This is a genomic window from Sphingobium sp. SJ10-10, from assembly GCF_036038995.2.
Classification (GTDB): domain Bacteria; phylum Pseudomonadota; class Alphaproteobacteria; order Sphingomonadales; family Sphingomonadaceae; genus Sphingobium.
Genome location: NZ_CP158132.1, coordinates 2,593,490 through 2,651,160, shown reverse-complemented (window position 1 = coordinate 2,651,160; position 57,671 = coordinate 2,593,490). Strand labels below are relative to the sequence as shown.

General features: G+C 64.4%; 48 protein-coding genes and 1 tRNA gene (2 of these 49 running past the window's edge). 28 read left to right on the top strand and 21 right to left on the bottom strand.

Features of this window, described 5'->3' with window-relative positions:
- The 5 genes from VVT58_RS12850 to VVT58_RS12830 form a co-directional block, all read left to right on the top strand.
- A protein-coding gene (locus tag VVT58_RS12850; RefSeq protein ID WP_327753303.1) for a DNA translocase FtsK 4TM domain-containing protein crosses the window boundary here: on the top strand, positions 1-1,307 show its 3' portion. 1,018 nt of this gene lie to the left of the window's left edge; 1,307 of the gene's 2,325 nt are visible here — the last part of the coding sequence; the start codon falls outside the window, past its left edge; it ends in the stop codon at positions 1,305-1,307.
- A gap of 522 nt (positions 1,308-1,829) precedes the next feature.
- The gene (locus VVT58_RS12845; protein WP_327753304.1) at positions 1,830-2,483 is read left to right on the top strand and encodes an outer membrane lipoprotein carrier protein LolA; all 654 of its coding nucleotides are present in this window, start codon (positions 1,830-1,832) and stop codon (positions 2,481-2,483) included.
- A gap of 397 nt (positions 2,484-2,880) precedes the next feature.
- Entirely contained in the window at positions 2,881-3,678 is a 798-nt protein-coding gene (gene xth, locus VVT58_RS12840; protein WP_327753305.1) for an exodeoxyribonuclease III, read from the top strand.
- Positions 3,678-4,736 (top strand): GTP cyclohydrolase II, encoded by a 1,059-nt coding sequence (gene ribA, locus VVT58_RS12835; protein ID WP_327753306.1) that lies wholly within the window; start codon positions 3,678-3,680, stop codon positions 4,734-4,736. Before xth ends, ribA begins: the two co-directional genes overlap by 1 nt.
- Entirely contained in the window at positions 4,733-5,233 is a 501-nt protein-coding gene (locus VVT58_RS12830) for a L,D-transpeptidase family protein (RefSeq protein WP_327753307.1), read from the top strand. The genes ribA and VVT58_RS12830 overlap by 4 nt, the downstream gene beginning before the upstream one ends.
- 42 nt (positions 5,234-5,275) lie before the next feature.
- On the opposite strand, the gene VVT58_RS12825 is transcribed toward VVT58_RS12830, so the two are convergent.
- Together VVT58_RS12825 and mutS are read right to left on the bottom strand one after the other, a co-directional pair.
- Complete coding sequence (locus VVT58_RS12825) at positions 5,276-8,035, bottom strand: [protein-PII] uridylyltransferase (protein WP_327753308.1); 2,760 nt, start codon at positions 8,033-8,035, stop codon at positions 5,276-5,278.
- A gap of 9 nt (positions 8,036-8,044) precedes the next feature.
- The gene (gene mutS, locus VVT58_RS12820; protein ID WP_327753309.1) at positions 8,045-10,696 is read right to left on the bottom strand and encodes a DNA mismatch repair protein MutS; all 2,652 of its coding nucleotides are present in this window, start codon (positions 10,694-10,696) and stop codon (positions 8,045-8,047) included.
- A gap of 284 nt (positions 10,697-10,980) precedes the next feature.
- On the opposite strand from mutS, the gene VVT58_RS12815 reads away from it, so the two are divergent.
- Positions 10,981-13,242: an NADP-dependent malic enzyme gene (locus tag VVT58_RS12815; protein ID WP_327753310.1), complete on the top strand. Its 2,262-nt coding sequence runs from the start codon at positions 10,981-10,983 to the stop codon at positions 13,240-13,242.
- Positions 13,243-13,407: 165 nt separating this feature from the next.
- Here VVT58_RS12815 and cofC read toward each other — a convergent pair whose 3' ends face one another.
- From cofC to cofE, 3 genes are read right to left on the bottom strand one after another with little or no spacing between them, the layout of a single operon-like run.
- A complete protein-coding gene (cofC, locus tag VVT58_RS12810; protein WP_327753360.1) occupies positions 13,408-13,986 on the bottom strand; it encodes a 2-phospho-L-lactate guanylyltransferase in 579 nt (192 codons plus the stop codon).
- Between the two features lie 5 nt (positions 13,987-13,991).
- Positions 13,992-14,927 carry a 2-phospho-L-lactate transferase gene (cofD, locus tag VVT58_RS12805; protein ID WP_327753311.1) on the bottom strand — a complete coding sequence of 312 codons (936 nt, stop codon included), beginning with the start codon at positions 14,925-14,927 and terminating at the stop codon, positions 13,992-13,994.
- The gene (gene cofE / locus VVT58_RS12800; RefSeq protein WP_327753312.1) at positions 14,924-15,682 is read right to left on the bottom strand and encodes a coenzyme F420-0:L-glutamate ligase; all 759 of its coding nucleotides are present in this window, start codon (positions 15,680-15,682) and stop codon (positions 14,924-14,926) included. The genes cofD and cofE overlap by 4 nt, the downstream gene beginning before the upstream one ends.
- A gap of 166 nt (positions 15,683-15,848) precedes the next feature.
- Between cofE and VVT58_RS12795 the strand changes: the two genes are divergently transcribed.
- Positions 15,849-16,349 (top strand): flavin reductase family protein, encoded by a 501-nt coding sequence (locus VVT58_RS12795; RefSeq protein WP_087574114.1) that lies wholly within the window; start codon positions 15,849-15,851, stop codon positions 16,347-16,349.
- 3 nt (positions 16,350-16,352) lie between these two features.
- On the opposite strand, the gene VVT58_RS12790 is transcribed toward VVT58_RS12795, so the two are convergent.
- The 4 genes from VVT58_RS12790 to VVT58_RS12775 form a co-directional block, all read right to left on the bottom strand.
- Entirely contained in the window at positions 16,353-20,090 is a 3,738-nt protein-coding gene (locus tag VVT58_RS12790; protein WP_327753314.1) for a cadherin domain-containing protein, read from the bottom strand.
- Between the two features lie 175 nt (positions 20,091-20,265).
- Entirely contained in the window at positions 20,266-21,447 is a 1,182-nt protein-coding gene (locus VVT58_RS12785; RefSeq protein ID WP_327753316.1) for a glycosyltransferase family 4 protein, read from the bottom strand.
- Positions 21,444-22,778 (bottom strand): pectate lyase, encoded by a 1,335-nt coding sequence (locus VVT58_RS12780; RefSeq protein ID WP_327753317.1) that lies wholly within the window; start codon positions 22,776-22,778, stop codon positions 21,444-21,446. Before VVT58_RS12780 ends, VVT58_RS12785 begins: the two co-directional genes overlap by 4 nt.
- Positions 22,775-23,788, bottom strand: a complete 1,014-nt coding sequence (locus VVT58_RS12775; protein ID WP_327753318.1) for a sulfotransferase — start codon at positions 23,786-23,788, stop codon at positions 22,775-22,777. Before VVT58_RS12775 ends, VVT58_RS12780 begins: the two co-directional genes overlap by 4 nt.
- A 193-nt stretch (positions 23,789-23,981) precedes the next feature.
- On the opposite strand from VVT58_RS12775, the gene VVT58_RS12770 reads away from it, so the two are divergent.
- The gene (locus tag VVT58_RS12770) at positions 23,982-25,310 is read left to right on the top strand and encodes an O-antigen ligase family protein (protein WP_351999989.1); all 1,329 of its coding nucleotides are present in this window, start codon (positions 23,982-23,984) and stop codon (positions 25,308-25,310) included.
- A 21-nt stretch (positions 25,311-25,331) separates the two neighbouring features.
- On the opposite strand, the gene VVT58_RS12765 is transcribed toward VVT58_RS12770, so the two are convergent.
- Complete coding sequence (locus VVT58_RS12765; RefSeq protein ID WP_327753320.1) at positions 25,332-26,312, bottom strand: 2OG-Fe(II) oxygenase family protein; 981 nt, start codon at positions 26,310-26,312, stop codon at positions 25,332-25,334.
- 266 nt (positions 26,313-26,578) lie between these two features.
- On the opposite strand from VVT58_RS12765, the gene VVT58_RS12760 reads away from it, so the two are divergent.
- Together VVT58_RS12760 and VVT58_RS12755 are read left to right on the top strand one after the other, a co-directional pair.
- Entirely contained in the window at positions 26,579-28,852 is a 2,274-nt protein-coding gene (locus VVT58_RS12760) for a polysaccharide biosynthesis tyrosine autokinase (protein ID WP_327753321.1), read from the top strand.
- Positions 28,853-28,911: 59 nt separating this feature from the next.
- Positions 28,912-29,583 (top strand): response regulator transcription factor, encoded by a 672-nt coding sequence (locus tag VVT58_RS12755; protein ID WP_327753322.1) that lies wholly within the window; start codon positions 28,912-28,914, stop codon positions 29,581-29,583.
- A 59-nt stretch (positions 29,584-29,642) separates the two neighbouring features.
- On the opposite strand, the gene VVT58_RS12750 is transcribed toward VVT58_RS12755, so the two are convergent.
- The 6 genes from VVT58_RS12750 to VVT58_RS12725 form a co-directional block, all read right to left on the bottom strand.
- Entirely contained in the window at positions 29,643-31,022 is a 1,380-nt protein-coding gene (locus VVT58_RS12750) for a lipopolysaccharide biosynthesis protein (RefSeq protein WP_327753323.1), read from the bottom strand.
- Positions 31,023-31,048: 26 nt separating this feature from the next.
- Positions 31,049-31,801: a response regulator transcription factor gene (locus VVT58_RS12745; protein ID WP_327753324.1), complete on the bottom strand. Its 753-nt coding sequence runs from the start codon at positions 31,799-31,801 to the stop codon at positions 31,049-31,051.
- Between the two features lie 345 nt (positions 31,802-32,146).
- Positions 32,147-32,830, bottom strand: a complete 684-nt coding sequence (locus VVT58_RS12740; RefSeq protein ID WP_327753325.1) for a PIG-L deacetylase family protein — start codon at positions 32,828-32,830, stop codon at positions 32,147-32,149.
- A 4-nt stretch (positions 32,831-32,834) separates the two neighbouring features.
- Positions 32,835-33,749, bottom strand: coding sequence for a formyltransferase family protein (locus tag VVT58_RS12735; protein WP_327753327.1), 915 nt, complete (start codon positions 33,747-33,749; stop codon positions 32,835-32,837).
- Entirely contained in the window at positions 33,712-34,308 is a 597-nt protein-coding gene (locus VVT58_RS12730; protein WP_327753328.1) for a sugar transferase, read from the bottom strand. The genes VVT58_RS12735 and VVT58_RS12730 overlap by 38 nt, the downstream gene beginning before the upstream one ends.
- The gene (locus VVT58_RS12725) at positions 34,305-35,489 is read right to left on the bottom strand and encodes a glycosyltransferase family 4 protein (protein WP_327753329.1); all 1,185 of its coding nucleotides are present in this window, start codon (positions 35,487-35,489) and stop codon (positions 34,305-34,307) included. The genes VVT58_RS12730 and VVT58_RS12725 overlap by 4 nt, the downstream gene beginning before the upstream one ends.
- Before the next feature lie 385 nt (positions 35,490-35,874).
- Here VVT58_RS12725 and VVT58_RS12720 point away from each other — a divergent pair, with 385 nt between their 5' ends.
- The 11 genes from VVT58_RS12720 (at position 35,875) to VVT58_RS12670 (ending at position 47,906) form a co-directional block, all read left to right on the top strand.
- Positions 35,875-37,998, top strand: a complete 2,124-nt coding sequence (locus VVT58_RS12720) for a polysaccharide biosynthesis protein (protein ID WP_327753330.1) — start codon at positions 35,875-35,877, stop codon at positions 37,996-37,998.
- Positions 37,999-38,013: 15 nt separating this feature from the next.
- Positions 38,014-39,237, top strand: coding sequence for a DegT/DnrJ/EryC1/StrS family aminotransferase (locus VVT58_RS12715; RefSeq protein ID WP_327753331.1), 1,224 nt, complete (start codon positions 38,014-38,016; stop codon positions 39,235-39,237).
- A gap of 14 nt (positions 39,238-39,251) precedes the next feature.
- A complete protein-coding gene (locus VVT58_RS12710) occupies positions 39,252-40,094 on the top strand; it encodes a sulfotransferase family protein (protein ID WP_405053741.1) in 843 nt (280 codons plus the stop codon).
- A 150-nt stretch (positions 40,095-40,244) separates the two neighbouring features.
- Positions 40,245-40,820, top strand: a complete 576-nt coding sequence (locus VVT58_RS12705) for a polysaccharide biosynthesis/export family protein (protein WP_327753333.1) — start codon at positions 40,245-40,247, stop codon at positions 40,818-40,820.
- On the top strand, positions 40,820-42,040 hold the full coding sequence (locus VVT58_RS12700) for an outer membrane beta-barrel protein (protein WP_327753334.1): 1,221 nt from the start codon (positions 40,820-40,822) through the stop codon (positions 42,038-42,040). The genes VVT58_RS12705 and VVT58_RS12700 overlap by 1 nt, the downstream gene beginning before the upstream one ends.
- A gap of 181 nt (positions 42,041-42,221) precedes the next feature.
- Entirely contained in the window at positions 42,222-43,331 is a 1,110-nt protein-coding gene (locus tag VVT58_RS12695) for a glycosyltransferase family 4 protein (protein ID WP_327753335.1), read from the top strand.
- Positions 43,328-44,191, top strand: coding sequence for a sulfotransferase domain-containing protein (locus tag VVT58_RS12690; protein ID WP_351999987.1), 864 nt, complete (start codon positions 43,328-43,330; stop codon positions 44,189-44,191). The genes VVT58_RS12695 and VVT58_RS12690 overlap by 4 nt, the downstream gene beginning before the upstream one ends.
- A gap of 1 nt (position 44,192) precedes the next feature.
- Positions 44,193-45,329 (top strand): glycosyltransferase, encoded by a 1,137-nt coding sequence (locus tag VVT58_RS12685; protein ID WP_327753337.1) that lies wholly within the window; start codon positions 44,193-44,195, stop codon positions 45,327-45,329.
- A 5-nt stretch (positions 45,330-45,334) separates the two neighbouring features.
- The gene (locus VVT58_RS12680; protein WP_327753338.1) at positions 45,335-46,036 is read left to right on the top strand and encodes a metallophosphoesterase family protein; all 702 of its coding nucleotides are present in this window, start codon (positions 45,335-45,337) and stop codon (positions 46,034-46,036) included.
- On the top strand, positions 46,033-47,016 hold the full coding sequence (locus VVT58_RS12675) for an ATP-grasp domain-containing protein (RefSeq protein WP_327753339.1): 984 nt from the start codon (positions 46,033-46,035) through the stop codon (positions 47,014-47,016). Before VVT58_RS12680 ends, VVT58_RS12675 begins: the two co-directional genes overlap by 4 nt.
- Positions 47,013-47,906, top strand: a complete 894-nt coding sequence (locus tag VVT58_RS12670; RefSeq protein ID WP_327753340.1) for an NAD(P)-dependent oxidoreductase — start codon at positions 47,013-47,015, stop codon at positions 47,904-47,906. Before VVT58_RS12675 ends, VVT58_RS12670 begins: the two co-directional genes overlap by 4 nt.
- Positions 47,907-47,959: 53 nt before the next feature.
- Here the strand turns inward: VVT58_RS12670 and VVT58_RS12665 are convergent, their stop codons facing one another.
- Positions 47,960-48,529: an outer membrane protein assembly factor BamE gene (locus tag VVT58_RS12665; protein ID WP_066562092.1), complete on the bottom strand. Its 570-nt coding sequence runs from the start codon at positions 48,527-48,529 to the stop codon at positions 47,960-47,962.
- Positions 48,530-48,617: 88 nt separating this feature from the next.
- On the opposite strand from VVT58_RS12665, the gene VVT58_RS12660 reads away from it, so the two are divergent.
- The 3 genes from VVT58_RS12660 (at position 48,618) to dinB (ending at position 50,809) form a co-directional block, all read left to right on the top strand.
- Positions 48,618-49,133 carry a ubiquinol-cytochrome C chaperone family protein gene (locus tag VVT58_RS12660; protein WP_327753342.1) on the top strand — a complete coding sequence of 172 codons (516 nt, stop codon included), beginning with the start codon at positions 48,618-48,620 and terminating at the stop codon, positions 49,131-49,133.
- Positions 49,130-49,654 (top strand): DUF177 domain-containing protein, encoded by a 525-nt coding sequence (locus VVT58_RS12655; RefSeq protein WP_327753344.1) that lies wholly within the window; start codon positions 49,130-49,132, stop codon positions 49,652-49,654. The genes VVT58_RS12660 and VVT58_RS12655 overlap by 4 nt, the downstream gene beginning before the upstream one ends.
- Before the next feature lie 72 nt (positions 49,655-49,726).
- Positions 49,727-50,809 carry a DNA polymerase IV gene (dinB, locus tag VVT58_RS12650; RefSeq protein ID WP_327753346.1) on the top strand — a complete coding sequence of 361 codons (1,083 nt, stop codon included), beginning with the start codon at positions 49,727-49,729 and terminating at the stop codon, positions 50,807-50,809.
- A gap of 4 nt (positions 50,810-50,813) precedes the next feature.
- On the opposite strand, the gene VVT58_RS12645 is transcribed toward dinB, so the two are convergent.
- Entirely contained in the window at positions 50,814-51,626 is an 813-nt protein-coding gene (locus VVT58_RS12645) for an EipA family protein (protein WP_327753348.1), read from the bottom strand.
- 230 nt (positions 51,627-51,856) lie between these two features.
- Here VVT58_RS12645 and VVT58_RS12640 point away from each other — a divergent pair.
- Positions 51,857-51,948 (top strand) — tRNA-Ser (locus tag VVT58_RS12640).
- Between the two features lie 297 nt (positions 51,949-52,245).
- On the top strand, positions 52,246-53,157 hold the full coding sequence (locus tag VVT58_RS12635; RefSeq protein WP_327753350.1) for a macro domain-containing protein: 912 nt from the start codon (positions 52,246-52,248) through the stop codon (positions 53,155-53,157).
- Between the two features lie 244 nt (positions 53,158-53,401).
- Here VVT58_RS12635 and istB read toward each other — a convergent pair whose 3' ends face one another.
- Genes istB through VVT58_RS12620 form a run of 3 tightly spaced genes read right to left on the bottom strand, consistent with a single transcriptional unit; the run spans position 53,402 to position 55,818 of the window.
- Positions 53,402-54,130 carry an IS21-like element helper ATPase IstB gene (gene istB, locus VVT58_RS12630; protein WP_327754304.1) on the bottom strand — a complete coding sequence of 243 codons (729 nt, stop codon included), beginning with the start codon at positions 54,128-54,130 and terminating at the stop codon, positions 53,402-53,404.
- Entirely contained in the window at positions 54,117-55,574 is a 1,458-nt protein-coding gene (gene istA / locus VVT58_RS12625) for an IS21 family transposase (protein ID WP_327754305.1), read from the bottom strand. The genes istB and istA overlap by 14 nt, the downstream gene beginning before the upstream one ends.
- Positions 55,555-55,818, bottom strand: coding sequence for a hypothetical protein (locus VVT58_RS12620; RefSeq protein WP_352000043.1), 264 nt, complete (start codon positions 55,816-55,818; stop codon positions 55,555-55,557). The genes istA and VVT58_RS12620 overlap by 20 nt, the downstream gene beginning before the upstream one ends.
- Between VVT58_RS12620 and VVT58_RS12615 the strand changes: the two genes are divergently transcribed.
- Together VVT58_RS12615 and VVT58_RS12610 are read left to right on the top strand one after the other, a co-directional pair.
- The gene (locus tag VVT58_RS12615; protein WP_327752789.1) at positions 55,760-57,091 is read left to right on the top strand and encodes an IS5 family transposase; all 1,332 of its coding nucleotides are present in this window, start codon (positions 55,760-55,762) and stop codon (positions 57,089-57,091) included. The genes VVT58_RS12620 and VVT58_RS12615 overlap by 59 nt on opposite strands.
- A gap of 64 nt (positions 57,092-57,155) precedes the next feature.
- On the top strand, positions 57,156-57,671 hold the 5' portion of the coding sequence (locus tag VVT58_RS12610; RefSeq protein ID WP_327752790.1) for a tyrosine-type recombinase/integrase. Its footprint extends 93 nt past the window's final position; only the first 516 of its 609 coding nucleotides appear in the window; it begins with the start codon at positions 57,156-57,158; its stop codon lies beyond the right edge, outside the window.

The window sequence follows — 57,671 nt, the reverse complement described above, 5'->3', positions numbered from 1 at the left end:
CGAGCCGCGTGATCGCACTGGCCGACGATATTGCGCGCAACATGTCGGCGCTCTCCGCCCGCGTGGCGACGATACCGGGGCGCACGGTGATCGGCATCGAACTGCCCAATGCCAATCGGGAGGGCGTGTCGTTTCGCGAACTCATCACTTCCGAGCAGTTCATGCAGGAAGCGACGCTGCCGATCATCCTGGGCAAGAATATCTCGGGCGAGCCGATCATCGCTGACCTGGCGCCCATGCCGCATCTGCTGATCGCGGGTACGACGGGTTCGGGCAAGTCGGTGGGCCTCAACGCCATGATCCTGTCGCTGCTCTACCGCATGACGCCGGATCAGTTGCGCCTGATCATGATCGATCCGAAGATGCTGGAACTGTCGACCTATGACGACATCCCGCATCTCCTTTCCCCGGTCGTCACCGAGCCGAGCAAGGCGATCCGCGCGCTCAAATGGGCGGTGGAGCAGATGGAGGACCGCTATCGCATGATGGCTTCGATCTCCGTTCGCAACCTTGCCAACTATAATGAGAAGGTCCGCGCCGCGAAGGCCAAGGGCAAGCCCTTGGGCCGCCGCGTCCAGACCGGCTACGACCCCGAAAATGGCAAGCCGATCTATGAGGAGGAGCAGCTCGATTTTCAGCCGCTGCCGCAGATCGTGGTAGTGGTCGACGAGCTGGCCGACCTGATGATGACGGCGGGCAAGGAAGTCGAATTCCTGATTCAGCGCTTGGCGCAAAAGGCGCGTGCGGCGGGCATACACCTGATCCTCGCGACACAGCGTCCCTCGGTCGATGTTATTACCGGCGTCATCAAGGCGAACCTGCCGACCCGCATCAGCTTCTTCGTGACGTCGAAGATCGACAGCCGCACGATCCTGGGTGAACAGGGCGCCGAGCAGCTATTGGGTAAGGGCGACATGCTCTACATGCATGGTGGCAAGGGGCTGATGCGCGTCCATGGCCCCTTCGTGTCGGACGACGAAGTGCGCGTGGTGGCGGATCACTGGCGCGCCCAGGGCCAGCCCGACTATATCGCCGCCGTCACCGAGGAGCCGGAGGAAGGCAGCTTCGCGCTCGACGGCGTCGACCTGGGCGACGACAGCCCGGATGCGCAGCTCTTCCGCAAGGCTTGCCAGCTTGTCTTCGAAAATCAGAAGGCCTCGACCAGTTGGCTACAGCGGCAATTGCGCATCGGTTACAACAGCGCCGCTCGCCTCATCGAGCAGATGGAGGAACAGGGGCTGGTGGGTCCGCCCAACCATGTCGGCCGCCGCGAAGTGCTGCGCGACGAGGGTGGCAATCCGCTCTGATCCTGTCGGTGCGAAAAATTTTCATTTGGCCTGATGCGAAAAAGTCACTGCCCATTTCGCTCTGAAACGGGATTTTGCGTGGCTGTTTCGGCTGTTGCGGGCTTGTAAAACATGATCCGATCCGCAGAAATCCCTGATTTCCGGGCATGATTGCGTTTCGTGCAATCGTCTTTCGGTTCTTCGCATTTGCAGCGAAACGCGATTTGGCCGAAGAGGGATCTGCCTTTCAGGCATCCTCTCCTAAAAACTTTCAGGCTGGTCTTCGGATCAGCCTTTTTTTTGTCATCGCGCCGGTCTAAGCAGAAGCCGCTCACCGCAGCGCCTTAAAAAATAATTGGGAGAGGGGCCGCCGGAAAGACCGGCACTGGCGAAGCGGAAGCAGAGGGGGATTGAGTGGCCATGCCGCTCTCCCCCTTCCCGTTCCAGCGATCCGATCCATTGCGCTCACGGAACGAATGGGTTCACAACGGGTTCAAGCCCTGCCCCCTACACTCCTCACCCTGAACAACCGGAGATGATTGCATGAAGCGCATCCTTGCGTCCCCCATCCTGACGCTGGCTGCCCTGACGCTGGCTATTGCGCCTTTCGCGGTGCCGATGATGCCGGCGGCGGCGCAGGAGGACCAATCGGACCTGCCGAAGGTCAACGCCTATATTCGCGCCGTCACCACCATGACCGCCAATTTCTCCCAGACCGACCGCAATGGGCAGACGCTGACCGGCCAGCTCATCATCAAGCAGCCGGGCAAGATCCGTTTCCAATATCAAAAGGGCGTGCCGCTGCTGATCGTGGGCGACGGCAAGGCGCTGACCATGATCGACTATGAAGTGCGGCAGGTGCAGCGCTGGCCGATCGGCAATTCGCCGCTGGGCGCGCTGATCGACCCGTCGAAGGATCTGTCGAAATTCGGCAAGGTGATCCAGACTGGCGATCCGACCATATTGTCCGTCCAGGCACGCGATCCCAAGCGGCCGGAATATGGCACCATCACCATGATCTTCAAACGGGACGCGCCGAGCCCGGCGGGCTTGCAGCTTTACGGCTGGGTGGCGCTGGATTCGCAGAATAACCGGACGGCGGTGAAGCTCAGCAACCAGCGTTATGGCGTGCCGGTGGCCGATTCCGCCTTCCGCTGGACCGATCCGCGGCCCAAGGGACGCGCAGCGGGCGGTTAAGCGGGCCACAGGCGCGACGGGCCGAAAACTTTTCAGAATCGTTCATCTGACGCTCATATCCCGCCTCCTAAAAAGAACTCCACGGCGAGAGACGAAACCGGGATTTCCCCCCTGTTACCCGGCACCCCGCTCCCGTCGCAAAGCGCTTCAAGGGCGCGATCGAGGCCCCCGTTCCATGCCCCCGGAGCGGGGGTCTTTTTGTTTGGGCCGGGATTTGGCCCAGGGAGGGCTGCAAATAGCGGCTTTCTGCGCTTCCGGTGCTCACGACCTTTAAGGTCGCTGCGCGCCGGTTCTCGAAATCCACTATTTTCGCTCCACCCCGAGCCAAATCCCGGCCCAAACGGTGCCGTCCTTGTCGCCCTTGCGCGGGAGGGCGGAGGGTCTTAGTGGATCACCCATGCCTCAGACACTCAGTATCGCTTCCTGGAACATCAACAGCGTTCGTGCCCGGCTCGATATCGTGGAGCGCTTTCTGACAGAGGAAGCGCCCGACATTCTGTGTCTTCAGGAAACCAAGGTGGTGAACGAGATTTTCCCCACCGCGATGTTCCGGCAACTGGGCTATGTCCATCAGGTGCTGAACGGCCAGCGGATGCACCATGGCGTGGCGATCATGTCCAAGGTGCCGATCCATGAGGACGACCGGTTCGACTGGCAGGCCAATGGCGAAGCGCGCCATGTCGGCGTGCGGCTCGACAATGGCGTCAGGATCGAGAATGTCTATGTGCCTGCCGGTGGCGACATCGCGGACCGGGAGGCGAATCCGAAATTCGGACAGAAGCTCGATTTTCTGGAGCGGATGATCAAATGGTCCTCTGGGTTGGAGGACAAGCCGACCATATTGACCGGCGATTTCAACATCGCGCCGATGGAATGCGATGTCTGGAGCCACAAGCAATTGCTGAATGTGGTCAGCCATACGCCGGTCGAATGCGAGATATTGGCGCGGTTGCAGGCGTCGAACGACTGGGTCGATATCGGCCGCCATTTCCATCCCGCGCCGCAGCGGCTCTACACCTGGTGGAGCTATCGCGCGAAGGACTGGGCGGAATCGGATCGCGGGCGGCGGCTCGATCATATGTGGATGACCAGGGACGTGGCGGGCAAGGCGCTCAGCCATCGCGTGGTCGAACCGGCGCGCAACTGGGGCAAGCCGTCCGACCATATCCCGATCATCACGGAATTCGCGTTCTGATGGGCGCGCGCGCCGCCGCCCGCGCCATCGACGCGCTACGCCGGGGCTGGCCGGTGCGGGTGCAGGCCGCCGATGGCGCATTGCGGCTGATGGCCATTGAGGGCGCCGACGCGGTGACGCTCGCCGGATTCGATCCGGGCGCTGAAGCCGACATCCTGATTTCCGCCGCACGGGCGCAGACGCTGAAGCTCGCCAACCAGTTGGCGGCGGCCGATCCCGACATGCCGGTGCTGGTGGCGCGGGCGCCATGGATCGACGTCGATGTGGCGACGGCGATTTCCGACCCGGTTCTGGACCTGGCTTCGCCGCTCAAGGGGCCGTTCATGGCGAAGCCGCTGACCGCGCCGCTGGCGGCCAAGGCAGCGCTGCGGCTGGCGCGGCTTGCAGGGATATTGCCGGCCTATTTCGCCACGGTGGAAGGCGAAGCGGAGGCGGAGGTCAGCGCCGCCGATGTGGACGCCTATGACGATGCGGTGCATCTGGACATTGCGACGCGGGCAAGACTGCCGGTATCGGCCAGCGAAACCGCCGAGATCGTCGCTTTCCGCAGCCCCGACGAACCACGCGAGCATGTGGCGCTGATCGTCGGCCAGCGGGATTCCTCGCCGCCGGTGATCCGGTTGCACAGCGAATGCCTGACCGGCGACGTGCTGGGGTCGCTGAAATGCGACTGCGGCCCGCAACTGCATGAGGCGCTGCACCGGATCGCGGATTCGAACTGGGGCATCCTGCTCTATCTGCGGCAGGAAGGGCGGGGCATCGGTCTGGTCAACAAGCTGCGCGCCTATGCCTTGCAGGATCAGGGTTTCGACACGGTCGACGCCAATGTGCGGCTGGGTTTCGCAATAGACGCGCGCGATTTTTCGGTCGCGGCGCGGATGCTGGACTTGCTGGGCGTGGGTGAAGTCAGGTTGCTCACCAACAATCCGAACAAGGTGACGGGGCTGGAAAAGGCGGGAATCAAGGTGGCGGAACGGTTGCCGATCATCCTGCCCACCAATCCGCATAATGAGCGCTATCTCGCCACCAAGCGCGACCGGACCGGGCACCAGCTATGAGCGTCGTCCGCGTCGATACGGGCGCGGGGCGCCTCTCCTTCGGCGCGATCGACATTCCCTGCACCATCGGGCGCAGCGGTGCTTGCGCGGCGGCGGACAAGCGGGAAGGGGATGGCTGTACGCCGCTGGGAGTCTGGCTGATCCGGGGCGTGTTGCTTCGGCCGGGCAAGGGGGATGCTACGGGCATCCGCCTGCCTTGGCGCTGGGTGCGGGAAGGGGATGGCTGGTCCGATGATGTGGCCGATCCGGCCTATAATCGGCCCGTGCACCTGCCGCGTCCCTTTTCGGCTGAAAATCTGCTGCGCGCCGACGGTGCCTATGATGTGATCGTGGTGCTGGGGCACAATGATGCGCCGCCGGTGCCGGGGCAGGGGAGCGCGATCTTTTTCCACCTGTCCGAAGGGCGTCCCACCGCCGGGTGCGTGGCGGTGGAGCGGGGGGATATGCTGCGTTTGCTGCCGTTGTTGGTATCGGGCGATGTGATGGAAATCGTTTGAAGTTGAATTTTCGTCATTCCCCTCTTCGCGGGAATGACGATTTTATGCTTTCTCCAGCTCCGCCACTTCGCCACCTGCCGCTTCCAGCAGCCGCCGCTCCAGCGTTTGCAGCCGCGCCTTGCTCTCGATCTTCCCGGCCAGCAGGTCGGTGACGTAGAAGGTGTCGACGGCGCGCTCGCCATAGGTGGCGACATGGGCGCTGTGTACCGTCACCTTCGACTGGAACAGCGCATTGGCCAGGCTGAACAGCAGCGCCGGGCGGTCCCGCGCATTCACTTCGATCACGGTGAAGCGGTTCGACGCCTTGTTGTCGATCAGCACATTGGGCTCGATGCGAAAGGCCTCGGCGCGGGTGCGGGGCAGGGGACGCGCTTCCAGCTTGGTGATCATGCGGTGCCGGTTGGCGAGCGAATCCTCGATCGCCTTGCGGATGCGCACAAGTTGCTCGGGGCTGTGGAACGCGCCGCCCAGCGGGTCCTGCACCAGGAAATTGTCGATCGCGACGCCGTCGCGCGTGGTGTGGATGCGCGCGTCGATGATGTTGCCGCCCGCCAGATGAATGGCGCCCGCAATCCGGTAGAACAGTCCCGGATGGTCGGCGGCATAGACCGTCACCAGCGTCGCGCCGCGCTGCGGATAATATTGCGCGGCGATGGAGAGGGGGGAGTCGCCCGCCTCCAATATATGCTGGGCATTGTGGAACAGGATGTCGTCGGGTTCCGCGATCCAGTAGCTCTCGGGCAGACGCTTGCGCAGTTTCTCGAAATCCGCTTCGGAGAGGCCGAGTGCCTGGCGCAGCGCCTGCTGCTTGACCGTAACCCGTTCGCTGCGGCCCTTTTGCTTGTGGCCAAGGCGCAGCAGCTCTTCGGCGGACTCATAAAGATCGCCCAGCAACTGGCGTTTCCAGCTATTCCAGACGCCGGGGCCCACGGCGCGGATGTCGACCACGGTCAGGCATAGCAGCAGCCTCAACCGCTCCGGACTCTGCACCACCTCGACGAAATCGAGGATGGTCTTGTAATCTGCCAGATCGCGCTTGAAGGCGGTGGCCGACATCAGCAGATGATGCAGCACCAGCCAGGACACGGTTTCCGTCTCCGCCGGGGTCAGGCCCAGGCGTGGGCAGAGATGCTCCGCCACCTCCGCGCCCAACATACTGTGGTCGCCGCCGCGTCCCTTGGCGATGTCGTGCAGCAGCACCGCGACATAGAGGACGCGGCGCGACACCAGCTTGCCCATCAGGTCCGCCGCCAGCGGATGATCCTGGTTCAGCTCGCCCTTTTCGATCCGCGCCAGCAGGCCCACGGCGCGGATCGTATGCTCGTCCACCGTATAGTGGTGATACATGTCGAACTGCATCTGCGCCACGACGCGGCGGAAATCGGGGATGAAACGGCCGAAGACGGTCGACTCGTTCATCCAGCGCAGCACCGTTTCGGGATCGCGCGGAGAGGTCAGCACCTCCATGAAGGCGGCGTTGGCGCGCGGATCGCGGCGCACCTTGGCGGTGATCAGGCTCGCGTCGCGACTGGCGGCGCGCATGGCGCTGGGGTGGATGGCCAGGCCATGCTTGTCGGCCAGTGCGAAGATTTCCAGCAGCCGGACCGGATCATCCTGGAAAAAATGGTCGTTGGGCAACGCCAGCCGCCCGCGATCCAGCACGAAGCCGTCCAGCTTCTTGGGCCGGCGGAAGAAGCTGGGGATATAGCGCCGCCCGCGCTCCGCCATCTGGTCGTCCAGATGGGCGAGGAACACGGCGGTCAGGTCGCCCACCGTCTTCGCGTTCAGGAAATAATAGCGCATGAAGCGCTCCACCCCCGACCGCCCGGCACGCCCGATAAAGTGCATGCGGGTAGCGGTTTCGAGCTGGAGGTCGAAGGTCAGCCGGTCTTCGGCCCGCCCCGTGATCATGTGCAGGTGGCAGCGCACCGCCCAGAGGAAATCCTCGGCCTTCTGGAACTGGCGCAATTCGGTTTCGGTCAGCAGGCCGACATCGACCAGTTCGGAGACCGACTTGACCCGGTTCACATATTTGCCGATCCAGAACAGCGTATGCAGGTCGCGCAGCCCGCCCTTGCCTTCCTTCACATTGGGTTCGACGACATAGCGGCTGTCGCCCATGCGCTTGTGCCGTTCGTCGCGCTCCACCAGCTTTTCAGTCACGAAGGCGCGGGCGGTGCCCTGCATTACATCGGTATCGAAACGGGTGCTGACTTCCTCATAAAGGGCGCGGTCGCCCCAGATGTAGCGGGCCTCCAGCAGCGCGGTGCGCACCGTGAGGTCCGCCTTCGCCATGCGCATGGTTTCGTCGATCGACCGGCTGCTATGGCCGACCTTCAACCCCAAGTCCCACAGCGAATAGAGCATGGATTCGATGACCTGCTCGGTCCAGCCGGTGGGTTTCCAAGGGGTGATGAAGCCGATGTCGACATCGCTGTGCGGCGCCATTTCGCCCCGGCCATAGCCGCCCACCGCGATCAGCACGATCCGCTCGCCGGTGCTGCGATTGCCTGCCGGATAGAGATGGTGCGTGGTGGCGTCGTAAAGCAGCCGCAATATCTGATCGACCAGGAAGGCGAAGGCAGTGACGGCTTCCCGCCCGCGGGTCGGTTTCTGGTTGAGGCGGTGGGCGACATCCTCGCGCCCCGCATCCAGAGCGTCCTTCAATAGCTTCACGATCAGGCCGCGCAGTTTGATCTGATCGCCCCGATGCTCCTGCGCCAGCGTGTTGATGCGGTCGGAAATGGCGCGCCGGTCGATGATCGCCCGCCTGGACCCCAATTTTGGAAACTGCATGACCATAAAGCTAACCTAGTCTTCCTGACCGGCTGCCGCCAGTTGCTTGAGGCGATAGAGTTGATCGAGCGCTTCGCGGGGGGACAGCGCGTCGGCGTCGATCGCCACCAGCGCGGCGCGAAGGGGATCGACCTTCTCCTCGACCTGCGCGGTGGCGGCGGCGAACAGGGGCAGATCGTCCAGCCCCGCCGCGATGCCGCCGGTCTTGGCCTTGCCCGCTTCAAGGCGCGCCAGAACGTCCTTCGCGCGCTTGAGGACGGCAGGCGGCAGTCCCGCCAGCCGCGCTACGGCCAGACCATAGCTCCGATCCGCCGGACCCTCCGCAACCTCGTGCAGCAGCACCAGATCTCCCTTCCACTCCCGCGCCCGGACATGGTGGAGCGAGAGCGAGGACAGGGTTTCCGCCAGCCGCGTCAGCTCATGATAATGGGTCGCGAACAGGCAGCGGCAACGATTGACCTCATGCACCGCCTCGACCACCGCCCAGGCCAGCGCCAGCCCGTCATAGGTGGACGTGCCGCGCCCGACTTCGTCGAGGATGACGAAGCTGCGTTCGGTCGACTGGGCCAGAATGGCTGCGGTTTCGACCATCTCGACCATGAAGGTCGAGCGGCCCTTCGCCAGATTGTCCGATGCGCCGACGCGGCTGAACAGGCGGTCGACCAGGGTCAGGGTCGCGGACTGCGCGGGCACATAGGCGCCTGCCTGCGCAAGGATGACGATGATCGCGTTCTGCCGCAGGAAGGTGGATTTACCGCCCATGTTCGGACCCGTGACCAGCCAGAGCCGGTCACTGGCCACCAGTCGGCAATCATTGGCGACGAAAGGCTGGCCTTCGCGGCGCAGCGCATCCTCGACCACTGGATGGCGGCCGCCGGTGATTTCGAGGCACGGTCCTTCGCCGTCTTCGGGCAGGAAATGGGGCCGTTGCCAGCCGCCTTCGGCCGCACGCTCGGCCAGCGCCGCCGCCACGTCGAGCCGGGCGAGGGCGTCGGCGGCGCGGGCGATCTCCGCCTTGCGGGCGAGGGTTGCTTCGATCAGCTCTTCCAGATACGCGGCTTCGGCCACCAAAGCATGGGCGCCCGCCTGCGCGACGCGGCTCGCCTGTTCGTGCAGGTCGACCGAATTGAAGCGCACCACCCCGGCCAGCGTCTGGCGATGGGTGAAACCGCTGTCGGGCTGCATCAATTGGTCGGCGGCGCGGGCGGGCACCTCGACATGATAGCCCAGTACGCCATTATGCCGGATCTTGAGCGAGGCGATGCCGGTCTGCTCGCGATATTTCGCTTCCAGCGCGGCGATGGCGCGGCGGCCGTCTCCGGCGAGGCGGCGCAGCTCATCCAGCGCCGGGTCATAGCCGTCCGCGATATAGCCGCCATTGGCGGTTTCGGTCGGCGGGCTGGGGACGAGGGCGCGGGACAGGCTGTCGACCAGCGCGCCATGCCCGTCGAGCGCAGGCAGCAATTGCGCCAGCAGCAATGGCTGGTCGGGCAGGCGTCCCAGCCGTTCGCGCAGAAGCCGCGCTTCGCCAAGCCCATCCCGCAACTGACCGAGATCACGCGGACTGCCCCTGCCGATGGCAAGGCGACCCAGAGCGCGACCGATATCCGGCAGGGCGCGCAAAGCCACGCGCAACTGGTCGCGCAGCATGCTATCGTCATGGAACAGTTGCACCAGGCCCAGCCGCGCTTCGATGGCCGCCTGATCCATCAAGGGCGCGGACAGATCCTGCCCCAGCAATCGCGCCCCGGCGCCCGTCACGGTCCGGTCGACCGCGCCCAGCAGGCTGCCCGCCCGCGTGCCGTTCATGGTGGCGGTGATCTCCAGGCTCTCGCGCGTCGCCGCATCGATGGCGACATGCGCGCTGCTGGTCTTGCGCATCGGCGGGGCAAGGAAGGGCAAGGTGCCCTTGCCCGCATGATCGAGATAGCTCAGCAATCCGCCCATGGCCGCCAATTCGGCGCGGCTGAACTGGCCGAATCCGTCCAGCGTGGCGACGCCGAAGATGCGCTTCAGCGCCGCCTCGGCCCGGCTGCTGGAAAAGGCGGCGCGATCGAAGGGGTGGGAATCGGGCAGGTCCAGTTCCACCCCGTCCGGCAACACGATCTCGCTCGGCCGCAGGCGCGCCAGTTCTGCCGCCAGATCGCTGGCCCGCAACGTCAGTGTTTCGAACCGCCCGGTCGAGATATCGGCGGCGGCAAGGCCATATTCCTGCCTATCCTCGCCCCCGACCTGCGCCAGCGTCACCAGCATATTGTCGCGCCGGCTGTCGAGCAGCGTCTCTTCGGTCAGCGTGCCTGCCGTTACATAGCGGACGATGGCGCGGGCCACGAGGGATTTGCTGCCCCGTGCCTTGGCCTGCGCGGGTGTCTCGGTCTGCTCCGCAATGGCGACGCGGTGGCCCGCCTTGATCAGACGTGCAAGATAAGTTTCCGCACTGTGCACTGGCACGCCGCACATCGGGATCGGCACGCCGCCATGCTCGCCCCGGCTGGTGAGCGCAATGTCGAGCGTCGTCGCCGCCGCCTTCGCATCCTCGAAGAACAGCTCGAAAAAGTCGCCCATGCGGTAGAAAAGCAGGCAGTCCTGCGCCTCCGCCTTGAGCGCAAGATATTGCGTCATCATAGGCGTAGCTTGTTGCGTGGATGTGTCGATCGTTCGCGCCATGGGGGAAGCGGATAGCCTGATCCCGCGGCTCAGGCCAGTGGGTGCAGAATACATAGGAAAATTGCGCTTCTCGCACTTGCCCACAAGATATTCTTGCCGCTAGGGCGGTCCAGCATTCAGCCCAAGCGGGCCTGCAAAGCGCGATTTTCTGCGCTTCGGTGCTCACGTACTTGAGTACGCTGCGCTCCGATGCTCGAAAATCACCCTTTTCGGCTCCGCCTGAACTGAATGTCGGACCGCCCTAAGGGCGAGCTTATTGTTCCAAACAAGGGGTGGGTGCAGCCATGACCGACAAGTCGAATGTGGAATTTTCCGAGCGCGAGGCGCTGTTCTTCCACTCGACGGGACGCCCCGGCAAGATCGAGATCATCGCGTCGAAGCCGATGGCGACCCAGCGCGATCTCAGCCTCGCTTATTCGCCCGGCGTCGCGGTGCCGGTGCGCGCCATCGCGGAAGACCCGGCGACCGCCTATGACTATACCGCCAAGGGCAATCTGGTCGCGGTCATCACCAACGGCACGGCGATCCTGGGCATGGGCAATCTGGGCGCGCTGGCGTCCAAGCCGGTGATGGAGGGCAAGGCGGTGCTGTTCAAGCGCTTCGCCGACGTCGACAGCATCGACATCGAACTCAAGACCGAGGATGTCGACAGGTTCATCGACGCGGTCGAGCTGATGGAGCCGACCTTCGGCGGCATCAACCTTGAGGATATCAAGGCGCCCGAATGCTTCATCATCGAACAGACGCTGAAAGAGCGGATGAACATTCCGGTCTTCCATGACGACCAGCACGGCACCGCGATCATCGCGGCGGCGGGCGTCATCAACGCGGCGATGCTGACCGGCCGCGAGATGAAAGACATGAAGGTGGTGGTGAACGGCGCGGGCGCGGCGTCGATTTCCTGCACCGAACTGATCAAGGCGCTGGGCGTGCCGCACGACAATGTCACCATGTGCGACAGCAAGGGCGTGATCTACCAGGGCCGCACCGAAGGCATGAACCAGTGGAAGTCGGCCCATGCGGTGAAGACTGACGCCCGCACGCTGGCCGAAGCGGTGAAGGGCGCCGATGTGTTCCTGGGCCTGTCCGTCGCGGGCGCCATGAGCCAGGACATGGTGAAGTCGATGGCCCACAAGCCGATCATCTTCGCCATGGCCAATCCCGACCCGGAAATCTCGCCGCCCGAAGCGCATGCGGTGCGCCCCGACGCCATCGTCGCCACGGGGCGGTCCGACTATCCCAATCAGGTCAACAATGTGCTGGGCTTCCCCTTCATCTTCCGCGGCGCGCTCGACGTGCGGGCGACCGGGATCAACGAGCCGATGAAGCTCGCGGCCGCCAAGGCGATCGCTAACCTCGCGCGCGAGCAGGTGCCGGAGGAAGTGGCCAAGGCCTATGGCCGCTCGCACAGCTTCGGGCCGGATTACATCATCCCCGCGCCCTTCGACCCGCGCCTAATGGAGGTCGTGCCCTCCGCCGTGGCGCAGGCGGCGATGGAAACCGGCGTCGCGCAAAGGCCGATCGCGGACATGGCCGCCTATCGCCAGTCGCTCAAAGCCCGGCTCAACCCGACCACCTCGGTCCTCACCACCGCCTATGAGGTGGCCAAGTCCAATCCCAAGCGCGTCGTCTTTGCCGAAGCGGAAGAGGAAGTGGTGCTGCGCGCCGCGATCCAGTTCCGGACGCTCGGCTATGGCATCCCCGTGCTGGTCGGCCGCGGCCATGTCTATGACAAGCTCAAGGAACTGGGCGTGCAGGATCCGGAAAGCTTCGAACTGCACAACAGCGTCAACTCGCCGCTGGTGCCGGAAATGGTCGACACGCTCTACAAGCGGTTGCAGCGCCGCGGCTATCTGCGCCGCGATTGCGAGCGGATGGTCAATCGCGACCGCAACATCTTCGGCTCGCTGCTGGTGACGATGGGCCATGCCGATGCGATGATCACCGGCATGACCCGGCCCTTCGCCCAGACCCTGCGCGAGGTGAAGCGGGTGATGGACCCGGCGGCGGGCCGCACACCCTTTGGCATCCATGTGCTGGTGACCAAGGACAAGACGGTGTTCCTGGCCGACACCACGGTCAATGAGCGTCCCTCGGCGCAGGAACTGGCGGATATTGCAGAGGGGACCGTGGCGGTCGCCCGCCGCATGGGCCATGACCCGCGCGTCGCCTTCCTGTCCTATTCCAATTTCGGCAACCCGCCGGGCAGTTTCATTGAAAATATGCGCGACGCGATCAAGCTGCTGGACGAGCGCGATGTCGATTTCGAATATGAAGGCGAAATGACCGTCGATGCGGCGCTCAATCCGACGGTGATGAAGAATTATCCCTTCAGCCGCCTGTCCGGACCCGCCAATGTGCTGGTGATGCCGGGGCTTCAGTCGGCCAATATTTCCGCCAAGCTGCTGCGCGAACTGGGCGGCGCGACCATGATCGGGCCGATGCTGGTCGGCATGGACAAGTCGGTGCAGATCGCCACCATGGCATCCAATGCGTCGGAATTGCTGACTCTGGCGGTGCTGGCTTCGGCGGGCGTCGCGGTCTGACGCGCGTGTGTCAGGCTGTGAGGGTTTGCCCGGAGGTGGCTAGGAGCGGACGTTGATAATATCGTCATCCCAGCGAAAGCTGGGATCTCGTGAGGCTAGGTTGTACGCTATCGCCTGAGATCCCAGCGTTCGCTGGGATGACGGAAATGACGCCCACCTTCCACCCTAAGTCGCACGCCATTTCCAGTCAGCCAGATCGCCCGGCTGGTCGATGTCGAAACCCAGACCCTGCCGGACGATTGCCGAGAAAGGCAGATCAAGCCGTTCCGCTTCTGCCCGATGCGCCGCGAAGCTGCCTTCGCCATAATGGAACCGGAAGTCGGCCGCTTTGGGCAACGGCAATGACAGCGCATTGGTCCCCTGCCCGTGAAGATCGGGCGCGGCCGCAATGCCGGAAACATCCAGTAGCGCGGCGACATCTTCAGCCTCCACCAGCGGCAAATCGGCCGAGAGGAACAGCAGCCGTTCGATTCCCGCGGCCAGCGCCGCATCGCGGGCGCTCGCCAGAGCGGGGTTGAGGCCGCCGCCCGGATCATCGAGCAGGCCGACCGTCTCAGGCAATCCATGGCGCGAAGGCCCAAGCAGCCGCAGCCGCTCCATCCCGACCAGCTCCGCCGCAGCTTCCACCGTCCGGTGCAGCATCTCCGCCACCAGATCGCGCCGCCCCGCTTCGTCGAGCACAGGCGTCAGCCGCGTCTTGCAGGCGGCGGGCGCCTTGACCGGAATGACGATCCAGCAGTTCATCGTCTTCAACCGGCGATCCGCGCTGCCAGATCCAGCGCCGCCTGCGCCACCCTGGCGCGGTCGTCCAGCGTCTTCATCAGCGTGTCGGTGACGGCATGAGGAATGTCCAGGCCTTCGCCCCCGTCGCGGACGTCGACCAGCAGCCCGTCGATGATGCCGTCATAATGGGAGGCAATGGCCCGGTTGGTGACGGCGAGGCCCAGTTCGCCCATCAGCTTGGCCGTCGGTCCCTTGACCGCCTGCCCACCGACGATCGGGGAAACGGCGACGACGGGCGCGCTCGCCGCTCCCAGCGCTTCGCTGATGCCCGGCACCGCCAATATCGGGTCGACGCTCAGCCAGGGATTGGACGGCGCGATCAGGATGGCGCGGGTTTCGGGATCATTGATCGCCTCGATCACGCCGGGGGCAGGGCGCGCGCGCTCCGCACCCTCGAAGCGGATCGCCTGAACCGCAGGCGCACAGCGCTGCTCGACGAAATAGCGCTGGAATGGAAGATCGCCCGCATCGGTCGAGACATAAGTGGCGACGGAATCGTCGCTCATCGGCAGTATCTTGAGGCTGAGATTCCAAGCAGCCGCGAAATGAGCCGTCACGGCGCTCAACGTCTCGCCCGACGCCAGCATATGCGATCGCAGCACATGCAGCGCCATGTCGCCATCGCCCAGCAGGAACCAGTCTTCCCCGCCCAGCGCTTTGAGCGCGTCCATGAAGCTCCACGTCTCGCCCTCCCGGCCCCAGCCCTGCGCGGCATTGGCTTTGCCCGACAGGGTGTAGAGCAGCGTGTCGATATCGGGGGAGATCGCCAGGCCCAGATGCCGGAAATCGTCGGCGGTGTTGACGATGGCGGTGATATTTGACGGCGGGCAGAGCTGCATCAGCCCCAGGACCAGCTTGGCGCCGCCTACACCGCCTGTCAGAACGACAATGCGGCCGCTCACCGGAACAAATCCTCTTCCAGCGGGCGGACCAGCGCTCCCGCGCCTGCATCGCCGGTGGGCAGAGCCAAACCGCGCAGCAACGCCGCCGGCACGCTTTCCGCGCCTTCGCCCGTCACCAGAGTCGCGGCGGTGGCGATCTGGTCGGCCAGCGCGATCTGCGTCACCTCCAGCCGCCGCCCGTCGCGATCCTCTTCGCCGCGCCGGTCGACCAACGCAGGCAATCCTGCCGCGCCGATCGCGACGCCCACCACGCCATGGCGCCAGGGCCGCCCGAAACTGTCCGAAATGACGATGCCGATCCCGGCCGCCTCAGGCCCAGCCAGCACATTCAGCAGGCTGCGCGCCGACCGGTCCGGATCGAGCGGCAGCAGCAACGCCCGCTCCTCCTCGCCCGGCCCGATATTCGACCGGTCGATGCCGCTGTTCGCCATCACATGGCCCAGCCGATGACGGGTGATCAGCACATGGGGCACCGCCCGCACCACCGTGCTGCTTTCGCGCAGCACCAGTTCGACCAGCCGGGGATCCTTGCGCGTGGTCGCGGCCAGTTCCAGCGCTTCCTGTCCCGGCTCGATGGTGGCCAGATCGACCATCCGCCCTTCCGCCTTGGACAGGATCTTTTGCGTCACGACCAGCACATCGCCGGTCTTCAGCGGCCACAGGCCCGCCCTTGTCAGACTCTCGCGCAGCAATGCCGCCAGATCGTCGCCGGTCCGAATTTCAGGAATGTCGCCCAGGGGATGAATCGCAATCATGCCGTGCTGTAGCGTGCAATGGCCTGTTAAGGTAGCACCCCGATTTCCCGGAAAGGGAAACTCATGAGCTTATCAGCGGGATTTGCTTGCCATATCGCGCGAAGTCGAGAAAAGGGACAATGATGAAGACCAGAGACTATGCCTTTCCCCTTCAAGGCGCGCGCGCATGAGCGAGGCGGGCACTTTTGACAGCGGCACCTTCCGCCGCGTGCTGGGCCATTATCCCACCGGAGTGTGCGTGGTGACGGCGGTCGAGGACAGTCAGGCGCCGACCGGCATGGTCGTCGGCTCCTTCACCTCGGTTTCGCTCGATCCGCCGCTGGTGGCCTTTTTCCCCGCGAAAAATTCTCAGAGCTGGCCGCGGATCGAAAAAGTCGGGAAATTCTGCGTCAACATCCTCGCCAGCGACCAGAAACCGCTCTGCCAGCAATTTTCGGTCAAGGGCGGGGAGGACAAATTCGCAGGCGTGACGCATCGCGTCTCGGCCAATGGCTCCCCGATCCTGGACGGGGTGGTGGCCTGGATCGATTGCCAGCTCGAAGCCGTGCATGAGGCGGGCGACCATTATATCGTGCTGGGCCGGGTGATCGCGCTGGAGGTGGAAACGCCCGGCAAGCCGCTGCTTTTCTTCCAGGGCGGCTATGGCGAGTTCGCTCATCTGGGCTGACGGTCAGAAGAAGCTGATCGAATCCACCCCCGCCAATGTGTTGACGCCGACCAGCAGAACGCTCTGTTCGAACGCCCCGTCGCCATTGGCGTCGTAGAAGATCCAGCCGTCGGCCGTCCCCGCGACGAAGGTCACATGATTGACCCCGGCGGTCGGGTTGGCGGCCGCCAGCGCATCGCTGAAATTATTGGTGAGGATCGTTCTTTCGGCATAGTCGGCGGCGGGCAGGCTGCCGTTCAGGAAATCGAGGTCGATGCGGTCGCCCTCGCTGGCCCTGAAGTCGGTGATGCGGTCATAGCTCGCGCTGTTGAGCGTCGTGTCGCCGCGGTTGAAGATGAACATGTCCGCCTCGGTCCCGCCGGTGAGCGTATCTTTGCCCGCGCCGCCGATCAGCATGTCGCTGCCCGCGCCGCCCTTCAGCGTGTCGCCTGCCGCGCCGCCGTCCAGCAGGTCGTTGCCTGATCCGCCGTCCAGACTGTCCTGCCCATCCTCGCCATAGAGCCGGTCGTCGCCGCCATTGCCCAGCATGGTGTCGTTGCCCAGGCCGCCCCAAAGGCCGTTATGGCCGCCATTGCCGGTGATGCTGTTGGCCAGCTCATTGCCGATGCCGTCGATATTGTCGCCGCCGGTCAGCACCAGCTTCTCGATCTCGGCCGCTAGCTTGTAGCTGACCGACGCATTGACTTGGTCGGTGCCTTCGCCCGCCAGTTCGAAGATCGCATCGTCATTGGCGCTGTTGCCGTCGTCGGACCAGCTATCGACGATATAGCTGTCATTGCCTAGCCCCCCGGTCATGCTGTCGGCGCCCGTGCCACCGTCCAGATAATCGTCGCCCGCGCCGCCGATCAGCACATCATTGCCGTCGCCGCCGAACAGATTGTCATTGTCATCCCCGCCGTCCAGCATGTCGCCGCCGCCCATGCCGTAGAGGATGTCCGCGCCTAGCCCGCCTGAAAGCAGGTTCGCCGCGTCATTGCCGGTGATGCTGTTGGCCAGCTCATTGCCAAAGCCATTGATCGCCGCCGCGCCGGTCAGCGTCAGCTTCTCGACATTGGCGGCCAGGCGATAGCTGACCGAGGCATAGACAAGATCGCTGCCGCCGCCCGCCAGCTCGATCACCTGATCGTCATTCCCGGCAAAGCCGTCGTCCGAAAAGATGTCGACGGTGAAAATGTCGTTGCCCGCGCCGCCGTCCATATAATCGGCGCCGGCGCCGCCATCGATCGTGTCGTTGCCGGCAAGGCCGTAGATCGTGTCGTTGAGCGCGGTCGTCTGATAGGCGAGCACGGTCGTCGTCGGGCTGATGAGGTTGTTGCCCGAGGAGCCGGTGATCGTCTTGCCGCCTTCCGCGACGTCGGTGATGATGATGGAGAGCGACTGGTCGGCGACATGGCTGCCGTCGGTCGCGCGCACCGTCACCTGATAGACGCCGTCGCCATCGGCATCGAGCCGGTTTTCATAATCGGGCGGATTGATGAAGGACAGCGCACCTGTCACCGCGTCTATGGCGAACAGCGCCGCGTCCGCTCCGCCCGATATGGCAAAGCCGGGCATCGTGCCGTCGGCGTCGGTGGCGGCCACGACCGTCACGGCACCGGCATTTTCCGCCATGCCGATCGCCGCCGAAGCGCCGCCGCCATTGGAGGTGATGACCGGCGCATTGTCGTTGAGGTTGGTGACGGTGATCGCCAGCGTCTGCGCGACGCTGTTGGCGCCGTCGCTGGCGCTGACGATCACATTGTAGATGCGGTCGCCATCGCCGTCATCGGGCGCTTCATAATCGGGCGCTGTCTTGAAGCTCAGCGCGCCGGTCGTCGCGTCGATGGTGAAAAGCGCCGCGTCCACTCCGCCGCTGATGCTGTAGCTGGGTGCGGTTCCATCGGCATCGCTGGCCTGCACCGTGGCGGCAAGCAGGCTGTTTTCCGTCATCGACAAGGCCGCCGAAGCCGCCCCGCCATAGGAGGTCAGCACCGGCGCATTGTCGTTGAGATTGGCGACCGTGACGGCCAGCATCTGCTGGTCGCTGTTGCTGCCGTCGCTGGCCTGTACGATCAGGTCATAGACATTATTGTGATCGGCGTCGGCGGGCGATTCATAATCGGGCGCTGTCTTGAAGACGAGAGCGCCGGTCGCCGCATCGATGGTGAACAGCGCTGCATCCGCTCCGCCGATTATGGCATAGCTGATCGACGGCCCGTCCGCGTCCGTCGCCGTCACGCTGGTAACGGCGATCGCATTCTCATTGACCGCGATCGCCGCTGAAGCCCCGCCGCCATTGGAGGTGATGATCGGCGCAAAGCCGTCCGGCACGTCGCGCACCGTCACGGACAGCGTCTGCGTGTCGACCCCGCCATTGCCGTCATTGGCGGCAACGATCAGTTGATAGACATTGTCGCCATCGGCATCGACGGGACTTTCGAAATTGGGCGGGGCGATGAAGCGCAGCTCGCCCGTCACGGCATCGATGGCGAACAGGGCGGCATCGTCGCCGCCGACGATGGAGAATCCGACCGTCTGCCCCGCATCGGGATCGGTCGCGGTGACGATGGTGACCGCCGTGCCATTCTCATCCATGGCCAGCGCCGCGCTCGCGCCGCCTCCATTGGAGGTTATGACCGGCGGGGCGTTCAATGCCGTCGATGGGCTCGTCATGTCCGCGAACTGGAAATATTCGACATTGCGGATCGTCTTACTGCCCTCGGGCGATCCGGCGCGCTGGTCGACCGCGATGAAGCTGCCGTCGGTCTGCAGCGTGAAGGCATAGTCGATCCGGTTGCCGGAAAAGACGATGGTGTCGATGTCGGCGCTGCCGTCGATCACATCATTGCCCGCGCCCGCGAGGATCGTGTCGTTGCCCGCGCCGCCATGCATATAGTCGTTGCCGTCGCCGCCATGGAGCAGATCGTCGCCCGTGCCGCCATAGAGCTCGTCATTGCCCGCGCCGCCATAGAGCGCATCGTTGCCGGCATCGCCGTTCAGCATGTCGTTGCTGTTGGTGTCGGCATCGTCGCCATAGAGCGTGTCATTGCCGGTCCCGCCCGACAGATTGTCGCCCCCGGCCTGACCGTAGAGGATGTCGTCATCATCGCCGCCAGTCATCTTGTCGCTGCCGCGGCCGCCATAGAGGATGTCGTTGCCGGTGCCGCCGTCGATATTGTCGTCCCCGGCGATGCCGTTGAAGCCCAGATCGTCGCCATAGAGCAGGTCGTCGCCCGCCCCGCCGGAGATGGTGTCGCTGCCGCGCCAGCCGAAGATGATGTCGTTGCCGCCATCGCCCTGCAGATTGTCCTTGCCCGCGCCGCCGATGATGACGTCATTGCCCAGCCCCGCCTGGACCAGCACGTCTTTGGCATAATCGATGCCGCCCGCGCCGTGCGCGGTCAGGTCTATGATGTCGTCGCCGTCGCCCAGCCAGAACTGCTCGATATTGTCGAAGCTGCCGAAGCCGCCGGCAATCACCCCATTATTGTAGAAGATCGCGTCGGACAGGTTGGACCCGTAGATGACATCCGTGCCGCTGCCGCCCATCAGCATGTCCATGGAAATCTGGATATTCGTCGCGGTCAGTTGATAGACCGTGCCGCTGCCGGTGAGGATCGCGGAGTTCCAGACGAGCTGCGCCAACACCGCATCGGGGCGCACCATGTCCAGATTGGCGAGTCGGGTGAAAGCGAAGAACTGGTCCTTTTCGCTGCCCGCCATGATGGTCTGGCTGCCCACCACATTGAAAAAATTCGCCATGCTCGCCCCCTGTCCAGCGTCCTCATGAAAGGTCGCAAAGCTGTAGCTTCAAATGGGGCGGGCGCGGTGGGGGCATAGGGATAAGGCTTACTCCATCGGGAGTGCGCCGATGGGTGTAGGGGCGTTCATCCGGTTTTGAATCGTGTTCCTGCCTTCGCAGGAACACGGCGACACTTTATTGCTCCTTAGCACACGGTCGCAACGCTTCGTAGATCGCGCTGACCTTCGTAGCATGGGCAGCCTCGCTGAAGCGGCTGCGTGCATCGGCCTGCGCCGCCAGCGCCATCGGACGGGTGTCACCCAGACCTTCGCAGGCCCGCGCCAGAGCTTCCGCGTCGTCGGGTTCGACCAATATGCCGAGTCCCCCCTCCAGCGCTTCGATATTGCCGCCGGAGCGTGCCGCAACGATGGGCGTGCCGACCAGCATCGCCTCCACCAGCGTCCGCCCGAACGGTTCCCCCACGGCGGGCACGACGAGTTGGTCGCAGGCGGCGATCCAGAAGGGGCCGGGCGTGCGATAGCCCATCAGCTTCACCTGATCCCCGACGCCTTTTTCCGCAGTCCGCCTGCGCAGGGCCACATCCATGACGGGCAGGCGTGCCTCCCCGAACATCAGGCCCATGACGGGACGCCCACTCAACCCCTTCAGCCGCGCGATCATGTCGACGAACAGCAAGGGCCGCTTCCGGGGCACGAAGGCGCCGAAATAGCCCAGCAGCAGCGTGTCGGGCGATACCCCCAATTCGCGGATCAGCGCGTCGCGGGCCTTGGCCCGGTCGACCTCCAGGCTGGTGTCGAACGGGCTGTGCACCACCGACGCCCGGTCCCGCGCCGACCAGAGACCCTTGTGCGGCAGCGCGAAGGACGACACCGCCAGAACGCGACTAGCGAGCGCGGGCGCGAGGAGGCGCAGGCCCAGCGCCCCAGGATCGCCGCGATGGTGCCAGACCAGTTTCGCGCCCGCCATCCGCGCCGCCAGCGCCCAATTGGCGCTACTCCGCCCGTCATTGACATGGACGATGTCGATCCGGTTGCGCCGCAGGAAGCGCGCCCGTGGCAGCAACCCGGCCAGCGTCCGCCCGAACTTGCGCAGGGTGAAGGCCTCGCCCGGCACGAACAGGCCATGGGCAGCGGGATCGTCCAACTGCTCATGCCTGGCGAAGAAATTGGCGATCATGCCGCCGGGGACTTCGGTGACGATGATCGGCCGGTAGAGCGCCGGGTCGAGATGCTCCATCAGCCCGCGCACCGAAATATGGCTGCCGCCGATACTGTCCCCGGAAAAGGGAAAGCAGATGCGCAGACGCTTGTCCCCCGCCGCGTCGGCAGAGGTAAGCCGGGGCAAAGGCGCGTTCATCCCGCCCTCCCGTCCATCAGATCGCGCGAGCGCTGGTCGAGGAACTGGTCGAGATTGGTCACGCCATCCCGATCCCCATCGCCCCAGGGATCTGCCTTGCGCGGATCGGCGCCATGCTGCGCTTCCCAACGGTCGTCCATGCCGTCGCCATCCGCGTCGGCATAGGGCGTTCCGGGCGCGGGCTCCTCGATGATGCCGGGCTGCTTGACGATATGCCCTTTGCGCTCGCGCACCTGATGGGCGATCCGCCGGTCGAACGGATCGCGGGGGAAGGCGCCGGCGTCGCTCAGCACCGCCTCATAGGCGGCGTCCGCCGGAGCCGCTGCGATGGTGGCGGGGCAGGGGGGCTTGTCCACCTCCGCCTCCTTGAGCAGCGGGGAGAGATGCACGAAATCCCCATAGAAGCGATTGTCGGCTAGATAGACCCTGGCGATCCCCTTCGATCCCATGACGTTGCGCGCCACGCCGACCGTGTCGGGCCGGGTATTTTTCCCCGCGATGAAGCTGTTGCCGATCAGCGAGACGGGCACGCCGCCGAAACTCTCCCAGATCTCGGCAAATTCCGACTGGCCGTTATAGAGGATGTTGTTGATCACCTCCGCGCAGGAGCCGGGCGGGAAATTCAGGTCCGGATTGCGGTCGCCATTATGGGCGCAGATATTGCCGATGAAGCTCAGATGCTGCGGCCCCTTGGGATCGCTCGCCAGCAGCGCGCATTTGTCGTGGCGCGGAATCCCTTCGGCAAAGATGCTGTTGCTGATGGTGATCCAGTCATTGTCGCCATAGCCGTTGATCAGTTCGTCCCGCGCCCAGCTTGCGCTCACATGATCGATGATGACCTGGCGGCTATTCTCGATGGTGAAGCTGTCCTCCGAACCGCGATGGGTGCCGATGCGGTCGTTGCGCACGCGGATATGGCGGATGACGATGTCGTGGCTGTTCTTGATCAGGATTGGCGTGCGCCCTTCCTCGCCGCCCGCATGGGCGATGACGATGCCGCCGCCCGGCGCCGTCTGCCCGGCTATGGTGAGATAGGGGTTGGCGATCACCGGCGGCCGGGTGGCGAAGCGAATCACCCCGCTCACCCGAAACACGCACACACGCGGCCCCGAAGCGTCGATGCAGGCGCGCAAGGAACCCGGCCCGCTGTCCGCCAGCGTATCGACGGCGATGATCCGTCCGCCGCGCCCGCCCTTCGCCGCCGCGCCATAGCCGACCGCGCCCGGAAAGGCCGGCTGGCCCTCCACCGGCTGCGCCCGCGATTCGCTGCCCGCGCCCGAACAGCCCGCCATCACGACGGGCAGCAGGACTCCTATCAAAAGCCGCCTCATGACGCGTCCCCGCTGCGCAGCGCATAGCCGTAGCGCCGCAGCAAAGGCCCGCACAAAAAGGCGAAAAGCCGCTGCTTCCAACCCGGCATTTCCCGTTTCCACTTGTCGTCGCCCCGGATGGTGAGCGATTTCTGCATCCGGTGACGGCTGCCCGCGACCTGATGCTGCGGTTCGAAGGGAGCAAGGTCGGCGGCGGGCAGATGCGGCGTTTCCCCGACCAGCGCCACGATCCGCCCGATCTCCCCACGCGGATCGTCCACGAAATCCTCATATCGCACGCGAATGCTGCGCCCCGGCCCGACCCGGCGGCACAGCCATTCCGCCGCCAGATTCACCATCGACCATCGCAGCGCCGTGTAGAGCAGCGGTTTGGGCCGCAATTCCCGCTGCACGCCCTTTTCGACGCTCTGCCTGTGCCCCTTCATCAGCGACCATGCGACGCCGCGCCCGTCGCGCACCACATGCACGACATGCAGGTCGATCCCCGGCATCGCCGCCAGCGCAAAGGCCCGCCCCGGCAGCTTCGAGGAATCCACAAGGATCGGCCGCCCCGATACCATCGCCATGCCGCGCAGCAATTTCACCGTCCGGCGTCGGTGATCCCGCCATCCCGGCAGCCTGAACAGCCGCCCCGGCGCGACCAGCGCCTCGGTCCATTCCTGCGTCCGGCGATAGCCCGCCAGAAAGCCCTCCGGCTCGCCCTGCGTCCAGCGCGCCATGATCGCCTTCCACTCCGGGCAATCCCGCACCCGCGCTCCGCAGGCGCAATATTCGTCCTTGTCCCACACATGCCGCGCCAGGGTCGTCACCTCGCCCGCGCCCATGATCGCCGGATGCTCGCCCAGCGCGATGTCGATCAGCGTCGTGCCGCTCCGCCCATAGCCCGCGACATAGATCAGCTTGACCGCGGCCCGTTCCGCGGTGCGGGATGCGGCTTCGACGGTCGGCTCCGTCCTCAAGGGCGTTTCGGCATCGCGCAGGGGCAGGATCGCATCCGTCACCAAGGTCATCCTTGTCGCACGAAGCGCCCTGCCGGTCCGGCGGCGCTCAGGCGCACTTATCCCGTCAGTCCCCCACGCATTTCAACGGATCACAAGGCTGATCCGCCGGCAAATTCGGATAGTCCTGCTGGCTGGAATCGTCCCTCGCCCTGCTCCGAAGGGCGTTTGCGCGCCGCCCGCGCCGGGGGCAGCCTTTCGCCCCGTGACGACTCTCGCCAGCCCTGCCCCCCATGCCCCTTCAGCGAGGGCCATTTGGCCCGATATCCTGGCCCATGAGCAGATCTGGGACAGGATCGCCCGCTACTGCTTGCTTATTGCGATTTTCCTCAGCGGCTGGGGTCTGTTGCGGGTTGGGCAGATCAACCTCACCTTTTCCGATTTCTTCTTCCTGATCAGCTTCGCCATTTCCGGCCTGCGCGGGCGGCTTAGCGTCACGCCGTTCCGCTCGCTCACCCCCTTCTGGCTTGCGGGCCTGGTCATGATGCTAGGCGGGCTGTTCGTCGGATCGGTGTTCAACGGCGATCCCCTGCGCTGGGTGAACATCGCCCTGCAATATACGGTGGCTTTCCTCTTCATCCCGATCCTGCTGATGCAGCAGGAGGAAAAGATGGTCCGCATCGCCCCGCTGATCTTCATGCTGGGCATCACCTGTTCGGAAGTCATCGGCATCGCCGCCAGCTTCTTCCTCAGCTTCCACGACACGCTGCACTGGCTGGGCGACGGCTTCATCACCGGCAATGGCCGCCTCGGCTCCATGGCGGGCCAGCCCAATCCCAACGGCGCGGTCGTCGCCTTTTCGCTGCCCATGCTGCTCTATTCGATGCGCCACCGGCTGATCGGTAGCTTTGGCGGTTTCGCCTGCCTGATCCTGCTGCTCTGGGGTCTGATGCTCAGCGCCTCCTTCACCGGCTTCGCCGCTTCGCTGCTGGCGATCTTCACGACGCTGATGCTGATGGGCGTGCGCTATATATTCCGTCTCGGCCTTGTCGCGGGCGTGGCCGCCGGCCTGTTCCTCGCCAGCGGCGCCCCCTTGCCCAAGGCTTTTCAGGAACGCGTCGGCAATGCAGTGGAAAGCGGCGATATCGGGCAGGCCGGCACCTTCATCAACCGGTCCCAGCTTATCGAGGAAGCCTGGGGCTTTGCCGAGGACAACACGATCATCGGCATGGGCGTCGACCGCTATCGCGAACTGTCCGCCTATGACAATCCGGTGCACAATCTCTTCCTGTTGATTTGGAACGAAGGCGGGGCCATCGCCTTTTGCGGCCTCATCATCCTGCTGGCGCTCATCTGCCTGCTGGCGGCGAACGGCCTGCGCATCAGCCGCGACAAGGGCGCGATGGCGGCGGCGGTGGTGCTGGTGTTCCTGATCTACACCCTATCCTATCCGCACATGTATTCGCGCATGTGGGTGATGCCGGTCATGGTCGCGCTGGCCGCCACCTATGCGCAGCGCCGCCCGGTCCAGTCCGACGCCGCCCGGCTGATCTATGCCAGGCCCGTGGGACCGCAGCCTTTGCCGGAATTTTAGGGGCGATCCGATAATCCTTGGTCAAACCGACCCGATCAGCAACGTCACATTGTCCGTGCGCGGATTGCCTGCTTGCCCCGGTTCATCCCTTTCCACATGCAGCACGCGATGCAGCACATGCCGCACGCCATAAGCCTGCGTCGCCATGCTGCCCGGAAAGACCGCCAGCGTCGCGCGGTCGATCGGCAGGTCGACCCATTGCCCATCGGCAAAGACCTGGGTCAGCATCCGGTCCCGCTGACCACAAAGCGCGGAAAAATAGCGATAGTCGAAATGCGCCCCTTCGATCAGCCTTTGCCCCGGCGCGATGTCCCGGCTGCGGTCGCGGCGCAGCGCCATGCGGTTGATGCCTCGCAGCAGGCGTCCGATGAGGGGCATGTCAGCGAGCAGCCCGTAAAGATCGGACAGCCCGCGCGGGCTGAGCATCCCCGCCGCCTGCCACCGCCTTTCGTCCAGCGCGCAGCCCGCCCGTCCCCATCGCCCCAGCGAATTGCGGGCCAAAGCGTCCAGCCGGTCGAAATCGCCCATGCTCTCCTGATATTTCAGCCGCTGCACCACGATCTGGAAATCTCTGGACGGCGCGCCTTCGGGCGCCAGCGCCGTCATCAGCCGCCGGCCGATGGCCCAGCATTGGTCCAGCACTGCCTGACGGGGGGTATAATGGTGACTGCCCTGCACGAAATAGGCGGGGCAAACGGCAATATGACCCTCCCGCTCGTCCCGCGACAACGCCATTTTCCGCGCAATATAACCGTGCCGTCCCGGCTGGAAATAAAAGAGGTCGCCCAGGCTGGCGGTGATGTCGCCGCTGCCATGATAGTTGCGCGCAATGTCGATCAGCGGCGCTTCCCATGGCATCTGCTCGGCCGAATCCTCCAGCAGCCCGCGCCACAGCTCGGCCACGATCTCCGGACAGCGCACCAGCACCGCCGCATGGCCCGCGCCGAACAGCCGGGCCAGCGAACCCGGCTCCAGATCCTGATATGCCAGTTCCGCTATCATCCGCGCTCCCCTGTGCGGAGCGTTCTTATCCTCGATCAAGTCCGGCACAATGGCGCGGAATAGGCGATCCGGAATAGTCAGACACACATCAGAAATGTCTAGCCAGAGCAGAGGTCTCCCCTTGATCCGAAGGGTTAGCACCTATGCGCACCGGCAAGCCCCGATGCGCTTTTGCTCTCTCCCGCCACAACCCGCACTATCCCCGCGATGAGGGCAGCCCTCACGGCGGGGCGGGCGCGCGCGCCGGATGCGACTGGGAGACTATCATGGCGTCTGCACAGCTCACTCTGATCGATGGCGCCGCGGCTGGCGGCGGCGGGGAAAAGCCGCGCGATCTGTCCTTCGAATTGCAGCAAATGTCGGCGCGCCAGATATGGTTTCTGCTGCGCCGGCACATGAAGCTGGTGGCGAGCATCGTCATCGCCTGCGTGGTCGTGGTGCTGATCGTCCAGTTGCAACTGCCCAACCGTTATGAGGCGACCGCGACGGTGCAGGTGGAGCTGAACGACTCCACCGGCTCCAACCAGGCCGACGCCACCCGCAATCAGCAGCGCGTCGCCAATGAAGCGCGCATATACCGCTCGCAGGCGCTGGCCGAGCAAGTGGTGCGCGACCTCAATCTCGACCGCAATCCGGCCTTCACCCATAATGTGCCGATGACGGTGCAGCAGGCCGCCGCGCAACTCGCCAAGACCACCCGCGTCGCCAGTTCGACCGATTCCGACTTCATCGACATCACCGTCCAGTCGCGCAAGGCGGAACTGGCCTCGCGCATCGCCAACCGTTTCGTCGACAGCCTGCAGAAGATGCGCTCGCAGCGGCGCCAGAGCTGGCGCAACGGCCTCAGCACCGCGCTGGACAAGGAAACCGCCCGTCTCGCCCATGAGGTCGAACTGGCCGAGCGCGCCGTCGCTGATTTCCGCCGCCAGCATCTGATGCCGATAGGTGCGGGCAGTGCGGAGGATTATCAGCAGATGAACCGCATCGCCGTGGAAGCCGCGTCCACCGCCGCGATGAGCAGCGCGATGCAGGCGCAGGCCGCCGGCGTCAGCCGGGCCGCCACCCTGCGGACGGTGGCGGGCGCGACTTCGCCCGCGCTCGACAATCTGCAGAAGCAATATGACGACCTGATCCGCCAGCGTTCCGAAATCTCCGTCCAGATGGGCGCCAACCATCCGCAAATGCAGGCGCTCTCCGCGCAGATCGCGCAAGTGAGCAAGGCGCTCATCCAGGAACGCGGCGCGGTCGTCACGACCCAGCAGACGAAAAACGACACCGATGCCGGGCGTGAGCGGGCAATGGCGCTGGCGGAGGCGAGCGCGGCCTCGGCCCGGGCAGGGCAACTTCAGTCGAAGCTCAACGCCATGACCGGCGCGGCCTTCCGCAACAATGCCAATCTGGTCGATCTCTCGATCCTCGATCGCCGGGCGGAGGTGGCGCGCCAGGCCTATCTCACCACGGCGCAGCGCGCCCAGACGGTGCAGTCCGAACTGCAGACCACCGGCGTCAACTCCTCCATGGTGTCGGCGGCCGCCGTGCCGCTGCAACCGGTGGCGCCCGCGCCCAAGAAAATGGCGCTGGCCGCCTTTGTCGGCTCTTCGGTGCTGGCCTTCCTGATCGTGTTGGGGATCGAGATGTTCGACAATCGGCTGCGCAGCGGGGATCAGCTTCGCCGCCTCTTCGGCCTGCGGACGCTGGCGATGCTGCCGAAGCTGGAGGAGTCGATCGGCACCACGATCGAGGACAATCCGGTGACCACTCAGCCGCAGTCGCTCTTCACCGAAGTCGCCCGCAACCTCGCCAGCGAGATCGGGGAACTGCCGCATCAGGGCACAAGCCAGCGCGTGCTGGTGACGTCGCCGCTGCCGGGCGACGGCAAGTCCAGCGTCGCGCTGACCTTGGCCGCCGCCGCCGCCTCCATGGGCCGCCGCGCCATCGTGGTCGATCTGGATCTGCGTCGTCCCGGCCCCAGCATATTGCGTTCGATCCAGGACAATTCCGACACGCCCGACCTTATCGAAGTGCTGACCCATGCAGGCGAAAGCCGCAGGCTCATTCCCCAGGCCGAACGTCATGTGGAGCATGACGCGGCCGAGGGCGCGGCGCCGACCGCTTTGATGCCGGTGGTGCTCAGCACCCGCGAACAGATCCGCAATCCGGCCGCCGTGGTGCAGGGCTGGCAGGTCGGCCGGTTGCTCGACGATCTGCGCGACCGCTTCGATCTGATCGTCATCAACGCGCCCGCCATTCTCGCCGTGCGCGATGCGCGGACGCTTTCGACATTGGCCGACTCGACCCTGATGGTCGTGCGTTGGGGGCATACGACGGTCGAACAATTGCGCGCCTCGCTCCAGATGGTGAACAATCAGGTGGTCGGGGCCGTGTTCAATCAGGTCGATTATGAGGACCATGCCCGTCGCGGCTATGGCGACGCCGTCCAGTTCTACATGGGGTCGGCCGCTTATTATTCCGACAGCTTCCCGGTCCGGCAGAGCTGGGTGAACCGGGTCCGCCACGCCTTCACGCGCAAAGCCGCGTGAGCGGCCCGCCGCCTTTGCAGCAGGCGGTTTCGCCTTCTCTTCGTTTCGAAAGCGCAATAGTGAAAGAGGATGCGCCCCGTCTCAATTTGTTGATTCTCGACGGAAGCCCGCTTCGCCGTGCCTGCATCGCCGTTGCGCTGGAGACGGCGGGCACCCGGATATTGCAGCAATCCAGCCTCGACCAGCCCGAAGGGGGCGTTCCGCCCGACATCATCCTGTTCCAGACCGGCGATTCCGAACTGGAAAGCGCTGCCCTGCCGTTGCACATCGCCCAGGCGAAACGGTTATGGCCCACCGCCGCGGTCCTTGTGGTTGCCGACCATGGCAATGAAGCGCTGATGCAGACCGCCATCGCGGCCGGGGCGCAGGCTCTGCTGCGCTCCAGCACCGATATCGCCACCATGCAGCGCGTGCTTTTCCTGCTCAGGGAGGGGTTGGCGGTCTATCCCGCTCCCCTCGCCGCGGCCCTGCGCACGCGCCTGCAAGGTGCCCCGGATGGCCTCAGCGAACGGATCGCGTTGGCGGTGGACAAGTCCAAGCTGCTGACCAAACGGCAACGCGATGTGCTGCGCCTGCTCGCTCAGGGCGCCTCGAACAAGGACATCGCCCAGGGGCTGAACATCAGCGAAAGCACGGTGAAGGTCCATGTCCGGGCGATCATGGCGGTGAACGGCGCGTCCAACCGTACTCAGATCGTCGCGCATCTGTTGAAAGGCGGCAGCGAGGATTAGCGGAACGGGGAGCTGCCATTCAAATTTGGCATCTGCAAATGGTCCATTTCCATCCCGTCTTATACGCGCGCCACCACCGGCCGAACCCTGGCCCGCCGCAACCAGCTCACATCCAGCAGCACCGCCGTCACCACGCCCAACACGACATGCGCGATATTCCCGCCGATCGGTCCGTAGCGCGGCACGGCATAGGCTGCGACCGCCACGAACAGCGCCGTGCCGAAGCCGGAGATCGCAAGCACCTTCCAGCTCTGGTTCATTGCCAGCATGGCCGATCGCGATGGCGCGGCATGCAGCATCAGGATTACCGCCACCAATTGGGTCAGCAGCAGGACATAGGTTTCCGAATAGGCCACGCCCGGTCCCACCCGAATGAGCAGCGGCCCGAACAACCAGGCGCCCGCCAGCATCGCAAAGCCCACCGCCGCCAGCGCTATCTGCACCTGCAGCGTGGCCGCCCGGAAATTGCGGATATTGCCGTTCGCCCACATCCGCGCGACGTCGGGATAGACCACGGCCTGCACCTGCGCGCCGACCTGTGTCGCGACCTTTGCGATGCGCTTGGCGAGATAATAGACCCCCGCCGCCGAACTCCCCGCCACCGCGCCGACGAACAGCGAGTCCGCTTCCGTCGTGATGACGCGCAGGGTCAGCGACAGGTTGGTCGAGCAGGCAAAGCCGAAAAAGCCGGGGAAATCCTTCACCAGCCCCTTCAGCCGGGCATGAAACGGATTGGGTATCCCCATCTGCCGCAGGGCGCGGAAGCCGACCCAGAAGACCAACACGGACCCCAGCGCCTGCGATGCCGTCCAGGCGAGCATGAAGCCAATCACCCCCGCATGAGTGACCATGCAGAGGAAGGCGAGCAGGATGCGCAGCACATTGCCCGCGACCTGCGCATAGGCCAGCATCTTGAACTGGCCGGACAGGCGCAGCGCGGCGGTCGGCACGCCCGCGATGTTGAACAAGGTCGCGACCGAGTAGATCGCCACCAGTTCCATATGAAGGGGCTTCAGGCCAAAGAGCGGTCCGAACAGCAATGCCAGGCCGATCGCGCTGACGGCGGCCAGCGCCGCCGCGCCGATATCCAGCATCAGGCCGTAGCAGTAAAGCCGCTGGAGGCGCCGGGGCGAACCCTTGGATTCTTCCTCCACGGCGAACCGGATCAGCGGCTGCCAGGATTCGAAGCGCAGGATTCGCTCGACGACGCGATTATAGGACAGGACCAGCACCATGACGCCATAGGTCGCCGGTCCCAGGGATCGGGCCGCCATCGCCACGCTGACCAGCATGATCAGCGCATTGAGGAAATTGCCCGACAGCAAATGTCCCACCGCGATCAGCCGGCCGCGGGTTCCCTTGATCAGGAAATCCCCGAACCGGCCGCGCAGCATCGGCAAGGCACGTGCGGTCAGCACGCCCTTGATATCATATGCCATGACGATCCCCCCTGGGGACGTGAAGATCAGACGCGGCTTGCGACGCCGGCCAATTCCAGAACCGGCAATCGCGCCGGATGGGGGATGGCGACGGGCAGTTCGGGTTCGACCTCCGCCACGCGTCCGCGCATGCCGTGATTGGCTGCCCAGATCGCCGCCTGCGTCCGGTTCTTGACGCGCAGCTTGCGCAGCACGGCCTTCACATGGACCTTCACGGTCGCCTCGCTGATGTCCATCCGCTTGGAGATGACCTTGTTCGGGCATCCCATGATGAGCCAGCGCAGTATTTCCAGTTCCCGGTCGGACAGGCAAGCCGCATCCACCGGGCGTTCGACTTCCATCGCGTCAGTCAGGCTTGGCCGCGATTGCAGTTCGTCCGCCAGTTGGGGTGGCAGGACACGCTCGCCCATGGCCACCAGCCGCAGAGTCGCCACCAGCCTGTCGCAGGAAATTTCCTTGACGATATAAGCCAGCGCTCCCAGCCGGAACGCCTTCAACATGATCTGGAAATCAAATCTGTCCGACAGCAGGACAAGATAGGAACAGGGAAAACGTTTTTGCAGAATCGAGAGCGTTTCGGCGTCGATCGCCTCAGTTCCGTCGTCGATCAGGAGCAGGGATGGTCCCGTATCCTCTTCCGGCACCTCGATTTGCTGAAGCACCGTAGCGACATTGGGATATTGGGTTACGCGGAAATCCCTTTCCATCAGGATGCGGCTAAGCCCCTCCCGAACGATCGCATTACCGCACAACAGACGCACATTAACTGGGTAAGACATTGGGTGGTCCCCTCATGATCTCTTCCACCTCCGTAAGCAGGCCCCAAACGGAATGTAGAAGACCAGTAATCAAATGCCTGTAGTGCGACCCTTTCTTTTTCTTTCAACAACTTATCAGTACCATATTTTTGCCGCGAGAGTCCCGGAATGTACAATGGAAATTTTGAGTGCACGCAATAACGCGTTAACGCACTGTTAATTTTCCGAATTTTTCTTGGGTCTGATGGAAGATGCTGCGGTTGCAACAGTCTAAATTACAACTTTGGTGGTATTTCAAACGGTGTAGCCAGGGGCAGAATCGCGCTGATTCACCGCCCAGGCGATTCGCTGGCGGGTTAACACAAGTTAATAAATTTGTCGAACCAGAACAAAGGCTTCGGCAGCGTAACGATAGGCCGTCGCGCCCCTCAATGTCGCCAGGGCGCGGATGGCCTCGACCGACCGTTCGTCGGGCTGGGGCTTCACCTGGCTCTGGAAGGCCTGGAAGGCGGCCACCTTCCGTTCCAGGGTTTCGCTGATGTCCACGAACATGTTGGGAATGAACGCCGGGGTCACGCCGGGCGCCAGCCAGTTGGTTTCCGACAGCGTCTCATAGGCCAGGACGCAGCCGGGACCGCCGCTGCCGCGGGGCCGCGCATAGACCAATGCGGCATTGAAGACGATCTGGTGGTCCAGATGAATGTCGCCAATGAAGGGGATCAGCAGCAGGTCGGGCTCGATCCGCGACAGGGCCGATGACAAGGCCTGGTTGAGGTCGCTCCGTCTGATCTGGTCCAGCCCCGCGGCGGGAAAATCCAGGAACTGCGTGTCGGCCACGCCGATAATGTCATGGGCGCGCAAGGTTTCCGCGCGAATCCACCCCACCAGTTCTTCCTCGAAAAGGGGCGGCTGGCCGCGGGTGACGACGACCACATGCACCTCCGCGCCCGCCGCCGCGGCCCGCGCCATGGTGCCGCCGCATCCCAATATCTCGTCGTCTGGATGGGGGGCGACCACCGCGATTCGGCGGGCGTTGAAAGGCAGTGGCATGGGCTTAGTCCCCTAAAATGGCGTGGAGTTTCGGCGGCTTGTCGAGGCCGCTCCATTGGGTGACGGTGAGAGCGGTCGCCTGGCCGCAATATAGGGTGAAGCTCTCCGCCGTCCGCGCGATCACCTGCCCGGCGGAGGCGGCATGGCGTCCCCCGACGTCCGACAGCACCGCCTCCCAGATGTGGAGATCCGCGCCGTTCGACCGGGTAAAGGCGCCCGGATAGGGATGGCCCGTCGCCCGCACCAGCCGCAGCACGTCCGCAGCGGATTGCCGCCAGTCGATCAACCCGTCCATCGGCGTCCGCCGCGCAGCCCAGGTCGCGCAGCTTTCATCCTGAATGATGCGCGGCATCTCTCCGGTTGCGATCCGCCCCAGCGATCGGTCGAGCATGATCGCCAGCGCCTGCATATGCTTGGCATAGAGCGTCGCTGCCGTTTCCATCGGCGCGACATGGAAATATTGCTGGTCGAGTATGGCGCCTGTATCCGTGCCCGCATCGATCCAGAACAGCGTTCCGGCGGTGATCGGCTCCTGTTGCAGGATCGTCCAGGGAATGGCGGCGCGTCCGCGCAGCCGGGGCAGGGCGGCGGGATGATAGCCAACGGCCCGATCGGGAAAGAGATCGCGAAAGGCCTGCCCGCAAATCTGCGACCAGCCCATGACGAAGGCGATATCTGCGCCCATGTCTCTGACGGCGGACAGGGCTTCCTCCCGGTTGATATTGTCCACATGGATGATCGGGCAGCCTTGTTCCCGCGCCGCCGGCTCCAGGTCGACAAAATCCGAATGCCGGCTGGCCAGGGCGGGATCGAGTGTGACGACGGCGGCGATCTCCCATTCGGGATGCCGAGCGATCGCGTCGAGAGCGATCCGGGTGGTTTCAACTGCCCCAATGAGGAGGGCGCGCTTCGTCGGCATGCCAGTCGATCCTTTTTTCGCCCCCGGTCACGACCAGCAGCGTGCGGGCGATGATCTGCGCGTCGAGGCGGTGGCTGCGGTTGCGCACATACCAGAGGTCGAAGCGCAGCTTTTCCTCCACCGTCAGCAGCGTGTTGCCGCTGACCTGAGCCAAGCCGGTGAGGCCGGGACGCACTCGTCCCCGTTCCACGCCGTCGCGTCCCATGGCGCTGACAGTGTGCGGCAATAGCGGGCGGGGGCCGACGAAATCCATGTCGCCGCGCGCGATGTTGATCAGTTCGGGCAGCTCATCCAGCCGCGATCGACGGAGAAACTGCCCCAGCGCCGTGGTCCTGAGCGCATCGGGCAGCAAGGCGCCTTGCGTGTCGCGCAAGTCTCGCATGGTGCGGAACTTGACCATGGCGAAGGGCCGCCCTCCCAGGCCGCTTCGAACCTGGCGGAACAGCACCGGCCGTCCCAGGCCGAGCAGCACCAGCACCGACAGCAGCAGCAACAGGGGGGAGAGCAGGGCGATAAAGCCGATCGCCAACAGTCCCGCCGGGCGGAGACAGGCGATCATGCGCGCTCCGCCACCAGCAGGGCGGGCAAAGGCGCCGCAACGAATGTCGGGATGGCGGTGCCGCGCAATTGCATGACATCCAGCAGCATCGCATTCACCTTGTCGACGTCATAGATGTCGACCGCTGTTTGCCGCGCTGCTTTGGCCATGGCGGTCAGGCGCAGCGGATCGGTGATCAACCGCTCCATCGCGGCGGCCAGCGCAGGCCCGTCGCGCGGCGGCACCAGCAATCCGTTGACCCCGTCCCGAATCGGCTCGCGGCAGCCCGGCATGTCGGTGGTGATCACTGGCCGCCCGGTCGCCAGCGCCTCCAATATCGTGCGCGGCAGCCCCTCACGATAGAAGGAGGGCAGCACGAAGGCATGGGCCGACGCGATGAAGGGCCGCACGTCGCGGGTTTCGGGCAGGAACTCGATCAGCCCCGCCTCGCGCCACTGCTCCAGATCGGCGGCGGTATAGCCGGTCGGATTCTCGGTCTCGGGCCGGGTCAGCAGCAGGAAGCGCACGTCCGGGCGCCGCGCCCGGATGATCCGCGCCGCCTCCACATATTCGCCCACGCCCTTGTCGCGCATCAGGCGACCCGTCATCAGGAAGGTGAAAGGACTGGGGGGCAGCGCCTGCTCGGCAAAGTGCCGAACGTCGATGCCTGAGCCGGGCACCTGCACCACCCTCTGTCCGGCTGAGACGATCCCACTGTCCCGCATGAGGCGATGATCGTCGCCATTGAACACGAAGATGCACCGCGCCCTGGCGATGCCGGTCCGGTAGAGCCGCGATACGATGGTCCGCAGCCAGCGGCGGCTGTCTGCCTCCTCACTGAAGACATAGCCAAGGCCGCTCATGATCGCGAAATAGCGCGCCCGGCTCCAAAGCCGCGCCGCCAGGCCGCCATAGATGATCGGCTTTTGCGTATAAGCAACGACCACATCGGGCCGCTCCGTGCGCATCAGGCGGCGGTAATGGAACAGGGTGCGGGCGTCGTGGAGCGGGTTGGTGCCCGCCCGCGCCATTGGCGTCCGACAGAAGCGCACCCCCATATCCGCCAGCCTTGCCAGCACCTCCGGCTCTTCATCGGGCGCGCAGGCGACGACTTCATGCCCTTCTTCGATCATCCGGGCGATCAGCGCCCCGCGGAAATTGATCAGCGACCAGGACAGGCTGGAAAGGATCACGACTTTCATTGTGCACTGCTTTCCCTGTTGCTCTGTCCCGATTGATTTGATCGCGCCTTCATCGAACCAAGTCCTGGACCGGAGGTATCACAGGCAGCGCCGCGCCCCGGCGGTGCATCGGTAGATTACCCCTTTGAGGCAGAACCGCCCCGTCCGCGCTCGCCCTGGCACGCTCCCCGGCACCATCGCGCCCGCATCTAGCCCCAATGGGCGGACAGCCGCGCCGGACGGGTCGCGCATGGGATAAAGGATAGTGTCCGGTCGACCGATTACCGGGAAGCGCCTGTTTCGATAGCCTTATCCCTACCGTCGGTTGCGGCGGGACTGCAGGGTGACGCTTCCAGGCAACCCTCTTCCCCCGCAACCGGCGGACCAAGGGATCGGAGACAAGCGGATGCCGAATATCGCACCAGCCGGGCAGGACGGAACGCAGGCCATCGCGCAGACGCCGCTCCTGCGACTGGATGCCGCCGTCCGCGCTTTCGCGGCGGGGGGGGCGACGCGATTCCAGGCGATCAGGCTGGTCATCATCCTGATGCTGGACGCGCTGATCATGCTGGGCAGCTTCATGCTCTCGCGATTGATCCTGTCCGATCTGCCCATGCCGCAGACGCTGTTCGACCCCTGGTTCATGGGCCTGTTCGTCGGCGCCAACCTGACCGTGCTGTTCGTCATCGGCACCTATCGGCAGAGCTGGCGTTTCCTGTCGATCGGGGACGCGCTGTCGCTGGCGGTCAGCCTGCTCGCCAGCAGTTGGCTCATCTGGATGATGACCGCAGGGTTGATCGCGCCGCAGAAGATGATGCGCGGCGTGATGACCGTCTTCCTGACGGTTGACGTGCCGCTGACCGTCGCCGCGCTGCTGGCGGCGCGCGCGCTCCGTCGGCTGTTCTTCAAACATGTCCGCTCCGCCCGCCTGCGCCGGACCGTGCAGGCCCGCCGCCGCATATTGCTGCTGGGCGAGCTGGACTGGGCGCGGGTCATGGCGGACCTTGTCCCCACCGATGCCGGTGGCGGGCTGGAAATCGTCGGCGTCATTTCCTTCGATGGGCATGATCGGCGGTTGCAGGTCGGCGGCCTGCCGATATTGGGATCGCCGGAGATGCTGCCCCGGATCGTCGCGGACCTCGACCGGGCGGGAAAGCGCCCGGTCAGCCTGGTGGTGCAGGAAAGCAGCGAGCGGCTCGACCGGCAGCAGATATTGCGCATCGCCAGCCTGGCGGAGCAGGAAAATCTGGTCGTCTCGCGCTTCCGCAATCCCTGGACCAGCGCTCAATCCATGGACGGCGACCGCATGGCGATCGAGAAGATGCCGCTGGCCGAACTGCTCGGGCGGCCGGAAATCACGGTCCAGCACAGCTATTTGGAGCGCGTCGTCACCGGCGCGCGGATCATGGTGACGGGGGCAGGGGGCACCATCGGCGGCGAACTGGTGCGCCAGCTCGCTTATTATGCGCCGGTCGAGATCGTGCTGCTCGATCACAGCGAATTTAATCTCTACGCGATCGAAATGGAGGCGCGGGAGAAATTCCCCCATGTCCGCTTCCATGCCGAACTCTGCTCGATCCGCCAGCGTCCCGCGCTCTGGCAGGTGTTCGAGCGGCGGCGGCCGGAGATCGTGTTTCACGCCGCCGCGCTCAAGCATGTGCCGATGGTGGAGGCCAATCCCTGCGCCGGGGTGCATACGAACGTGTTGGGCACCCGCAATGTGGCCGATGCCGTCTGCGAGTTTGAGGCGCGGGCGATGATCCAGATCTCTACCGACAAGGCGGTAAACCCCGTCGGCCTGATGGGCGCGACCAAGCGGCTGGGCGAACTCTATTGCCAGGCGCTCGACCTGATCGGCAGTTGCGATCCCGACAGCCCCCGCTTCCTGACGGTGCGCTTCGGCAACGTGCTGGGGTCCAGCGGATCGCTGATCCCGCTATTCCAGCAGCAACTGGCGAATGGCAAGCCGCTGACCGTCACCCATCCGGATATCGAACGCTTCTTCATGACGGTGCAGGAGGCGGTGCTGCTGATCCTCCAAAGCAGCGCCCGCGCGCTGGAGACGGATTCGGAACGCGGCACCATCTTCGTCCTCGACATGGGCGAGCCGGTGAAGATCGTGGAGATCGCCCGCCGGGTCATCCGCATGGCGGGGCTGCGCCCGGACATCGACGTGCCGATCAGGTTCATCGGCCTGCGCCCCGGCGAAAAGCTGTTCGAGGAGTTGTTCGACAGCAGCGAGGACAAGATCGAAAGCGCCATTCCCGGCATTTTCGAAGCCATGCCCTCGCCCATTCCGCTGGAAATGCTGGTGGAGGGCTTCGGTCAGCTCGCCCGGCTGATCGCGGCGGGCGATGCGGACGAGTTGATCCGGCTGACCCATGAGATGGTTGCTGCCTCGGCCAGTTCGCGCTGGGCGGAGATATTGCGGCGTCTGGCGGCCGAAAGCGCCGACACGCTGTTCATGATGCCGCACCCCGCCGAGATTCCCGCTGCCTTGCAGACCCATTTGCCGCGCGACGTCGCCTGACTTTTTGAGGGAATCATGATGCAAGCCGTACCTGCCCAAGCCGCCCTCCCTCCGCGCCTCAGCCCGCTCGACCATCCCGCGCTGCGCTGGCCGCAGCATGAGGCGGATGAGATCGCGGCGGTCATGCATGTGCTGGAGAGTGGCCGGGTCAATTCGATGGTCCATGGCGAACAGACTCGCCGGTTCGAGGCGGAATTCGCTGCTTTCTGCGGCATGCCTCATGGCATCGCCGTCAGCAATGGCACGGTCGCGCTGGAACTGGCGCTGCGGGCCTTGGGCATCGGGCCGGGGGATGAGGTGATCCTGCCCTCGCGCAGTTTCTTCGCCAGTGCGGCTTGCATCGTGGCAGCCGGCGCAACGCCGGTCTTTGCCGATATCGATCCCGTCAGCAACACGATCGCGTCGGAATCCGCCCGCCGGATGCTCACTAGCCGCACTCGCGCGATTCTGTGTGTGCATCTCGCGGGATGGCCCTGCGACATGGGTGCGTTGCGGGATTTGGCCGACGAAAAAGGGCTGTGGCTGGTCGAGGATTGCGCGCAGGCGCATGGGGCGACCTTCCATGGCCGCCCGGTCGGCAGCTTCGGTGATGCCGCCGCCTTTTCCTTCTGCACCGACAAGATCATGTCGACCGGCGGGGAAGGGGGCATGCTCCTGCTGCGCGATGAGGCGCATTGGAAGCGGGCCTGGGCCTATAAGGATCATGGCAAGAATCCGGACAAATTCTTCGCCCCCGCCACAAGCGGCGGCTTCCGCTATCTGCACGACAGCTTTGGCAGCAACGGACGGATGACCGAAATGCAGGCTGCGATCGGCCGGGCGCAGCTTGCCAAGCTGCCCGGTTGGCTGGCCCGCCGTCGCCGCAATGCGGAACTGCTGATGCGGTTGCTGCAAGCCGATCCAGCCGTGCAGGTGCCGCTGATTCCGGATCATGTCGGCCATGCCTTCTATCGGCTCTATGTCACGATCGCCGCCGACCGGCTGGGCGAAAGCGGGGCAGCGCCGATGATCGACCGGATGGTGCGCATGGGCATGCCGGTCGGCAGTGGCTCCTGCGCCGACATGACGCGGGAGGCGGCCTTTGCCGGGCTTGACGTGCGCCGCGACGGCTCGCTGCCGGTGGCGCAGGATTTGGGGCGCCGCAGCATCGCCTTCCCCGTCGACCATCTGCTCGACGATGAGGACATGCACCGCCTCGCCAACTGCCTTGAAATCGCGATGGCTGAGCTGGAATCGTGAAGGGACGAGCCATGATGACCAACGACCGCCTGCCGCACTTCGTCATCATCGGCGCCGTCAAGGGCGCGACGACCTGGATTCACAACCAGCTTCAGGACAATCCCGCCATCTACCTGCCCGCGCCGGAACCGCATTTCTTCAGTCAGGATCATCATCTCGGCCTCGATCATTATCGGCGCTTCTTCGATGGGGCGCGGCCCGACCAGATGCTGGGGGAAAAGTCCGCCGACTATCTCGCCCATCCGGACGCTACGGGGCGCCTTGCCGCCGACCTGCCAAATGCCCGTCTGGTGGTGCAGTTGCGCAACCCGGTCGACCGCGCCTATTCCGATTACAAGATGCTGTTTCGCCGGGGCACCGTGACCAGGGCGCCGGAGCATTATCTGGACGGTCGCCCGAGCGATCAGCCGCGCTTTCTGGAAGACGGCCTTTATGCGAAGCATATGCGGCGCTGGCTCGACCATTTCGACGCGGAACAGGTCAAGGTGATCCTGTTCGAGGATGTGAAGGCCGCGCCCGAAGCCACCGTCGCCATCGTCAGCGACCATATCGGCGCGCCCTGCCATTATTCGACGCAGGTGGGGTCCGATCCGCGAAACGATAGCAGCGAACGTTTCCTGCCCTTGCCTGTGCGCACCGCGCTCGCTCCGCTGAAGGAAGCGGTTCGTCCCCTGCGTGGTCATGCGGTTTTCGAACGGGTGCGTGGGGTGTTCGCCCGGCAGATCGCCTATCCGCCGCTGCCCCCCGAATTGCGTCAGCGCATGGTCGACTATTATGCGCGGGACATTGCCGATCTGGAGGATCTGATCGGGCGGGATCTCGGCCATTGGAAGCAAGATCATCGGCTGGCGGCTTAACGGCACCGAAATCTCTCGGACGCCTCCTTTGAACCACTCCCAAAGCGTCGCCTCGCTCGCCCTTTTTGCCTGGCGCCGACCCGTTATTGCCCACCCCTGAATCAGCCGAAGGGCTTAAACTTCCGCTCATCCAATTGAGAGGGGACGCAGATGCGCAAACGGCTTTATCATGGTCTTTTCCTTGGCCTTTTTGCTCTGACCACGGCCTGTTCGGGCGGGCTTTCGGGCCTTGCCAGCCTACCGCCGGCGCCGACCGTCGCCTATCGGCTGGGCGCGGGCGATGAGGTGCGGGTGGCGATACCGGGCCTCAGCGCCACCGATCCGGGCAACAGCAGCTATGTGATCAACGATCGCGGCCAGATTTCCCTGCCGGTGCTGGGCGATGTTGACGCGGGCGGCAAGACGGTGCCGGAATTGCAGGCCAATATCGCTCAGCAACTGACGCAGCGCCAGTTGCTCAACGCGCCCACGGTCAGCGTCCAGCCGGTGAAGCTGCGCCCCTTCTATGTGCTCGGCGAAGTGAAGAGCCCCGGCGAATATCAATATCGCGCGGGCATGTCGGTGCTGGCGGCTGTGTCCGTCGCGGGCGGCTACACCTTCCGGGCGGAGCAGGGCAGCGTCGCCATCACCCGCATGGTCGATGGCCGGCAAGTCGTCGGCCGCGCGGGCGAGCGGGACATGATCCAGCCGGGCGACACGGTGCGCATTTATGAGAAGTGGTTCTGATGCGCGGGCTGGTTTCGAGCGGCGCGGCTCTCGCGCTTGGCCTCGCCATGCCTGTCTCGGCGCAGGAACTGCAATCCCCCACGACGGCGCTCGATGCGCCCGAGGCGCTGTTCATACCCACCCCCCTGACGCTGGGCAGCGCGACGGTGGAGATCGGCGGCACGGCGCGGATCGAATATGACAGCAATATCTATGCCCAGGCCTTTGGCGAGAAGGATGATGTCCGCGCCGTCTTCCGCCCTTATGTGGAGATCAACCGCAAGGGCGGCGCGATCGAACTCAACGCCCGAGCCGAAGGGGATTTCCGCAAATATTTCCAATATGACAGCGAGGATGCGGCAGGCGGCAAGGTTGCGGCGGGCCTCAACTGGACCCCTTCCGCTTCGGACAAGCTGGCGGCGGCGGCAAGCTGGCAGCATATCATCGAGGATCGGGGCGAGCCGGAGGGCAATAGCGCGCCATCCATCGGCCCGCGTGAATTGAATGCGCTGGAGGGGGATTTGGCTTATACCCATCAGGGTGCGCGCCTCGGCTTCATGGTGAGGGGCACGGCGTCGCGCTTCCGCTATACCAAGGCGATCGACGACAACCGCGATCTCGACAATGCTGGCGCGCTGGCGCGGGTCATGCTGCGCGTGTCGCCGCTGATGAACGGTTTCGTCGAGGGATTCGCGTCGAAGCGCGATTTTCGCCGCACACCGCAACTGGGGGAAATCGACCGGGATTCGAAGACCTATGGCGCGCGCGCGGGGGTGGCGATAGATCCGGGCGGAACGATCCGGGGGGAGGCGGCGATCGGCGTCTATCGCTTCGACCCCCAGGATAAGCGGATCGAGCCGCGCACCCGCCTGTCCGCGCAGGTCGGGCTGGTCTATGCTCCCCGGCCGCGCACCGCGATCACGCTGGACGGTTTCATCGGCAATGTCGCCACCTACCGGACTGGCGTGCAATCGCGGGAGGACATGCGCTTACGCCTGGGGGTTGCCCAGGAAATACGCCACAATCTGCGGGGAGAGATCGGGCTGGTCTATCGCCGCAGCAAATATTTCGGCACCGGCCTGACGGAGAAGATCTACGGCGTGACCGGGGAACTGGAATATGCGCTCAATCGCCGCATGGCGCTGGCGGCCCAAGCGCGCTTTTCCAAGCGCGACAGCACCGACCCGCTGGACGATTATGACCGCACCCGCATCGGGCTGGAACTGCGCGTCCATTATTGAGGCTGGCATTATTGAGGCTGGCATTATTGATGTCGGCTTAATTGACGCCGCCACCCAAAGAGGCAGCGCCTAACCCCTTCGCGCAATGGACTTGGGCCGCCCCGGCAAGGACACTGGTCCGCGTAACAGCGTGATTATACAGGACCCCGCCGCCATGCTGGTAAGAGCGTCCAGGCCACCCATGCTCGCGTTCGTCCTTCCGGGGCTGGGCGCGGGCGGATCGGAACATATCGTCAGCCTGCTCTGCAACCATTTCGCGGCACAGGGCTGGGCCATAACCGTGATCGCCTTTGAGGAGCCGTCGGCGCCCTCTTACTATGCCTATCATCCGGAGGTGCGGATCATCCGACTGGGTATGAAGTCGCGCCGCCGCGCCGCCGCGTCTGGAGCGCTGGCGATGTTGCGACGGCAGAGGCTGCTGAGGCAAGCGCTGAAGGCGGTAAGGCCCGAACTGGTCGTGAGCTTCTTGACGCGCACCAACATCCTTTCGGTGCTTGCCGCCCGGTCGCTCGGTATTCCCGTGATCGTGTCGGAACGCAACAATCCCGCGCTCCAGACGGTGGGGCCGGTCTGGAACCGACTACGGCAGATGACCTATCCGCGGGCCGCGGGTCTCATCACCATGACGCAAGGGGCGATGGACTGGTTCAAGGGCGCCATGGACGTGAAGGGCTGGGTCATTCCCAATCCCGTGCCGCCAGCCATCATGGGCGCGGAACGCAGGCCCAATGGCCGCACCATCGGCGCGGTCGGGCGGCTGGTGCCGCAAAAGGGCTTCGACCTGCTGCTGGACGCCTTTGCCCGTGTTGCACATGCAATCCCCGACTGGAAGCTGGCGATCTGGGGCGAGGGGCCGGAGCGAGCGGCGCTGCAACGCCAGCGCGACCGCCTGAGCCTGACGGGACGGGTCAGCCTGCCCGGCGTGACGGAGAAACCGGGCGAGTGGATTCCCCAATCCGACCTGTTCGTCCTGTCGTCGCGCTTCGAGGGCTGGGGCATCGTCGTGGGCGAAGCCATGGGCGCGGGGCTGCCGGTCATTGCCTTCGACTGCCAATGGGGTCCGGCCGAGATGATCGAGCATGGCAAAAGCGGCTTGCTGGTGCCCAATGGTGACGTGGCTGCGCTGGGGGAAGCGATCCTCTCCCTTTGCACCGATGAAGCCCGGCGCGAGGCTTTGGGAACCGAGGCGCGGGATCGGATGGCTCTGTTCGGCCATGATCAGGTGCTCGCCCGCTGGCAGTCGGTCATCACCGGCGTTCTCGATCATCATCGCGTGGGGGCAGGATCATGAACATGATGTCGCTGAAGGGCTTTGCGCGGGCGATGCGGCGGCGGTTGCGGGATGAACCGCATCTCCGCCTGGCCGCCGCGCGGGCCGACGCCTTTCTGGTGTCCTATCCCAAGAGCGGGCGCACCTGGCTGCGCTATCTGCTCTCCTGCTATTTTGCGGAGAGCGCCCGGCTGGGATTCGAGCCTGATCTCACCAGCACCTTCCGCGTCCTGCCCAATTTCGACCGCGATCCGGTGCGCGGCATCGACGCCTTTGTCGGACGGAGCGGCGCTGCGGCGCTGCCGTTGATCCTGGTTAGCCATCTGCCCTATCGTGATCGGCTGTTCCTTGACCGGCCGGTGCTGTTCCTGGTGCGCGATCCGCGTGACGTGATCGTGTCTGCCTATTTCCACGCGACCCGCCATAAAAAGAGCTTCTCCGGCGATATGGCCGCCTTTCTGGACGAGCCCAAATATGGGATGGCGGCGCTGACCGGTTATCTGAACGGCTGGGCGGTGGGGCTGGAGGGACGGCCCCATCATCTGATCAGCTATGAGCATCTGCTTAGCGAGCCGCTCGCTACCGTTGCGGGCATCCTCGCCTTTCTGGGCGTCGAGCCTGAGGGCGATATCCTTGCCCGCGCCGTCGCCGCCGCCCAGTTCGACCGAATGCGCGACAAGGAACGCGGCGGCGGCATTCCCGGCCATGATTATGACCGCAATGACGACCAGAGCCTGCGCATGCGCAGCGGCAAGGCGGGCGCCTTTGGTGAGTGGCTGAGCCCGGATCAGGCCGATCTGGTGCTGGAGCGGTGCCGTTCCGACCTGTCGCCCCGCGCCCTTGCCTTGCTGGCCGCCACCGGTGTCGACCTGGCCGGCTGACATGCGCATCTGTTCGATCATCACCAGCTTCACATCGGGCGGCGCCGAAATGCTGGTCTGCAATCTGGCGGAAGCCTTTGCCGGGGCGGGGCACGCGACGACCGTCATTTCGCTCAGCGATGCGGCGCAGGTCGGCAATGCGCCCGGCATCGAAACGGCGATGATGGCGCGCATGCGACAGGCGGGGGCAGCGGCGGTTTCGCTGGGATTGGCCAATCGCAACAACTGGCTGACGGGAGCGCTGGCTCTGCGCCGGGCGCTGCGATCGATCCGGCCCGATGTGATCCATGCCCATACGGCCCGCGCACTGTTTCCTCTCGCGCTTGCCATGCCCGGCGTGCCGGTGGTGCTGACCCATCATAACAGCCGCCTTTCCTTCCCTCCGGCGGCGTTTGCCCTCTTCGACCGCATCGTCGACAGCTATGTCGCGATCAGCGATCAGTGCGAGGCGCTGTTGCGCGGCCATGCGCGCAAGCCCATCCGCATGATCCTGAACGCGGCCAGCGCCCGTTTCCAGACGCAACAGCCGCGCTCTGCCGCCGGACATGATCCGATGATCCTCGCCGTCGGGACGGTGTCGGAACAAAAGGACTATCCGACCCTGCTCCGCGCCGCCCGCCCATTGTCCGACGCGCTGACGGTCCAGGGGCGCACGGCCCGCATCTGCATCGCGGGCGCGGGACCGCAGTTCGACCAGCTTCGGGCGCAGGCCGCGGGAGAGCCAGTCGAACTGCTGGGTGTGCGCGACGATATTGATGCGCTGATGCGGCAGGCGGACCTGTTCGTGAACTGCTCGCTTTGGGAAGGCTTTCCGATCGCGATGATCGAGGCGGCGATGAGCGGCCTGCCGATCGTCGCGACGGCGGTGGCGGGCAATCGCGAAATGGTCATGCCGGGCGTCAACGGCCAGCTTGTCCCGCCGTCCGATCCTGCCGCGCTGGCGGAGGCGATCCTGGAGACGCTCCGCAAAGATGCTCATTATGCCGCGCTGTCGCAGGGCGCTCTCCAAGCCGCCCGGCGTTTTTCCATCGAAAACTGCGTTGCGGCCCACCTCTCCCTCTATCAGGAGCTGATCGATGCGCGTCGCGCTCCCCTTCGCGCTTCCCCTCTGATCCGGCCCATCTCGCCATGCGAATAGCGGCATTGACCGATATCCATGCCGCCAGCGATCCGCTGCAACTCGCCCTCACCGCTGCGCGGCGCGAGGGGTTCGACCGGATGCTGATTCTGGGCGATCTCCTCACCTATGGCGTGCAGCCGTTGGAGACGCTGGAACTGGTGCAGGGCGCGGCGGCGCGTGACGGCGCGATCCTGATCCGTGGCAATCACGACCTGCTCTATCAGGAATCGCGCGCGGCGGAGGCCTATCGCGCCGACCTGCCCGACTGGCTGCGCGAGAGCGTCGACTGGACCGACGCCCATATCCCTCCCGGCTGCATGAAGGCATTCGACTGGCGGGATAGCTGGTCGCAGGGGCCGCTGTTCGCTGCCCATGCCAATCCCTTCGACTTTGGCGATTGGCGCTATATTCGCTCGGCACTGGAGGCGGAGGAAGCCGCCGCGATGGTGGCGGTGCGCGGCTTTCGCTACGGCCTGTTCGGCCATGTTCACCGGCATCGCCGCTATGATTGCGAAGCCGCCACCATCTTCACCCTCGCCTCGCTCGGTCAGCCCCGCGACGACCGGGACCGGACGCCGAAATGGGCGATGATCGAAATCAGGGGAGATTTTGTGACCATCGAAAGCCGCGACATCGATTTCGATCCGGAGGACCAGATGCACGCCATCCGCGCCACCACCCTGTCCGCGCCCACGCAGGAGCGGCTCTGCCGGTTCTTCGCATGAAGATTCTCGTCACCGGCGCGGGCGCTGTCCTGGGGCAGGGCATCATCAAGTCGCTGCGGCAATCGACATTGGGGTGCAGCGTGATCGCGGCCGATCCCAATCCGCTGTCGGCGGGCCTTTATTGGGCGGACGGTGCCTATCGCCTGCCCTTCGCCAATGATCCGGCCTTTGGCGACCGCATCCACCAACTGCTGGACCGCGAGCGCCCCGATGTCGTGCTGGTCGGAACCGATGTCGAGCTGTCCTGGTTCGCCGCCGAACGGCACCGGCTGGAGGCGCTGTTCGGGACGCATGTACTGGTCAGCGATCCCCGCGTCGTCGCCATTGCCGACGACAAGCTGGAGACTGCGCGCTTCTTCGAAAGTGTGGGCCTGCCTCACCCCGCTTCGGCCGCCGCCGAGGATGGGGAAGCGGTAGAGGCTTTGATCGCCAAGGTCGGCTTTCCGCTGGTGGTGAAGCCGCGTATCGGCGCCCGATCGGTCGGCGTATCGCTCGTCCATGATCGCGCCGAACTGGCGCTGGCGCGGGAAGGGCGTAGCGGGCTCGTCATTCAGCAATGCGTCGGTGACCCCGATTGCGAGTTCACCGCCAGCACGCTCGTCTTCGATGGCGAGGTGCAGGCGTCGATCGTGATGCGCCGCGACTTGCGCGACGGAAACACCTATCGCGCTTATGCTGGCGACTATCCCGAATTGAACGAACAGGTGCGGGCGCTCGGCCGGGCGCTGCAACCCCATGGTCCCGCCAATTTCCAGTTCCGCACCGATCCCGATGGAACTCCCCGCGTGTTCGAAATCAATGCCCGCTTTTCCGGCACGACGCCGCTGCGCGCCATGGCGGGCTTCAACGAGGTGGAGATGTGCGTGCGGAAACTGCTCCATGGCACGCCGATCTTGCAGCCTCCGATCCGGTCGGGGGTGATCCTGCGCTATCTGGACGAGATGTTCGTGCCGCGGGAGCGCATCGACGCGGTGCGATGAGCGGCGACGCTCCCCTGCTGGCCCTGACCGGCGGTTCGGGCTTTGTCGGTCGCCATTTCGCGGCGGCCGCGCGCCGAAAAGGCTGGCGCATCCGCCACCTCGCCCGCCGCCGTCCGCCTGAGGCTGATCCGGTGGATGAATGGGCTTTTCTAGACCTTTCGGCTGTCGAGGACGTGGGGCTGGGCGGTTGCGCGGCGCTGGTCCATCTTGCCGCGCATATCCCCTCCGACCATCGCGATCCGGCAGAAGCGGAGCGCTGCTGGCGGATCAATGTGCTTGGTACGCTAAAACTGGTCGATGCGGCGATAGGAGCAGGCGTGGGGCGGATCATGCAGGCGAGCAGCGCCAATGCCTATGCCCCGGCCACCGAGCCGCCGGATGAGCATGCGCCGCTCTTTCCGCGCAGCAGGGGCTATTATCTCGGTTCGAAGGTCGGCCAGGAAATCTATGTTGCGGAACGCTGCCGAGGGGAGGATGTCCTGCTCCAGACGTTGCGCCTGGCTTCGGTCTATGGGCCGGGTCAGCAGAGCGGCGCGCTTGGCGTTATGGCGCAAGCAGCGGTCAATGGCGGGCCGATCCGCGTCCATGGCACGGGAGCGTTCGGTTCGGACCTCGTCCATGTCGAGGATGTGTCGAAGGCGATGCTGCTGTTGCTGGCCAGCGACGGGGCCGGGCCTTTCAATGTCGGGAGCGGCGTATGCACCACTATCGCGGAACTGGCGCAACTGTTGGCAGGGCGCAGTGGCGTAACGGTCGTGCATGAGGCCGGAGGGAAGGAAGATTGCGGATTTCCTGCCCTCAATATCCACCGATTGAAGGCGTTGGGCTATTCTCCGATGCCCTTGGAACAGGGGGTTGCAACGATGCTCAAGGCGTCGATGCAAAGCTGACACGACATGTTCGTCATCCCAGCGTCCGCCGGGATGACGCGCTATACTGCCCTTCAGCTCCCGTTCGGGCCGCCGCCGGTGTTGCTGCCGCCGCCACCGCCGCCCATGCCGCCGGCGCCGACCGCGCCGATATTGCCGAAAATCTCATCGAACAGACTGCGATGGCGGCCCAGCGTCGGCGTCTTGTCGCCCGCAGGGGAAATCTTCGCGACCTGCTCCAGTCCCATGCGGTCCACAGCCACGACATTGCCGGCCGCATCGAAGCGGACGTGCAGCACGGTCTGCGACACCGGCTTGGGGTTTGAAAAAGCGAGCGAGCGCATGTCCCGCGACACATAATACCAGTCCTGGTCACCGAACTGCGCGGTAAAGCTCGGCCGGCCCAGCGTTCCTTCCACCGATGCGCGGTTGTCGATGCCCGGCTGCACCGAATCGACCAGCAGCTTGTCGACCTGATAGCCCTGATGGGTGCGGATGCGGGTGCAGCCCGACGCGCCCAGAAGCAGCGCGCAAAGGCCTGCGCCAAGCAAAATCCGCCCGGTGCGGGATTGGCGGCTGAACTGGCGCATGAACTTCTCCTGCGGGGGCACGCCCCGGACCTTGCCGAAAAACAAAGCCGCCATTGCATCGGGCGGCCGGGCGATCAATATGGAAATGCGCGGGCCTCGGCAAGGGGCCGCCGTTCGGTTCAGCCAGGAAACAGTTTAAGTCATGCCCAGCATCTTTCAGCGTCTGTTCGCACAGAGCGACCCCAAGGACGCGATGCGTACCCTTTATAATGCCATCGTCGCGGAAGGGCGGCAGCCCCATTGGTATGTCCAGGGGCATGTTCCCGACACGATGGACGGCCGGTTCGACATGATCGTCGCCATCCTCGCGCAAGCGCTGATGCGGCTGGAGGCGCAGGGCGGACGCCAGGAAAGCGTCTGGCTGACCGAGCTGTTCGTGGACGATATGGATGGCCAGCTCCGGCAGGAGGGCATTGGCGATGTCGTCGTGGGCAAGCATATCGGCCGCATGGTGAGCGCGCTGGGCGGGCGTCTTGCGGCCTATCGCGCGGCGCTGTCGGGCGAAGCGGACCTCAGCGAAGCGATCGCGCGCAATCTCTATCGTGGCGAGGCGCCGTCGCAGGACGCGCTGGCTCATGTCGAATCGCATCTGCGCTCGCGCTGGGTCAGGCTCGGCTGCCTCAGCCGCGATGCCCTGGTGGCGGGAGACCTTGGATGAATGCTGTTCCCGAATTTTCACGGCCTGTCCGAATCGATCAGCTTGCCCGCCATGCGCAGCCGGTGACCATCGCCGCCGACGCCGCCGAACGCGAGGCGCTGGCCAAGCGCTTCCATCTGCTCGCTCTCGACCGGCTGGAGGCGAATTATGCCTTGAGCGAGGAGAATGGCGCTATCTTCGCCAAGGGGCGGGTGCGTGCCGCGCTGGCCCAGCCCTGCGTCGCGACCGGCGTGGCGGTGCCTGAAAAGGTGGATACCGATTTCCTCCTGCGTTTCGTCAAGGAAGGCGCAGAGGTGCCCGAAGCGGACGAGCTGGAACTGGACGCAGAGGATTGCGACACAATAGGCTTCGACGGCCTGGTCATCGACATGGGCGAGGCGGTTGCCGAGACGGTGGCGCTGGCCATGACGCCCTACCCGCGCTCGCCCAAGGCCGACAGCATCCTGCGCGAAGCGGGCGTGCTGAGCGAGGAGCAGGCCAGTCCCTTCGCCGCGCTGCTCTCTCTCAAGAACAAGAAATGAGGTTGGCGCGGGCGGTGCTGACGAGCGGCTTCCGTTTCCTTTCCGTTCCGCTCTGTGGCATAAGCGCGGACCATGGAAGTCCCGCCGCGCAAGATCATCCATATCGACATGGATGCCTTTTACGCGTCGGTCGAGCAGCGTGACGATCCCAGCCTTCGCGGCAAGCCGCTGGCGGTCGGCGGCGGCGGTCCGCGCGGCGTAGTCGCCACGGCCAGCTATGAAGCGCGGAAATATGGCGTCCGCTCCGCCATGCCCGGCGCCAGGGCGCGGCGGCTCTGCCCCGATCTGCTGTTCGTCCGCCCCCGGTTTGAGGTCTATCGTGCTGTTTCGGCGCAAGTGCGGGAGATTTTCTCGCGCTTCACCGACATCATCCAGCCGCTTTCGCTGGACGAAGCCTATCTCGACGTCACGCTGAACAAGCCGGGCATTCCCTCCGCCACGCGCATAGCAGAGGACATCCGCCGCCTGATCCGGGAGGAAACCGGGCTCACCGCTTCGGCTGGAGTGTCCTATAACAAGCTGATCGCCAAGCTGGCGTCCGACCAGAACAAGCCCGACGGCATCTGCGTCGTCCGGCCGGAGGAAGGCGCGGCCTTCATCGCGAACATGCCGGTGCGGCGCATCCATGGCGTGGGGCCGGTTACGGCGAAGCGGATGCAGGCGCTCGGCATAGAAAGCGGCGCGGATTTGCGGGCACGCGATCTGGCCTTCCTCCAGCATCATTTCGGCAGCGCCGCCCATTATTATTATCGCGCCTCGCGGGGCGAGGACGATCGCCCCGTGCACGAACGGCAGGAACGCAAATCGGTCAGCGTCGAGGATACTTTCTTCGACGATCTGACGACCGAGGACGCGCTGATCACGGAAATCGACAGGATCGCAGTCAACCTCTGGAGCCGCATCGAAAAGAGCGGCGCTTATGGCCGGACGGTCGTGCTCAAGGTCAAGTTCGCGGATTTCAGGATCATCACGCGGTCGAAAAGCTTCGGCCGCCCGGTGCGCTCGTCCGACATTCTGGTAGAGACTGGCCGGGCGCTGCTGCGCGCCCAATTGCCGCTGCGCATGGGCGCGCGGCTATTGGGTCTGGGTGTCCACAATCTCGATCAGGAGGAACCGGACGGTGAGGCGGGCGAGCAACTCCGCCTCCTGCTCTGACGGTTCAGAAGGGCAGCCAGTTCCGCTTCTCGGTGAACTTCATGTAACCGGCGTTGACGCCCAGCCGGTAACCCACGCCCAGCCGGATCGGGATCAGCACCACGCTGCCCCAGCGCAGATAGCTGGCGGTGAAGCCGCCCACCAGATAGGCCGTGCCCTCGGCTGCCGGGAAGCGGTGATAAAGTTCCTGGGTATCGTAGAGATTGTAAACGAGCACGAAGGTATTGGCCGCGTTTCCGCCCACGTCGAAGCCGATGGACGGGCCGGTCCAATAGACCTCGCGCTTGCCCTCGATCTTGTGATTGAGCGTGCCCGAACCATAGCGCAGGCCGACGACGAACGCGCCCGACGCCTCGCGCCCGGCAATATAGGCATTGGGCCGGCCCTGATCCTTCAGGATCTTCTCGATGATGCCGGCCAGCCCTGCCGCGCCCTTGCCGAACACTCCCTCGGCCGCGCCGATCAGGTCGTCCTGCTGATAGGAATCGCCGGGAGCGATCGCCGCGGGGGGAGAGTTGGCCGTCACCGGCGCGCCGGTCGCCGTGGAGCCTGAAGCGGCCGGGGGCGGATTATAGGGCGCGCCGCTGTCGGCGGGCGCGCTGCTGCCCGACTGGACGCCGGGATCGATGCCCGGATCGCTGGGCGTGCTGTTCTGCTGCGGCACGGGCGCCAGGTCGGAATCGATGGCGCTGTTGGGATCGACGGTGCGCACTTGCGCCTGTGCGGCGACTGGCGCCAGCGTCATGCCCGCCAGCGCGACCGCCAGAGCGCCTGCCCTTGCCGCGCGGCCCGAAACCCGCCCCAGAAACCCGATCATGCCCGCTACTCCCCAAAGAACCCGCACTTCAACCATATTTCAGATTATCGGGGAACAAGCTGAAACGACAATGAACGAACGGCGACCCGAGTCGATTCCGCGCCAGTCCGAATCCTCTTTTCGAAATAAGCGCGATTTTTCTCCGCTGCGGACCGTTGCCATGCATGAAAGCCGCCGCTATAGGCCGACATCTAGCCACTGCTCACCTCATCCGGTGGGCAAATTCGTGCGGAGACGTGGGTGAGTGGCTGAAACCAGCGGTTTGCTAAACCGTCGTAGCCTTAAGGGGCTACCGAGGGTTCGAATCCCTCCGTCTCCGCCACCTTTTTACCTATGCCATTGAAATTCATAGGTTTTTTGGCCGCCGATTGAAGCGGGCCAACAAGCCGCCCAACATCTTCAAAACGATTGGCAGAATCGGCTCCCTCGCCGTCCTGCCCGATTCGGCTCACCGTCGATTCTGCATGTCAAGGATCACTTGCGCTGCCGGTAACTTTTGTGCTTTTAATCATCTGGACAGCAAATCACTTTTTTGCTAACGGCTATGTTCACTTTTTGTTCTCATTGAGGAGGCGAGTATGACCTTTGTCCCCCGTCAGACCTCGATAGGAAATAGCAAATGCTAATCTATCGCAGAACGAGCATTTTCGAATCGCCCGCGCAGACATTAGTGAATACCGTCAATTGCGTAGGCGTCATGGGAAAGGGCTTGGCTCATGCTTTCAAGCAGCGTGAACCTGACATGTTCCGCGCATATAAGCGTATATGCGACCAACAAGCTTTAGTTCCCGGCAAGCTTTGGCTCTGGCGCGGGCAAGATAGCTGGGTACTGAATTTTCCAACAAAGGTGCATTGGCGTAACCCCTCGAAGCTTGAATGGATCGAGCAGGGTCTGGCAAAATTCGTATCCGCCTATGCGGATCAGGGAATCACGGAAATTTCGTTTCCTCAACTGGGTTGCGGTAATGGCAATCTAGATTGGAATGAAGTTCGCCCGATCATGGAACAATATCTCTCGCGGGTATCAATTCCGGTCTATATTCACGATTATACAGTGGATGTGGGCCTGCCCGAACATCTAGAGCCGGTAGCCGCTGCTCTCAAGAAAGAGAGGGCATATAGCAACAGCTTCGACGGCTTTATGGCTTCCATTGGACAAGCGCTTAATGTTTCGAAGGGGGAGCTAACAACTCTAGACTCTTTGGCTCCTTTCCGTGCTTGGTTGAGAGAAGACAAGGGCTTGTCAATTGAAACGGAATCGAAAAGCTGCATCCTAGAAGAAGAAGACCTTCGGGGTGTCTGGCTTGACCTTCAAAGCGGATTGGTCACAAAGCGTAAAGCAGGGTGGTCGATAAGCACAGGCGCGGAGCCGTTGCTGTCGCTGCTTAGCGTTCTGCCCAATCTGCGACCGGTGCAAATTCAACGGGCCGGCCAAGCTGAACCAGAATTTGCCATTGAACCTAGACCGGAAGCCCGAGGCGTAGCTTCGACAGGCCAGACAAGTGAGCAGCACGAACTGGCATGGCATTAAGCATTGGTTTTGTAGATGCGCACATACAGAACTGGCAGACCCGTCTGACCAGTGATTTCTATGCTCATCGAATGTCAATCGGCGTGCAAACGGGACCCCCGATCGGCGCGCAAAAGGGACCCCCTTTCAAGGATGGTACGACGGTGGAGGGACGCTCCTTGCGCTGCGCGCGGCGTAGGGAGGGCGGAGCCCGACCGGAGGCGCGCGCAGCGCAAAGCATGTTAATCGCGGCGTGCAGCGGGGATCAGTTTCGGTTCTTGAAGCGCCAGCTGTCATTACCGGTCTCGATGATGTCGCAATGATGCGTGACGCGGTCGAGGAGAGCGGTGGTCATCTTGGGATCGCCGAACACGGTGGGCCATTCCCCGAACGCCAGATTGGTGGTGATGACGACGCTGGTTTGCTCGTAAAGCTTGCTGACCAGATGGAACAGCAACTGCCCGCCTGAACGGGCGAACGGCAGATAGCCAAGCTCGTCCAGAACCACGAGATCGAGCCGGGAGAGCTGGGAGGCAAGCGCGCCGCTCTTGCCGATCCGGGCCTCCTCTTCGAGGCGGGTCACCAGATCGACCGTGTTGAAGTAACGCCCCCGCGCCCCGGCGCGAACGACATTGGCGGTGATGGCGATGGCCAGGTGGGTCTTGCCGGTGCCGGTGCCGCCGACCAGGACGACATTGCGCCGTGCGGGCAGGAACGCGCCGCTGTGCAGCGAACGGACCAGCCCCTCGTTGATCGGTGTCCCCTCGAAGTGGAAGGCATCGAGATCCTTCACCACCGGCAGCTTGGCGGCCGCCATCCGGTATCGGATCGAGGCCGCGTGGCGGTGCGTTGCCTCCGCGCGCAGCAGATCGGTCAGTATCTCCATCGTCGTGCGCTGACGCTGGAGGCCCGTGGTGACGGCCTCATCGAACGCGCCGGCCATCCCCTTGAGTCCGAGCCCGCGCATCGCGTCGATCATGTCATGCCGCTGCATGGAAGTTCCTCAGTTGGTCGTAACGGGCACAGTCGGCGATCGGGGGATGCCGCAGGGCGTTGTCCTCCGAAGTGACGATCGTCAGCGGTCGCGGTGGTTCGCGGCGCCGTGCCAGGATATTGAGGATCAAGTCGTCGCTCGCCGTGCCGGTCGCCAGCGCCTCCCGCACGGCGGCCTCGACGAGTTCCAGGCCATCGGTCAGCACGGCCGCCAGCACGCGCACGAACCGCCGATCGGCATCATCGCCGTTGCCCAACTTGCGTCGCAATCGGGCCAGCGCTGGCGGCAGCTCCCAGTCCTGGAAGGGCGCGCCGTTGCGCAACGCGCCGGGCTTGCGGGCCAGCACCGGCAGATAGTGCCAGGGATCATAGATGGTGCGGTTCCGCCCGAAGAAGCGGGGATGCTCGGCGACGACCTCATCGCCGCATCGCACGATAATGCGGTCGGCATAGGCCCGGACCTGCACTGTGCGCCGCGCCACCGTCGAGAGGACCGAGTATCGGTTGCGATCGAAGCTGATAAGGCAGGTGCCGCTCACGCCATGCTCGCTCTCGTTGAAGCCGTCGAACGGCCCCAGCATCGACTGTAATGCAGGGCGTTCGATCTCCAGCATCTGCGCCACGGTTTGTTCGCCCTGCTCAGGATGCGCCTGTCGTTCGGCCCAGCGCCGGCACTCGGCTTCCAGCCAGCCGTTGAGCTCCTCAAGGCTGGCGAACCGCAGACGAGGCTGGAAGAAACGCCCCCGGATCGTCTGCACCTGGTTCTCGACCTGACCCTTCTCCCAGCCCGCCGCCGGCGAGCAGGCCGTGGGCTCGACCATATAATGGTCGGCCATGATCAGGAACCGCCGGTTGAACACCCGCTCCTTGCCGGTGAACACGCTCGTCACCGCCGTCTTCATATTATCGTAGATGCCGCGCCGGGGCACGCCGCCGAAGAAGGCAAAGCCGCGCGCATGCGCGTCGAACAGCATCTCCTGGGTCTCGCGTGGATAGGCCCGGACATAGACCGCCCGCGACGCGCACAGCCGCATGTGCGCGACCTTTACCCGCATCGGCTTGCCGGCGATCTCGACATCCTCGTGGCTCCAGTCGAACTGGTAGGCCTCGCCGGGCTGGAACAGCATCGGAATAAAGGCCGTCGTCCCGTCGCCGAAATCCCTGCGCCGCTCGACCTTCCACCGTGCGGCATAGCGGCGCACGGCATCGTAAGACCCCTCGAAACCCTCACGCACCAGAAGGTCGTGGATACGGGTCATCCGAAGCCGGTCACGCCGCCCCCGTAACTCGTTCTCTTCCAACAGCACATCCAGGCGATCCTGAAACGGACCAATCCGCGGCAGCGGCTGAACCTTGCGTCGATAATCAAATGCGCCTTCCGGCGCCCGGATCGCCTTGCGGATCACCTTCCGCGACACATGCAGATCACGCGCGATCGCCTTGATCGTCGGCCGTGAAAAAGGGAGAAACCCGCAGTGATGCGTGGTTTTTTGTGATTTTGAAGTAATCGAAATCGCAAGGTTCTGCTCGATTTTGGCGAAAAGCTTGCGATTTCGCACGCGCCCGCACGTAGGGGGTGGCAGCCGGCGGCAGGGTGTGATTCAGTGTGCGGTATCGAAGGAGCTGAGCGATGCCGCCGAAGAAGCCTGGCCTGTCAGAACCCGAGTTGTTCCGGATGTTGCTGACCAATATGATCGACTTGCGTCATCCGCTAGTGAAGTTGGCGGGCGAGATCGACTGGGCGCGCTTCGATACGGCCTGGGGCAAATTCTATCATGAGAAGAAGGGCCGACCCGGCCTGCCCACCCGGCTCATGGCCGGGCTGCATTTTCTCAAGCACATGGAAGGACTGTCCGACGAGGAGGTGTGCGCCAGATGGGTCGAAAACCCGTACTGGCAGTATTTTTGCGGCGAAGAATATTTCCGTCACCGGCTTGTGCTGGACCGTTCCTCGATGTCGCGCTGGCGTGGTCGGATCGGTCCTGAGGCCCTTGAGCTGCTGATCGCCGAGACACTGCGTGTGGCGATGGCGAGCGGCGCGCTGAACCCGCAGGCATGCGAGCGGATCACGGTCGACACGACCGTCCAGACCAAGGCGGTGGCGCATCCCACCGACGCCCACCTGCTGCTGCGGGCGATGGAGCATCTCAATCGCCTTGCGAAAAAGCATGGCTTGAAGTTGCGCCAGTCATTCCTGCGGCTTGGCCGGGAAACCCGGCGCGAGGTCGCCCGCTTGATCCACGGCAAAGGCCACAAGCAGGCCATGCGCCATCTGCGCAAGCTTCGCACATGGCTTGGCCGGCTCGAGCGCGATGTCGGCCGCAAGACCGAAGGCAATGCCGATCTGACCGAGGCCTGCGCCCGCACGCTGGAACTCGCCGAAAAGGTGCGTACCCAAAAGCCCAAGGACCAGAACAAGGTCTATGCCCTGCATGCCCCCGAGGTCGAATGCATCGCCAAGGGCAAGGCGCGCACCCGGTTCGAATTTGGCGTGAAGACCTCGATCGCGGTGACCAACGACAGGGCCAAGGGTGGGCAGTTCATCCTGGGCATGCAGGCACTGCCGGGCAATCCCTATGACGGGCATACGCTCACCGGCCAGATCGCCCAGGTCGAGCGCATCACCGGCATCGCAGTCAGCCGCGCCTATGCCGATCTGGGCTACCGCGGTCACGGACACAAGGGCGAGACCGAGGTCTACATCAGCCGCACCCGCGGGATCACCTCGCCCACCATCAAGCGCGAGTTAAGACGCAGGAATGCCATCGAGCCCATCATCGGCCATACCAAAATGGATGGGCTGCTCGAGAGAAACCACCTGAAAGGCGCCGCCGGCGACGCTATCAACGCTATCCTCGTGGCCGCAGGGCACAATATGAGGCTCCTGCTCGCCTGGCTCGCCGCCCTTTTGTGCGCCTTGCTCAACCCGTGGCTCAATCCCGATCCCCTACCGGCACGGTGATCGCCCAAGCCGCGACTTCAGGGCGCCCCTCAGCACCGACCCGCGACAATTATCTTGGCCGGTCGTGCGATCCGCCGCGGCCGAATATCAGAAAAGGCACTTATTCACGGGCGACTTGATCGCCTTCCCGCCGGCATACTCACGCCGGATACGAACCACTGTCTCCAAAACCAACATCCCGATCTCGCCGCCTGAACATCCAGACGGCTCTTTAAGCTATCGAAATGAGGGGTCCCTTTTAGACGCCGATCACCCCGCTAACGGGGTTCTTTTTGCACGCCGATCCACACCTAATGCCAAGGCAGGGCAGCGAGAGCAGCCGATGACCAAGGCGCTTTCCGACTTCCTAAAAGCTCATCTGGAAGGCTTGCCCGATGATGCCGAATGGTTGTTCCCCAACAGCGCCAGCAAGTCAGGTAGGGTAATGACGATTCGGAAAGCGCACAGACGGGTCGTAAAAGCGGCGGGCCTCAACCCGGATCAAGTTTTGCGTCACACCTTCCGCCACACAGCGATTACGCATCTGGTGCAGGCAGGTGTGGACCTCCCTACCGTTCAGAAGGTCAGCGGGCATAAAACC

What these genes read in the sequence shown, in the direction of transcription:
- VVT58_RS12845 (WP_327753304.1), top strand. Translation starts at nt 1,830, where the DNA reads ATGAAGCGCATCCTTGCGTCCCCCATCCTGACGCTGGCTGCCCTGACG.
- xth (WP_327753305.1), top strand. Translation starts at nt 2,881, where the DNA reads ATGCCTCAGACACTCAGTATCGCTTCCTGGAACATCAACAGCGTTCGT.
- ribA (WP_327753306.1), top strand. Translation starts at nt 3,678, where the DNA reads ATGGGCGCGCGCGCCGCCGCCCGCGCCATCGACGCGCTACGCCGGGGC.
- VVT58_RS12830 (WP_327753307.1), top strand. Translation starts at nt 4,733, where the DNA reads ATGAGCGTCGTCCGCGTCGATACGGGCGCGGGGCGCCTCTCCTTCGGC.
- VVT58_RS12825 (WP_327753308.1), bottom strand. Translation starts at nt 8,035, where the DNA reads ATGGTCATGCAGTTTCCAAAATTGGGGTCCAGGCGGGCGATCATCGAC.
- mutS (WP_327753309.1), bottom strand. Translation starts at nt 10,696, where the DNA reads ATGGCGCGAACGATCGACACATCCACGCAACAAGCTACGCCTATGATG.
- VVT58_RS12815 (WP_327753310.1), top strand. Translation starts at nt 10,981, where the DNA reads ATGACCGACAAGTCGAATGTGGAATTTTCCGAGCGCGAGGCGCTGTTC.
- cofC (WP_327753360.1), bottom strand. Translation starts at nt 13,986, where the DNA reads ATGAACTGCTGGATCGTCATTCCGGTCAAGGCGCCCGCCGCCTGCAAG.
- cofE (WP_327753312.1), bottom strand. Translation starts at nt 15,682, where the DNA reads ATGATTGCGATTCATCCCCTGGGCGACATTCCTGAAATTCGGACCGGC.
- VVT58_RS12795 (WP_087574114.1), top strand. Translation starts at nt 15,849, where the DNA reads ATGAGCGAGGCGGGCACTTTTGACAGCGGCACCTTCCGCCGCGTGCTG.
- VVT58_RS12790 (WP_327753314.1), bottom strand. Translation starts at nt 20,090, where the DNA reads ATGGCGAATTTTTTCAATGTGGTGGGCAGCCAGACCATCATGGCGGGC.
- VVT58_RS12785 (WP_327753316.1), bottom strand. Translation starts at nt 21,447, where the DNA reads ATGAACGCGCCTTTGCCCCGGCTTACCTCTGCCGACGCGGCGGGGGAC.
- VVT58_RS12780 (WP_327753317.1), bottom strand. Translation starts at nt 22,778, where the DNA reads ATGAGGCGGCTTTTGATAGGAGTCCTGCTGCCCGTCGTGATGGCGGGC.
- VVT58_RS12775 (WP_327753318.1), bottom strand. Translation starts at nt 23,788, where the DNA reads ATGACCTTGGTGACGGATGCGATCCTGCCCCTGCGCGATGCCGAAACG.
- VVT58_RS12765 (WP_327753320.1), bottom strand. Translation starts at nt 26,312, where the DNA reads ATGATAGCGGAACTGGCATATCAGGATCTGGAGCCGGGTTCGCTGGCC.
- VVT58_RS12760 (WP_327753321.1), top strand. Translation starts at nt 26,579, where the DNA reads ATGGCGTCTGCACAGCTCACTCTGATCGATGGCGCCGCGGCTGGCGGC.
- VVT58_RS12750 (WP_327753323.1), bottom strand. Translation starts at nt 31,022, where the DNA reads ATGGCATATGATATCAAGGGCGTGCTGACCGCACGTGCCTTGCCGATG.
- VVT58_RS12745 (WP_327753324.1), bottom strand. Translation starts at nt 31,801, where the DNA reads ATGTCTTACCCAGTTAATGTGCGTCTGTTGTGCGGTAATGCGATCGTT.
- VVT58_RS12740 (WP_327753325.1), bottom strand. Translation starts at nt 32,830, where the DNA reads ATGCCACTGCCTTTCAACGCCCGCCGAATCGCGGTGGTCGCCCCCCAT.
- VVT58_RS12735 (WP_327753327.1), bottom strand. Translation starts at nt 33,749, where the DNA reads ATGCCGACGAAGCGCGCCCTCCTCATTGGGGCAGTTGAAACCACCCGG.
- VVT58_RS12730 (WP_327753328.1), bottom strand. Translation starts at nt 34,308, where the DNA reads ATGATCGCCTGTCTCCGCCCGGCGGGACTGTTGGCGATCGGCTTTATC.
- VVT58_RS12725 (WP_327753329.1), bottom strand. Translation starts at nt 35,489, where the DNA reads ATGAAAGTCGTGATCCTTTCCAGCCTGTCCTGGTCGCTGATCAATTTC.
- VVT58_RS12720 (WP_327753330.1), top strand. Translation starts at nt 35,875, where the DNA reads ATGCCGAATATCGCACCAGCCGGGCAGGACGGAACGCAGGCCATCGCG.
- VVT58_RS12715 (WP_327753331.1), top strand. Translation starts at nt 38,014, where the DNA reads ATGATGCAAGCCGTACCTGCCCAAGCCGCCCTCCCTCCGCGCCTCAGC.
- VVT58_RS12710 (WP_405053741.1), top strand. Translation starts at nt 39,252, where the DNA reads ATGACCAACGACCGCCTGCCGCACTTCGTCATCATCGGCGCCGTCAAG.
- VVT58_RS12705 (WP_327753333.1), top strand. Translation starts at nt 40,245, where the DNA reads ATGCGCAAACGGCTTTATCATGGTCTTTTCCTTGGCCTTTTTGCTCTG.
- VVT58_RS12700 (WP_327753334.1), top strand. Translation starts at nt 40,820, where the DNA reads ATGCGCGGGCTGGTTTCGAGCGGCGCGGCTCTCGCGCTTGGCCTCGCC.
- VVT58_RS12695 (WP_327753335.1), top strand. Translation starts at nt 42,222, where the DNA reads ATGCTCGCGTTCGTCCTTCCGGGGCTGGGCGCGGGCGGATCGGAACAT.
- VVT58_RS12690 (WP_351999987.1), top strand. Translation starts at nt 43,328, where the DNA reads ATGAACATGATGTCGCTGAAGGGCTTTGCGCGGGCGATGCGGCGGCGG.
- VVT58_RS12685 (WP_327753337.1), top strand. Translation starts at nt 44,193, where the DNA reads ATGCGCATCTGTTCGATCATCACCAGCTTCACATCGGGCGGCGCCGAA.
- VVT58_RS12675 (WP_327753339.1), top strand. Translation starts at nt 46,033, where the DNA reads ATGAAGATTCTCGTCACCGGCGCGGGCGCTGTCCTGGGGCAGGGCATC.
- VVT58_RS12670 (WP_327753340.1), top strand. Translation starts at nt 47,013, where the DNA reads ATGAGCGGCGACGCTCCCCTGCTGGCCCTGACCGGCGGTTCGGGCTTT.
- VVT58_RS12665 (WP_066562092.1), bottom strand. Translation starts at nt 48,529, where the DNA reads ATGGCGGCTTTGTTTTTCGGCAAGGTCCGGGGCGTGCCCCCGCAGGAG.
- VVT58_RS12660 (WP_327753342.1), top strand. Translation starts at nt 48,618, where the DNA reads ATGCCCAGCATCTTTCAGCGTCTGTTCGCACAGAGCGACCCCAAGGAC.
- VVT58_RS12655 (WP_327753344.1), top strand. Translation starts at nt 49,130, where the DNA reads ATGAATGCTGTTCCCGAATTTTCACGGCCTGTCCGAATCGATCAGCTT.
- dinB (WP_327753346.1), top strand. Translation starts at nt 49,727, where the DNA reads ATGGAAGTCCCGCCGCGCAAGATCATCCATATCGACATGGATGCCTTT.
- VVT58_RS12645 (WP_327753348.1), bottom strand. Translation starts at nt 51,626, where the DNA reads ATGATCGGGTTTCTGGGGCGGGTTTCGGGCCGCGCGGCAAGGGCAGGC.
- VVT58_RS12635 (WP_327753350.1), top strand. Translation starts at nt 52,246, where the DNA reads ATGCTAATCTATCGCAGAACGAGCATTTTCGAATCGCCCGCGCAGACA.
- istB (WP_327754304.1), bottom strand. Translation starts at nt 54,130, where the DNA reads ATGCAGCGGCATGACATGATCGACGCGATGCGCGGGCTCGGACTCAAG.
- VVT58_RS12615 (WP_327752789.1), top strand. Translation starts at nt 55,760, where the DNA reads ATGCCGCCGAAGAAGCCTGGCCTGTCAGAACCCGAGTTGTTCCGGATG.